55 protein-coding genes and 1 other RNA gene (1 of these 56 running past the window's edge) are annotated in these 55,949 nt (G+C 67.8%); 16 read left to right on the top strand and 40 right to left on the bottom strand.

What is annotated here, in order from left to right:
* Both L687_RS25610 and ssrA read right to left on the bottom strand, forming a co-directional pair.
* Positions 1 to 2,813, bottom strand: partial view of an HAD-IC family P-type ATPase gene (locus L687_RS25610; protein ID WP_373695043.1) — the 5' portion only. 109 nt of this gene lie to the left of the window's left edge; 2,813 of the gene's 2,922 nt are visible here — the first part of the coding sequence; its start codon is at positions 2,811 to 2,813; its stop codon lies beyond the left edge, outside the window.
* A 63-nt stretch (positions 2,814 to 2,876) separates the two neighbouring features.
* Positions 2,877 to 3,246, bottom strand: a transfer-messenger RNA (tmRNA) gene (gene ssrA / locus L687_RS42070).
* Between the two features lie 141 nt (positions 3,247 to 3,387).
* Between ssrA and L687_RS25605 the strand changes: the two genes are divergently transcribed.
* Positions 3,388 to 4,053: an SIMPL domain-containing protein gene (locus tag L687_RS25605; protein ID WP_021198646.1), complete on the top strand. Its 666-nt coding sequence runs from the start codon at positions 3,388 to 3,390 to the stop codon at positions 4,051 to 4,053.
* A gap of 6 nt (positions 4,054 to 4,059) precedes the next feature.
* Here L687_RS25605 and hflX read toward each other — a convergent pair whose 3' ends face one another.
* Positions 4,060 to 5,571: a GTPase HflX gene (gene hflX, locus L687_RS25600; protein ID WP_021198645.1), complete on the bottom strand. Its 1,512-nt coding sequence runs from the start codon at positions 5,569 to 5,571 to the stop codon at positions 4,060 to 4,062.
* Between the two features lie 68 nt (positions 5,572 to 5,639).
* On the opposite strand from hflX, the gene L687_RS25595 reads away from it, so the two are divergent.
* Positions 5,640 to 6,281, top strand: coding sequence for a class I SAM-dependent methyltransferase (locus L687_RS25595; RefSeq protein WP_021198644.1), 642 nt, complete (start codon positions 5,640 to 5,642; stop codon positions 6,279 to 6,281).
* Positions 6,282 to 6,318: 37 nt separating this feature from the next.
* On the opposite strand, the gene dapF is transcribed toward L687_RS25595, so the two are convergent.
* From dapF to dapA, 14 genes are all read right to left on the bottom strand, one after another.
* Entirely contained in the window at positions 6,319 to 7,191 is an 873-nt protein-coding gene (gene dapF / locus L687_RS25590) for a diaminopimelate epimerase (protein ID WP_021198643.1), read from the bottom strand.
* 9 nt (positions 7,192 to 7,200) lie between these two features.
* A complete protein-coding gene (locus L687_RS25585; RefSeq protein WP_021198642.1) occupies positions 7,201 to 7,749 on the bottom strand; it encodes a dihydrofolate reductase family protein in 549 nt (182 codons plus the stop codon).
* A gap of 34 nt (positions 7,750 to 7,783) precedes the next feature.
* The gene (miaA, locus tag L687_RS25580; RefSeq protein ID WP_021198641.1) at positions 7,784 to 8,695 is read right to left on the bottom strand and encodes a tRNA (adenosine(37)-N6)-dimethylallyltransferase MiaA; all 912 of its coding nucleotides are present in this window, start codon (positions 8,693 to 8,695) and stop codon (positions 7,784 to 7,786) included.
* An 11-nt stretch (positions 8,696 to 8,706) separates the two neighbouring features.
* On the bottom strand, positions 8,707 to 10,254 hold the full coding sequence (gene miaB, locus L687_RS25575; RefSeq protein ID WP_021198640.1) for a tRNA (N6-isopentenyl adenosine(37)-C2)-methylthiotransferase MiaB: 1,548 nt from the start codon (positions 10,252 to 10,254) through the stop codon (positions 8,707 to 8,709).
* Between the two features lie 49 nt (positions 10,255 to 10,303).
* The gene (locus L687_RS25570; protein WP_021198639.1) at positions 10,304 to 11,173 is read right to left on the bottom strand and encodes a regulatory protein RecX; all 870 of its coding nucleotides are present in this window, start codon (positions 11,171 to 11,173) and stop codon (positions 10,304 to 10,306) included.
* Positions 11,173 to 12,222 carry a recombinase RecA gene (recA, locus tag L687_RS25565; protein ID WP_021198638.1) on the bottom strand — a complete coding sequence of 350 codons (1,050 nt, stop codon included), beginning with the start codon at positions 12,220 to 12,222 and terminating at the stop codon, positions 11,173 to 11,175. Before recA ends, L687_RS25570 begins: the two co-directional genes overlap by 1 nt.
* Positions 12,223 to 12,491: 269 nt before the next feature.
* A complete protein-coding gene (locus tag L687_RS25560; protein WP_021198637.1) occupies positions 12,492 to 12,716 on the bottom strand; it encodes a DUF3046 domain-containing protein in 225 nt (74 codons plus the stop codon).
* 18 nt (positions 12,717 to 12,734) lie between these two features.
* A complete protein-coding gene (locus L687_RS25555) occupies positions 12,735 to 13,043 on the bottom strand; it encodes a helix-turn-helix domain-containing protein (protein ID WP_017830901.1) in 309 nt (102 codons plus the stop codon).
* A gap of 141 nt (positions 13,044 to 13,184) precedes the next feature.
* Positions 13,185 to 13,670 (bottom strand): CinA family protein, encoded by a 486-nt coding sequence (locus L687_RS25550; RefSeq protein WP_021198636.1) that lies wholly within the window; start codon positions 13,668 to 13,670, stop codon positions 13,185 to 13,187.
* Positions 13,667 to 14,242 (bottom strand): CDP-diacylglycerol--glycerol-3-phosphate 3-phosphatidyltransferase, encoded by a 576-nt coding sequence (gene pgsA / locus L687_RS25545; protein WP_021198635.1) that lies wholly within the window; start codon positions 14,240 to 14,242, stop codon positions 13,667 to 13,669. The genes L687_RS25550 and pgsA overlap by 4 nt, the downstream gene beginning before the upstream one ends.
* Complete coding sequence (locus tag L687_RS25540) at positions 14,242 to 16,977, bottom strand: DNA translocase FtsK (RefSeq protein WP_021198634.1); 2,736 nt, start codon at positions 16,975 to 16,977, stop codon at positions 14,242 to 14,244. The genes pgsA and L687_RS25540 overlap by 1 nt, the downstream gene beginning before the upstream one ends.
* A gap of 72 nt (positions 16,978 to 17,049) precedes the next feature.
* Positions 17,050 to 17,544, bottom strand: a complete 495-nt coding sequence (locus tag L687_RS25535) for a GNAT family N-acetyltransferase (protein ID WP_031206761.1) — start codon at positions 17,542 to 17,544, stop codon at positions 17,050 to 17,052.
* Positions 17,545 to 17,616: 72 nt separating this feature from the next.
* Complete coding sequence (locus L687_RS25530; protein ID WP_021198632.1) at positions 17,617 to 19,293, bottom strand: ribonuclease J; 1,677 nt, start codon at positions 19,291 to 19,293, stop codon at positions 17,617 to 17,619.
* A 53-nt stretch (positions 19,294 to 19,346) separates the two neighbouring features.
* A complete protein-coding gene (gene dapA, locus L687_RS25525) occupies positions 19,347 to 20,324 on the bottom strand; it encodes a 4-hydroxy-tetrahydrodipicolinate synthase (protein ID WP_021198631.1) in 978 nt (325 codons plus the stop codon).
* A gap of 77 nt (positions 20,325 to 20,401) precedes the next feature.
* Between dapA and L687_RS25520 the strand changes: the two genes are divergently transcribed.
* Positions 20,402 to 20,968 carry an NUDIX domain-containing protein gene (locus L687_RS25520; protein ID WP_021198630.1) on the top strand — a complete coding sequence of 189 codons (567 nt, stop codon included), beginning with the start codon at positions 20,402 to 20,404 and terminating at the stop codon, positions 20,966 to 20,968.
* 28 nt (positions 20,969 to 20,996) lie between these two features.
* Here L687_RS25520 and L687_RS25515 read toward each other — a convergent pair whose 3' ends face one another.
* From L687_RS25515 to L687_RS25505, 3 genes are read right to left on the bottom strand one after another with little or no spacing between them, the layout of a single operon-like run.
* Positions 20,997 to 21,758 (bottom strand): SDR family NAD(P)-dependent oxidoreductase, encoded by a 762-nt coding sequence (locus L687_RS25515; protein ID WP_021198629.1) that lies wholly within the window; start codon positions 21,756 to 21,758, stop codon positions 20,997 to 20,999.
* The gene (locus L687_RS25510; protein WP_021198628.1) at positions 21,758 to 22,234 is read right to left on the bottom strand and encodes a dihydrofolate reductase; all 477 of its coding nucleotides are present in this window, start codon (positions 22,232 to 22,234) and stop codon (positions 21,758 to 21,760) included. The genes L687_RS25515 and L687_RS25510 overlap by 1 nt, the downstream gene beginning before the upstream one ends.
* Positions 22,231 to 23,040: a thymidylate synthase gene (locus tag L687_RS25505; RefSeq protein ID WP_029259014.1), complete on the bottom strand. Its 810-nt coding sequence runs from the start codon at positions 23,038 to 23,040 to the stop codon at positions 22,231 to 22,233. The genes L687_RS25510 and L687_RS25505 overlap by 4 nt, the downstream gene beginning before the upstream one ends.
* A gap of 118 nt (positions 23,041 to 23,158) precedes the next feature.
* Here L687_RS25505 and L687_RS25500 point away from each other — a divergent pair, with 118 nt between their 5' ends.
* From L687_RS25500 to L687_RS25490, 3 genes are all read left to right on the top strand, one after another.
* A complete protein-coding gene (locus L687_RS25500; RefSeq protein WP_021198626.1) occupies positions 23,159 to 23,572 on the top strand; it encodes a thioredoxin family protein in 414 nt (137 codons plus the stop codon).
* A 21-nt stretch (positions 23,573 to 23,593) separates the two neighbouring features.
* Positions 23,594 to 24,172, top strand: a complete 579-nt coding sequence (locus tag L687_RS25495) for a DUF4395 family protein (RefSeq protein ID WP_021198625.1) — start codon at positions 23,594 to 23,596, stop codon at positions 24,170 to 24,172.
* Between the two features lie 81 nt (positions 24,173 to 24,253).
* Positions 24,254 to 24,679, top strand: a complete 426-nt coding sequence (locus tag L687_RS25490; protein WP_021198624.1) for an OsmC family peroxiredoxin — start codon at positions 24,254 to 24,256, stop codon at positions 24,677 to 24,679.
* A gap of 8 nt (positions 24,680 to 24,687) precedes the next feature.
* Here L687_RS25490 and L687_RS25485 read toward each other — a convergent pair whose 3' ends face one another.
* From L687_RS25485 to L687_RS25465, 5 genes are all read right to left on the bottom strand, one after another.
* A complete protein-coding gene (locus L687_RS25485; RefSeq protein ID WP_021198623.1) occupies positions 24,688 to 25,128 on the bottom strand; it encodes a hypothetical protein in 441 nt (146 codons plus the stop codon).
* The gene (gene dapB, locus L687_RS25480; protein ID WP_021198622.1) at positions 25,128 to 25,868 is read right to left on the bottom strand and encodes a 4-hydroxy-tetrahydrodipicolinate reductase; all 741 of its coding nucleotides are present in this window, start codon (positions 25,866 to 25,868) and stop codon (positions 25,128 to 25,130) included. Before dapB ends, L687_RS25485 begins: the two co-directional genes overlap by 1 nt.
* A gap of 83 nt (positions 25,869 to 25,951) precedes the next feature.
* Positions 25,952 to 26,554: a histidine phosphatase family protein gene (locus L687_RS25475; protein ID WP_021198621.1), complete on the bottom strand. Its 603-nt coding sequence runs from the start codon at positions 26,552 to 26,554 to the stop codon at positions 25,952 to 25,954.
* 69 nt (positions 26,555 to 26,623) lie between these two features.
* Positions 26,624 to 27,652, bottom strand: coding sequence for an aldo/keto reductase (locus L687_RS25470; protein ID WP_021198620.1), 1,029 nt, complete (start codon positions 27,650 to 27,652; stop codon positions 26,624 to 26,626).
* 219 nt (positions 27,653 to 27,871) lie between these two features.
* Positions 27,872 to 30,148 carry a polyribonucleotide nucleotidyltransferase gene (locus L687_RS25465; protein WP_021198619.1) on the bottom strand — a complete coding sequence of 759 codons (2,277 nt, stop codon included), beginning with the start codon at positions 30,146 to 30,148 and terminating at the stop codon, positions 27,872 to 27,874.
* 360 nt (positions 30,149 to 30,508) lie between these two features.
* Here L687_RS25465 and L687_RS25460 point away from each other — a divergent pair, with 360 nt between their 5' ends.
* Positions 30,509 to 31,819, top strand: a complete 1,311-nt coding sequence (locus L687_RS25460; RefSeq protein WP_031206759.1) for a UDP-glucose dehydrogenase family protein — start codon at positions 30,509 to 30,511, stop codon at positions 31,817 to 31,819.
* A gap of 47 nt (positions 31,820 to 31,866) precedes the next feature.
* Here the strand turns inward: L687_RS25460 and L687_RS25455 are convergent, their stop codons facing one another.
* Positions 31,867 to 33,768 carry a GDSL-type esterase/lipase family protein gene (locus L687_RS25455; RefSeq protein WP_021198617.1) on the bottom strand — a complete coding sequence of 634 codons (1,902 nt, stop codon included), beginning with the start codon at positions 33,766 to 33,768 and terminating at the stop codon, positions 31,867 to 31,869.
* A gap of 179 nt (positions 33,769 to 33,947) precedes the next feature.
* On the opposite strand from L687_RS25455, the gene L687_RS25450 reads away from it, so the two are divergent.
* On the top strand, positions 33,948 to 34,532 hold the full coding sequence (locus L687_RS25450; RefSeq protein ID WP_031206757.1) for a DedA family protein: 585 nt from the start codon (positions 33,948 to 33,950) through the stop codon (positions 34,530 to 34,532).
* Between the two features lie 31 nt (positions 34,533 to 34,563).
* Entirely contained in the window at positions 34,564 to 34,740 is a 177-nt protein-coding gene (locus L687_RS42695) for a DUF5302 domain-containing protein (RefSeq protein WP_017830923.1), read from the top strand.
* Between the two features lie 71 nt (positions 34,741 to 34,811).
* Here L687_RS42695 and L687_RS25445 read toward each other — a convergent pair whose 3' ends face one another.
* Entirely contained in the window at positions 34,812 to 36,251 is a 1,440-nt protein-coding gene (locus L687_RS25445) for a cation:dicarboxylate symporter family transporter (RefSeq protein WP_031206756.1), read from the bottom strand.
* Positions 36,252 to 36,396: 145 nt separating this feature from the next.
* Here L687_RS25445 and L687_RS25440 point away from each other — a divergent pair, with 145 nt between their 5' ends.
* Together L687_RS25440 and L687_RS25435 are read left to right on the top strand one after the other, a co-directional pair.
* The gene (locus tag L687_RS25440) at positions 36,397 to 37,677 is read left to right on the top strand and encodes a sensor histidine kinase (RefSeq protein WP_021198614.1); all 1,281 of its coding nucleotides are present in this window, start codon (positions 36,397 to 36,399) and stop codon (positions 37,675 to 37,677) included.
* Positions 37,674 to 38,363, top strand: a complete 690-nt coding sequence (locus tag L687_RS25435) for a response regulator (RefSeq protein ID WP_021198613.1) — start codon at positions 37,674 to 37,676, stop codon at positions 38,361 to 38,363. The genes L687_RS25440 and L687_RS25435 overlap by 4 nt, the downstream gene beginning before the upstream one ends.
* Positions 38,364 to 38,366: 3 nt before the next feature.
* On the opposite strand, the gene L687_RS41755 is transcribed toward L687_RS25435, so the two are convergent.
* The 3 genes from L687_RS41755 to L687_RS25425 are packed head-to-tail and all read right to left on the bottom strand — an operon-like array spanning position 38,367 to position 41,643.
* On the bottom strand, positions 38,367 to 39,719 hold the full coding sequence (locus tag L687_RS41755) for an FAD-binding oxidoreductase (protein ID WP_021198612.1): 1,353 nt from the start codon (positions 39,717 to 39,719) through the stop codon (positions 38,367 to 38,369).
* Positions 39,720 to 39,770: 51 nt separating this feature from the next.
* Positions 39,771 to 40,415 carry an FMN reductase gene (locus tag L687_RS25430; protein ID WP_021198611.1) on the bottom strand — a complete coding sequence of 215 codons (645 nt, stop codon included), beginning with the start codon at positions 40,413 to 40,415 and terminating at the stop codon, positions 39,771 to 39,773.
* Between the two features lies 1 nt (position 40,416).
* On the bottom strand, positions 40,417 to 41,643 hold the full coding sequence (locus L687_RS25425) for an LLM class flavin-dependent oxidoreductase (protein WP_021198610.1): 1,227 nt from the start codon (positions 41,641 to 41,643) through the stop codon (positions 40,417 to 40,419).
* Positions 41,644 to 41,753: 110 nt separating this feature from the next.
* Between L687_RS25425 and L687_RS25420 the strand changes: the two genes are divergently transcribed.
* Positions 41,754 to 42,896 carry an acyltransferase family protein gene (locus L687_RS25420; RefSeq protein WP_031206754.1) on the top strand — a complete coding sequence of 381 codons (1,143 nt, stop codon included), beginning with the start codon at positions 41,754 to 41,756 and terminating at the stop codon, positions 42,894 to 42,896.
* A 10-nt stretch (positions 42,897 to 42,906) separates the two neighbouring features.
* Positions 42,907 to 43,782, top strand: a complete 876-nt coding sequence (locus L687_RS25415) for a serine hydrolase domain-containing protein (protein WP_021198608.1) — start codon at positions 42,907 to 42,909, stop codon at positions 43,780 to 43,782.
* 4 nt (positions 43,783 to 43,786) lie between these two features.
* Here L687_RS25415 and efeB read toward each other — a convergent pair whose 3' ends face one another.
* Genes efeB through efeU form a run of 3 tightly spaced genes read right to left on the bottom strand, consistent with a single transcriptional unit; the run spans position 43,787 to position 47,297 of the window.
* Entirely contained in the window at positions 43,787 to 45,091 is a 1,305-nt protein-coding gene (gene efeB, locus L687_RS25410) for an iron uptake transporter deferrochelatase/peroxidase subunit (protein ID WP_021198607.1), read from the bottom strand.
* A gap of 32 nt (positions 45,092 to 45,123) precedes the next feature.
* Entirely contained in the window at positions 45,124 to 46,356 is a 1,233-nt protein-coding gene (gene efeO / locus L687_RS25405; RefSeq protein WP_021198606.1) for an iron uptake system protein EfeO, read from the bottom strand.
* A complete protein-coding gene (gene efeU, locus L687_RS25400) occupies positions 46,353 to 47,297 on the bottom strand; it encodes an iron uptake transporter permease EfeU (protein ID WP_021198605.1) in 945 nt (314 codons plus the stop codon). Before efeU ends, efeO begins: the two co-directional genes overlap by 4 nt.
* 150 nt (positions 47,298 to 47,447) lie before the next feature.
* Here efeU and L687_RS25395 point away from each other — a divergent pair, with 150 nt between their 5' ends.
* Positions 47,448 to 48,452, top strand: coding sequence for an isopenicillin N synthase family dioxygenase (locus L687_RS25395; protein WP_021198604.1), 1,005 nt, complete (start codon positions 47,448 to 47,450; stop codon positions 48,450 to 48,452).
* Between the two features lie 8 nt (positions 48,453 to 48,460).
* On the opposite strand, the gene L687_RS25390 is transcribed toward L687_RS25395, so the two are convergent.
* The 3 genes from L687_RS25390 to rpsO all read right to left on the bottom strand — a co-directional run bounded on the left by L687_RS25390 (position 48,461) and on the right by rpsO (position 50,077).
* Complete coding sequence (locus L687_RS25390) at positions 48,461 to 48,790, bottom strand: transcriptional regulator (RefSeq protein WP_021198603.1); 330 nt, start codon at positions 48,788 to 48,790, stop codon at positions 48,461 to 48,463.
* Positions 48,783 to 49,652, bottom strand: a complete 870-nt coding sequence (locus L687_RS42975; protein WP_021198602.1) for a hypothetical protein — start codon at positions 49,650 to 49,652, stop codon at positions 48,783 to 48,785. The genes L687_RS25390 and L687_RS42975 overlap by 8 nt, the downstream gene beginning before the upstream one ends.
* Positions 49,653 to 49,807: 155 nt before the next feature.
* Complete coding sequence (gene rpsO / locus L687_RS25380; protein WP_017830938.1) at positions 49,808 to 50,077, bottom strand: 30S ribosomal protein S15; 270 nt, start codon at positions 50,075 to 50,077, stop codon at positions 49,808 to 49,810.
* Positions 50,078 to 50,263: 186 nt separating this feature from the next.
* Between rpsO and L687_RS25375 the strand changes: the two genes are divergently transcribed.
* Complete coding sequence (locus L687_RS25375; RefSeq protein WP_021198601.1) at positions 50,264 to 51,556, top strand: MFS transporter; 1,293 nt, start codon at positions 50,264 to 50,266, stop codon at positions 51,554 to 51,556.
* Positions 51,557 to 51,589: 33 nt separating this feature from the next.
* Here L687_RS25375 and L687_RS25370 read toward each other — a convergent pair whose 3' ends face one another.
* The 4 genes from L687_RS25370 to L687_RS25355 all read right to left on the bottom strand — a co-directional run bounded on the left by L687_RS25370 (position 51,590) and on the right by L687_RS25355 (position 54,966).
* On the bottom strand, positions 51,590 to 52,144 hold the full coding sequence (locus L687_RS25370; RefSeq protein WP_021198600.1) for a YceI family protein: 555 nt from the start codon (positions 52,142 to 52,144) through the stop codon (positions 51,590 to 51,592).
* A gap of 181 nt (positions 52,145 to 52,325) precedes the next feature.
* The gene (locus L687_RS25365; protein ID WP_021198599.1) at positions 52,326 to 52,694 is read right to left on the bottom strand and encodes an FKBP-type peptidyl-prolyl cis-trans isomerase; all 369 of its coding nucleotides are present in this window, start codon (positions 52,692 to 52,694) and stop codon (positions 52,326 to 52,328) included.
* 219 nt (positions 52,695 to 52,913) lie between these two features.
* On the bottom strand, positions 52,914 to 53,594 hold the full coding sequence (locus tag L687_RS25360) for an alpha/beta fold hydrolase (RefSeq protein ID WP_021198598.1): 681 nt from the start codon (positions 53,592 to 53,594) through the stop codon (positions 52,914 to 52,916).
* 46 nt (positions 53,595 to 53,640) lie between these two features.
* Positions 53,641 to 54,966: a PrsW family intramembrane metalloprotease gene (locus tag L687_RS25355; RefSeq protein WP_235045212.1), complete on the bottom strand. Its 1,326-nt coding sequence runs from the start codon at positions 54,964 to 54,966 to the stop codon at positions 53,641 to 53,643.
* An 88-nt stretch (positions 54,967 to 55,054) separates the two neighbouring features.
* Between L687_RS25355 and L687_RS25350 the strand changes: the two genes are divergently transcribed.
* Positions 55,055 to 55,924: a fumarylacetoacetate hydrolase family protein gene (locus L687_RS25350; protein WP_021198596.1), complete on the top strand. Its 870-nt coding sequence runs from the start codon at positions 55,055 to 55,057 to the stop codon at positions 55,922 to 55,924.
* Positions 55,925 to 55,949 lie beyond the last annotated feature (25 nt).

Raw genomic sequence — 55,949 nt, 5'->3', positions numbered from 1 at the left:
GCCGCTCCCCAGTCCCAGCGGTCTCCGAACACGAGGACGACCGCACTCAACGCGATCGCGATGCCGAGGAAGATCGTGAGCATGAGGCGGGAGAGCCCGCTTCCGCGGCGGACCCCGGCGGCGACGGCGAAGACCAGAAGACCGAACAGGGCGATGGCGGCACCGGTGAGCGAGAAGGCCGAGGCGCTCACGTCCGGGTCGTAGCGTCCCAGGAACACCAGTATCCCGAAGCCCGTCGCCAGCGCGCCGAAGACGTATGCGAGCACGGCGACCACCGTGGTGATCACCGTGGCGACGGGGGCCGACGAGGAGACGGGCACCGTGGAGGAGGACGTCGTCACGCGTGGAGCGTTCCTCGTCGGCACCGTCAGCACCAGACGGCGATGCACGAAGCGCACAACTTCGATGGCCGCGACCATCACGATCGTGATCCCGGTGAGCGCGACGGCGAGGTCCTCCCCCGGGTCGACGAGCACGAAGAACTCGCGAGCGAGCGGGATCGTGAACACTGCGATGAGGAAGATGAACATCGCCCCGACGACCGCCACCTTGAACCGGTTGAGCGGGCGGGCGAGGACCGCCAGAATCCAGATGCCGACGACGGCCAGGATCACGGTGGCGCCCGTGCGCAGCTGCTCCTCGTGCACACCGAGTCCACGCGCGACGAACGTGTACCAGGTCAGCCCGAGCGCAACGACGATGCCCGACGGGATCGCGAAACTCAAAGACCGTCGGAGGAAACCCGGCACGTAGCGCGCCGCGTTCGGCATGAGCGCGAGGAAGAAGGCGGGGATGCCGATCGTGAGGCCGTCCGTGATGGAGAGCTGTCGCGGCAGGAACGGGAACTCGAGGAGGAACGCCCCGAAGATGATCGCGAGCAGTGTCGCGTAGACCGTCTTGTTCAGGAACAGCATCGACACGCGCTCGATGTTCGCGATGACCTGGCGCCCCTCGGCGACGACGTCCGGCAGGTGCGAGAACTGTCCGTCGAGCAGCACGAGCCTCGCAACGGCCTTCGTGGCCGGCGAGCCCGAGTTCATCGCGACGCCGATATCCGCGGACTTTATCGCGAGGGCGTCATTGACACCGTCTCCGGTCATCGCGACGGTGTGTCCGTGGCTCTGCAACGCCGTCACCATGCGCTTCTTCTGCTCGGGGGTGACGCGCCCGAACACCGTGTGCTGGTCGAGCACGTCGGCGAGCTGGGCGTCATCATCGGGAAGCTCTCTGGCATCGAAGCCGTCGGCCACGTCGAGACCGACTTCTCGGGCGATGGCCGCCACCGTACGCGGGTTGTCGCCGGAGATGATGCGGATGCCCACCTGCTGGCGCCCGAAATAGGCGAGTGTCTGAGCGGCGTCGGGGCGCACCTGCTCGCGGAAGGTCAGCACGATGATGGCCGCGAGTCCGTCAGGGAGCCGCTCGGAGTCGACGTCGGCGTCCGAGAGCGCCGCGTGCGCGTGGCCGAGCACGAGAGTGCGGCGGCCCGTCTCGGCGAGTGCCGTCACGGTGCGCCCCAGCTCCGTCTCCGCCGATGTGGCCGCATCGCCGAACACCATCTCCGGTGCTCCCATCACCCAGGTCCCCGGGATGCCGGTGAACGACGCCGCACTCCATTTTCGTGCAGATGAGAACGGGATGTACCCCGACACGACGAGTGGCGAGGCGACCGGGTAGGCCGTCCGCATCGACCGTGCTGTCGCGTTCGCATCGGGCGCCGCGGCATACCAGGCAAGCGCCGCCGCCGCGTCCTCTGCCTGTTCCGGGGCGAGGCCGTGGAGGCGATGTGCCTCGTCGAAGCCGATCTCCCCGACGGTGAGCGTGCCGGTCTTGTCGAGGCAGATGACGTCGACGCGCGCGAGGCCTTCCACAGCTGGTAGTTCGTTCACCAGAACCTGCCGGCGTGCGAGTCGTGAGGCTCCGACGGCGAAGGCGATGCTCGTCATGAGTACCAGGCCCAGCGGGATCATCGCCGTCAACGACGCGATCGTGTTCACCACCGCCTGTACCCACGCGCCGTTCGAGAACACGGTCCTGTAGCCGCCGAGCACGATGATCTGCGCGTTCAGGACGAGCAGGCCGACGGGGCCGATGATCCAACTCACCCATTTCAGCACCCGGTTGACCGAGGTGCGCAGCTCACTCGAGACGAGGGAGAAACGCTTCGCCTCCCCGGCGAAGTGGTTCGCGTAGGAATCGGCGCCCACGCGGGTCGCGATCGCGGTCCCCTCCCCTGCGACGACCACGGCTCCGGACAGCGCATCGTCGCCGGGCTGCTTCTCGACCGGGTCCGACTCCCCGGTGAGCATCGACTCATCGATCTGGAGCCCGCGCGACGCGAGAACCCGCGCATCGGCCGGCACCTGCTCGCCGGCGCGGAGCACGAGGACGTCGTCGAGGACCACGTCGCTGGGGGCGATCTCCGCCTCCTCGCCGTCTCTCAGCACCAGCGCACGCGGCGCGTTCATCAGCGCCAGACGATCGAGCGCCGACTTCGCCCGGAACTCCTGCACACATCCGATGATCGCGTTCGCGAACGCGGCGAGTCCGAAGAGTGCGTCCTGCCAGCGTCCGACCAGGAACAGCACGAAGAAGCAGGCGAAGACGATGCCGTTGAAGAGCGTGAACACGTTCGCGCGCACGATGCTCCAGGCGCTGCGACTCGTGTCGGCAACGAAGGCGTTCGTCTTTCCGGCGGCGACGCGTTCGGAGACCTGAGCTTGCGTGAGACCGGTTGAGACGTCTGCGGGGGTCGTGTCCACAGACTTCAATATAGGTCCACGACATCGGTACCCAGGCGTCTGAGCGGACATGAAAAGACCCGCCTCCCTAGTGATCACTGGGGAGGCGGGCCTCATTCCTGTGTGACAGCGACATGGTGGAGCTGGGGGGAATCGAACCCCCGTCCAACGCTGAGTCTCCACGCCTTCTCCGGGCGCAGTCTGTGAAGACGTTCTGCTCGGCTCCGACCTTTGTCACAGACACCTAAGTCGACGAGCCCAGCCTGGGAAGAGTCCCACGTGACGTCCAGACGCCATCACGCAGCAAGATTCCTAGATGACGCCAGGATCCGTATCGGAATCACATACGGCCTGACGGACTATCGGGCTCGCTTATGCAGCGAGGGCGAAGTCGTTGCGCTTGGTTTCGGCAACTATTGTTTTGCAGAGAGCGTTTACGAGATAACTCTGCATCCTCGGCCCGCTTCTCGTGGATTCACAGGCGCTGTCGAAACCGATCAGCCCCGTGGTCCTTCTCTCGAAGGAGCCGCTGTCACACTGTGGAATTACCATCCCGGGTGAGGAACACCCGAGCATCACAGACTACAACGTTCTCCGCCGCCACGCCATTCCACGGCGGGTCCAGCCGCTGGCGTAGAGTCGCCCCATGAGCGAAGTCACCGTCACCGTCCGCGGCGAGCATGAAGCGCGAGTCGCGCCGGAGCGCGCCACCATCCGTGTCGGGGTACGCGCCGAGGGCCCCGAGCGCACCACGGTCGTCGAGAACGTGATGCGGCTCGCCGAGCCGGTGCGCGCGAGCATCACCGAGCGCGCAGACGCCGGCAGCGTCGTCGACTGGACCAGCAAGCGGCTCTCGGTGCGCGCCGAACGCCCCTGGAGCAGCGAGGGCAAGCGCCTCGCCCCCGTCTACTACGCCAGCATCGACTACACCGCCACCTTCGCGGAAGCATCCGAGCTCTCGCTGTGGGTCTCCGACATCTCCCCCTGGGACGGCGTCGAGGTCGGCGGGGTGGACTGGCACCTCACGCCCGAGACACGCACGCGGATCGAGCGCGATGTGGCGGCGGACGCTGTCGGTGTCGCCGTGACCCGAGCCGAGGCTTACGCGGGCGCGCTCGGCCTCGGTGAGGTCACGCCGCTGGAGATCGCCGATACCGGCCTCATCTCCAGCGGACAGCCATCACCTGGGGCTCCGATGCTCAAAGCGCGTGGAGGTGTGGCGTTCGCCGCCGACTCGGCACCGGCCATGGAGTACGAGCCCGAGGAGATCGTCATCTCCGCAACGGTGGAGGCGCGGTTCCTCGCGCGATAGTCGCGTTCAGCCGTGGGCGGTGAAAGGAGCCAGTTCCGCGGCGAGACGCTCTGACACGCGTGCATGCACCGCGGTGCCATCCTCTCGATGGTCCACGGAGAGGAGCATGCCCGACTCGTGGATCGCTGCCACGAGATCGCCGCGGTCATACGGAATCACGGCATGCACCTCGACGGCGGGCTTCGGGAGCGCTTCTTCGACGGCTGCGCGCAGTTCCGCGATTCCCTCGCCCGACCGCGACGACACGAAGTGGGCGTGCGGCTGAAGGCCTCGGAGCACGAGCCTCTCGTCCTCCGCGATCAGATCGGCCTTGTTGAAGACGACGATCTCCGGAAGGTCACGGACGCCGACATCCCCGAGCACGTCGCGCACGGTCTGCAGCTGACCCGCCGGGTCGGGATGCGAACCGTCGACGACGTGGAGCACGACGTCGGCCTCGCCGACCTCTTCCAGGGTCGACCGGAACGCTTCGACGAGCTGATGCGGGAGATTGCGCACGAACCCGACGGTGTCCGTGAGCGTGTAGACGCGACCGTCCTCCGTCTCCGTACGACGCACGGTCGCATCCAGCGTCGCGAACAGGGCATTCTCGACCAGGACGCCAGCGCTGGTCAGCGCATTGAGCAGACTCGACTTGCCGGCGTTCGTATATCCGGCGATCGCGACGGAAGGAATCGTGTTCCGCTTGCGCTCGGCGCGCTTGGCGTCGCGGGCAGGGCCGAAGTCTCGGATCTGGCGTCGAAGCAGAGCCATCTTCGTGCGGATCCGTCGGCGATCGAGTTCGATCTTGGTTTCACCGGGACCGCGCGAGCCCATGCCTGCGCCGCCGGCGCCGACCTGACCACCGGCTTGGCGGCTCATCGAGTCACCCCAACCGCGAAGACGAGGCAGCAGATACTCGAGCTGGGCGAGCTCGACCTGGGCCTTACCTTCTCGGCTCTTCGCGTGTTGGCTGAAGATGTCGAGGATCACGGTGGTGCGGTCGATGACCTTGACCTTGACGACGTCCTCGAGAGCGCGTCGTTGGCTCGGCGCGAGCTCCGTGTCGGCGATGACGGTGTCGGCCCCGACAGCGGCGACGATGTCTCTGAGCTCCTGGGCCTTTCCGCGGCCGAGGTATGTCGCGGCGTCGGGGTGCGGGCGGCGCTGCAGGACACCGTCGAGCACGACGGCGCCGGCGGTCTCCGCCAGAGCAGCGAGTTCCCGCAGAGAGTTCTCGGCATCTTCCTGCGCCCCCTGGGGGTAGACCCCCACCAGTACGACGTTCTCGAGTCGCAACTGCCGGTACTCGACCTCGGTGACATCCTCGAGCTCTGTCGAGAGTCCACCGACGCGTCGGAGAGCGTGTCGGTCTTCGAGATCCCACTGCGCGCCGTCCGTACTCGCGTGCGATGCCGTCGATTCGTCCTGCAGCGCCTGTGCGGCGCCGAAGACGTGGACGTCCGAGCGCTTCTCCGCGTTCGCGAGCACACGATCGACCGTGTGGTCGTCGGTGGAGGGTGTGGTGGTCTCCGTCATCCGTTCCTTGTCTCTGGGATTTGTTGCGAGCCTTAACCTTAGCCCGCACTGTCCGGTACGCTCACCGTATGGGGTCAGATCACTACTTCACTGCGGCCCCGGCAAGCCCCGAGAATCTGCGTAAGATCCGCGTATCACTCGCGGGTCGAGAGCTCGAAGTCACCACCGCCGGTGGGGTCTTCAGCCCGGATCGTCTCGACGCCGGCACTGCAGTGCTCCTCGCCAACATGCCCCCGGTACCCCCGGGCGGCGATCTTCTCGACCTCGGCAGCGGTTGGGGTCCGGTGACATTGTCGATGGCCCTGGCCGCTCCCCATGCGACGGTATGGGCCGTCGACGTGAATGAGCGTGCCCTCGATCTGGTGCGTCGCAACGCCGCAGCTCTCGGGCTCACCAATGTCAACGCATCCCTGCCCGACGATGTTCCCGAGCACGTCTCATTCCGCACGATCCGATCGAATCCGCCGATCCGCGTCGGGAAGAACGAACTCCACGGCCTTCTGGAGCGATGGATCCCGCGCCTCGACGAGCGCAGTGATGCCTGGCTGGTCGTGCAGCGCAATCTCGGTGCGGATTCGCTCCAGCGGTGGATCGGATCGACCTTCCAGCCCGGCTACAGCGTCTTCCGCACCGCTACGGGCAAGGGCTATCGCATCCTGAAGGTGCGCAAGCACGGAAACCCGCCGACGGAGCCGATCATTCTCGGATGAGGTCGATGCGGGCCTGCCGAAGCCGACGGTCGGGACCTCAGGCGAGGTCGACCTCACCTTGGAACACGAGCTGAGCCGGCCCGGACAGAGCGACGTGCTCGCCGTCTTCCGCCGGGAACATCCGAACGCCGAGCGTCCCCCCGGGCACCTCGACCTGCCAGTTGCTCGGAGCGTTCTCGCCCGCCCAGTAGCGCACCGCCAGGGCCGTCGCCGCGACACCCGTGCCGCAACTCAGAGTCTCTCCGACCCCGCGCTCATAGACACGCATGCTCACATGTCCGATACCGTCGCGCACGAGCGGTTCGCCGGGTACGACGAACTCGATGTTGGCTCCCGCGGGCAGCAGCGGGTCGAGGCCGGGCGCACGGTGGAGCTCGAGGGACGCGAGCTCAGCCTCCGACGCGAGCGCCACCACGACGTGCGGATTCCCGACGTCGATTCCGAGACCTGGACGGGTGACAGACAGGCCATCCACTCGAACGAGCGGGTCGTCCCCGGAGAGCTTCCACCGGCCGAGGTCGACCTGATATCCCGTCGCGCTTCGGGTGACATCGCGCACTCCCGCCCGCGTGCCGATCGGCAAGGTCGAGCCGGGTTCGATCGCCGCAAGGCCGGAGCGCACGAGATAGTGGGCGAACACGCGGACGCCGTTCCCGCACATCTCGGCGACCGATCCATCGGCATTGCGGTAGTCCATGAACCATTCCGCCTGCGGCTCTTCGTCGAGTGCAGCCGCACCGTCGGGAATCGCCGACGACTTCACCACGCGGAGGATTCCGTCTGCACCGATGCCGAACTGACGATCGCAGAGCACGGCGACCTGCTCGACGGTGAGGTCGAGCTCACCGTCCGGGTCAGCGATGATGATGAAATCGTTGCCCGTGCCGTGCCCCTTGGTGAATGCGACCATGGGTCCAGTCTAGAGATCGTCGCGGACTTCTCCGTCCCGCGCGAGCCGGTACCGACCGCAGAGAAAGTTCCGGTTTCGCGCCACCTCGATCAACTCGAGGTCGAGTCTGCGCGGAAGCAACGGGGCTCCCGAGCCGAGGGTGACGGGTGCGTACTGCACCCACACCTCATCGAGCAGGCCGGCGTCGGCGAACTGCCCCGCCAGGTCTCCGCCGCCCACGACCCAGAGGTCCTTCCCACCCGCCGCCTGCGCCATCTCCGCGTGCACCGTGCGGATGTCGGCCTGCGTCAGTCGGACATCGCCCTCCTTCGGGAGGTCGAGTGGACGGTGGGTGAACACCCACGTGGGCTGGGTGTACCCCCAGCGGCCCTCTTCATGGCGCATCACCCACTCGTAGGTGGAGGACCCCATCGCCAGAGCGCCGATGTTCCGCTCGAAACCCGTGTACGCCATCGGTCCGTCTTGGTCGATGTCCTGTGTGAGCAACCAGTCCAATGAGTGCTCCTCGGTGGCGATGAAACCGTCGAGGCTGGAGGCCGTGTAGAAGTGCGTCGTCATCCGGCCAGCTTCGCAGCACCCTCCGACATCGAGATCAGGCGTGGAGAAGCGTCACGGCCCGCACCGGAGCCTCCCACCACTCCAGGTCGGGATACCGCTTGAACCAGGACACCTGGCGTCGCGCATAGCGTCTCGTGAGCGCCTGGGTCTGTGCGATCGCCTCACGCTCCGTGAGGCCGCCGTCGAGCTGGGCCAGGGCCTGCGCGTACCCGATCGCGCGAGGAGCCGTTCCTCCACGCTCGAGCCCGTGCGCACGAAGATCCTCGACTTCGGCGAGGAGGCCGCCCTTCCACATGCGCTCGACTCTGGAGTCCAGCCGCTCCACGAGAGAGGGGCGGTCCACATGCAGACCGATGAGACGAGTATGCGGATGCCACAGGACAGGCTTCTCCGGAAGCGAGGCACCGTGCGTCTCGCTCCCCTGCTCGAGGACCTCGAGCGCACGGATGATGCGGCGCGGATTCTGTGGATCGACGCGAGCAGCCGCTTCCGGGTCGAGAGTGCGCAGACGTTCGAGCAGATGCGCGGCCCCTCGGGTCTCGAGCTCTTGTTCGAGACGATCCCGCAGTTCCGGGTCGCGCGGAGGGAATCGGAAGTCGTAGACGACACTCGATACGTAGAGACCGGATCCGCCGACGAGGATCGCGTCTCCTCCCCCGCGGTGAATCTCTTCGATCGCCTCACGAGCTCTCGGCTGGTACCACGCGACAGCCGCATCTTCGTCGACGTCGAGTACGTCGAAGAGGTGGTGCGGGATGCCCCGGCGTTCCGTCATCGAGACCTTCGCGGTGCCGACGTCCATCCCGCGATAGAGCTGCATGGCATCGGCGTTCACGACCTCGGCGGGGTTTCCCTCCGCACGCAGCGTCTCGGCCAGCTCGATCGCGAGATCGCTCTTACCGGTGCCGGTCGCCCCGACGATCGCCCAGAGACGTGGCGCTGGCACGTTCCGTCCGGTCACACGCCCACGCGCAGCGTGGGCAGACCGAGCGACACGGCCTTCGGCGCACCGTCGCCGACAGAGGCGGGGACTGCGCACGATTCCGACTGCGATCGATCCCACGCGTCGCCGCCGCGGGTCCGACGGATCTTCAGGGGCGCGCCCGTCGGATCGTCGGCGAGCAGATGGAACGGGGCGCCGTGTGTCACGGTCACGGTGACCACGTCTCCGGGGCGAGGCAGCTCGGACCCCGGGGTCACCTCGAAGTGCACCAACCTGTTGTCTTCGGCGCGTCCCGTGAGGCGGTGTGTCTCGGTATCCTTCTTGCCTTCGCCGGTCGAGACCAGCACGTCGATCTCACGGCCGACCTGCTTCCGGTTCTCCTCCAGCGAGATACGTTCCTGCAGAGCGATCAGGCGGTTGTAGCGGGCCTGCACGATCTCCTTGGGGACCTGATCCTCCATCGTCGCCGCGGGTGTGCCCTCGCGGATCGAGTACTGGAAGGTGAACGCGCTGGAGAAACGCGCCTGCTCGACCACCCGCATCGTGTCCTCGAAGTCGTCTTCGGTCTCACCGGGGAACCCGACGATGATGTCCGTGGTGATGGCGGCATTCGGGATGCGGGCACGAACCCGCTCGAGGATCCCGAGGAAACGCTCACTCCGATAGGAGCGGCGCATCGCCTTGAGGATGCGGTCGCTCCCTGACTGGAGCGGCATGTGCAACTGCGGCATCACGTTCGGCGTCTCGGCCATGGCGTCGATCACGTCATCGGTGAACGCCGCGGGGTGGGGACTCGTGAACCGGATCCGTTCCAGCCCCTCGATGTCGCCGGCCGCGCGCAGGAGCTTGCCGAAGGCCTGACGGTCACCGAACTCGACCCCGTAGGAGTTGACGTTCTGGCCGAGAAGCGTGACCTCGATCGCGCCGTCTTCGACCAGGAGACGGATCTCGTTCAGGATGTCGCCGGGGCGACGATCCTTCTCTTTGCCGCGCAGGCTCGGAACGATGCAGAAGGTGCAGGTGTTGTTGCAGCCGACCGAGATCGAGACCCAGCCGCTGTGCGCCGAGTCGCGCTTGGTCGGCAACGTCGAGGGGAAGACCTCGAGCGACTCGAGGATCTCGAGCTCGGCATCGCCGTTGTGTCGCGCGCGCTCGAGCAGACCCGGCAATGAGCCCATGTTATGCGTGCCGAACACCACGTCGACCCAGGGGGCCTTGTCGAGCACGGCCTGCTTGTCCATCTGTGCCAGGCAGCCGCCGACGGCGATCTGCATGCCTTCCTTGCGACGCTTGACGGAAGCGAGGTGCCCGAGGGTGCCGTACAGCTTGCCTGCCGCGTTGTCGCGGACGGCGCAGGTGTTGATGATCACCACGTCGGCCTCGTCACCGTCGACGGCTCTCACATAGCCGGCGCTCTCCAACGAGCCCGAGAGCCGCTCGGAGTCGTGCACGTTCATCTGGCACCCGAAGGTGCGCACTTCATACGATCGCTGTCGTCCGTCGTCGTCGACGGCTGCCGACGACGCGCCGATGATCGTCGGTTCGCTGCGCGGGATAGTCATGATCTCCCCATTGTACGAGCCGTTGCTGAGCTGTCGCGGCGTCCCGGCATCAGTCCGAGTCGACGAACCGGACCCCGGACGTGGAACCTCCGAAGGAGTTCTCCCGCAGCGCAGCCTTCGCGGCTTTCATCGCCACGGCTCCGTTGTAGCCGCGTCGTGAGAGCTGGCCCACCAGCCGCCGCAGAGCCGTGTCGTGATCGAGCCGACTCATCGACCGCGCCTTGCCGCGAGCGAACTCGAGCGCGCGATCTTCATCGTCGTCCGGCAACTCGTCGAGAGCGCCGTCGATAACATCGCGCGGAATGCCCCGCTGCGCGAGTGCGCGAGACAACGCGACCCGTCCCTGTCCCTTCCGCTCGACGCCCGATGTCACCAGCACGGCAGCGAGGGCGGCGTCGTCGAGATAGCCGCGTCGGGAGAAGTCATCGATCACGTCGTCGACGACCCCACCGTCGAGGCCGACGCCTCGCAGGACCTGCCGGGCCTCCGAGATGGACAACGATCGCGCCCGCAGCTTACGGACGAGAGACTCCTCCGCGGCCACACGCACCTCGTCCGACGATGCCTTCTCGTCGGCGCCGGCATCGTCGCTCTCTCCGCCGCCGAGTGCGCGAAGGTGAGGAGCGGACTTCGTCGGGCGCGTCGACGCTGTGGCGGAACTGCCCCTGATCCCCCGCGCGGGATGACGATCGCTGGGAGTACCCGCGTCGGACGCGTCGATGTGCGAGGCACTGTCCGGAGGGGCATCCCAGGTCGTGCGCCAGACCGCCGCGTCGCTGGCGCGGGGATCGTCCGTCGACTGGTCGTCGCCTTCCGCCAGGCGAGGCGGCGGCGTGTGCGTTTGCTTCTTCGACCCACCGGCGAAGAGGGGGATGATGGGGGCGATCCGGTCGGGATCGCCCCCACGCGTGTCGTTCATCAGGCCGGACGACGCTCAGCGAGCTCGTCTGCAGCTGCCGGTACCGAAGCGGGGCCGCCGATACCGAGCTTCTGCTTGATCTGCGTCTCGATCGCCAGCGCGATATCGGGGTTGTTCAACAGGAAGGTGCGCGCGTTCTCTTTGCCCTGGCCCAGCTGGTCACCGTCGTAGGTGTACCACGAGCCCGACTTCTTCACGATGGCGTGCTCGACGCCGAAGTCGATCAGGCTGCCCTCACGGGAGATGCCGACGCCGTAGAGGATGTCGAACTCGGCCTGCTTGAACGGCGGCGCCATCTTGTTCTTGACCACCTTGACCCTGGTGCGGTTTCCGACGGCGTCGGTTCCGTCCTTGAGGGTCTCGATACGACGGATGTCCATGCGGACCGAGGCGTAGAACTTCAGCGCCTTACCACCGGCGGTCGTCTCGGGCGAGCCGAAGAAGACGCCGATCTTCTCGCGAAGCTGGTTGATGAAGATCATCGTCGTGTTGGTCTGGTTCAGGCCACCGGTGAGCTTACGCAGCGCCTGCGACATGAGTCGCGCCTGCAGACCGACGTGCGAGTCGCCCATCTCGCCCTCGATCTCGGCGCGGGGCACGAGCGCCGCCACGGAGTCAATGACGATGAGGTCGATGGCTCCCGAGCGCACGAGCATGTCGGCGATCTCGAGGGCCTGCTCACCGGTGTCGGGCTGCGACACCAGGAGCGCGTCGATGTCGACGCCGAGCTTCGCGGCGTAGTCGGGGTCGAGCGCGTGTTCGGCGTCGATGAACGCGGCGATTCCGCCTGCGCGCTGAGCGTTCGCGATCGCATGCAGGGTGAGGGTCGTCTTACCCGAGGACTCCGGTCCGTAGATCTCGACGATTCGACCACGCGGGAGGCCTCCGACGCCGAGAGCGACGTCGAGGGCGATGGAGCCGGTGGGGATGACCGCCACGGGGGCGCGCTCATCGCTGCCCAGCCGCATGACCGAGCCCTTTCCGAACTGGCGATCGATCTGGGCGAGGGCGGTCTCGAGGGACTTCTCGCGGTCGGCGGGTGATGGCATGATGTGCTCCTTCTGCGCGCGTGATGCCGCCTGTAGGCTGTCGCGGCTCTCCCGGCTGGGAGAAACTCTCCGACAAGGCGTAATGGCTCTTCGGCTTGTTTTCCACCGTAGGAGAGGCCACCGACATCGACGCGGAGAGCTCACATACCGTGCAGAACAGATTCCCTGAACCACTTGTGCAGAAGACTACGCCCGCTTCGAACAGATCTTCGACGACACGCCGTGAATCTCAGGTCGTTTCCCGTAGGCATCGGAGATCGACGAACGACTCAGCGTCCGCGCGGCTCCTGCCGACCGACGCCGTGTCGCCTGTTCTCCGGAACGTCCATCTCGACGCACAACGCCAACCAGATGTCGCGTGGTGGGGTTCCCTCGGCCAGCGCCTCGAGCGCTGTTCGACCGCCGACAGCGCTGAGCGTCAGGTCGTTCACCAGAGAGGACGCGCGCGCCTGAAACTCGGTCTCGACGGCGCGAAGGAACTCACTACGACGCATGGCTTCCCCGACCGGGGATCAGTGCAGCGAAAGCTGAGGTTCGATCGACGCGACGAGGTCGTCGGGAACGACGTCCGGGAAGACCTGGATGCCCTCGAGCACCGAGATGCGGTCTCCGACCTCGCGCATGATCGTCGAAATGGGAACGTCGAGCGCGTCGGCGACGGAAGCGAGGATCTCGCTCGACGCCTCCTTCTGCCCACGCTCGACCTCGCTGAGGTAGCCGAGCGCAACCGACGCCTTGCTTGCGACCTGCCGGAGCGTGCGCCCCTTCTGCAGGCGGAAGTCCCTCAGCACATCGCCGATTTCCTGTCGTACAAGAATCATCGGAACCTCCTCCCCATGTGATCGTTCGAGGTCTCCCCCGATGAGACAGCCAGTCTAGTACCCCTGGCATGCACAGAATCTACCCCTGCACTCTGTGGTTTAAGTGTGAGCACATCAGAGATAACCACCCCGGCGGTCCTGCTATTCCGCCAGCATCGCGCGCAGTTCTTCGAGCGCTGCCGCGACCGTCTGCGCGCGGATCGAGTCGCGATCTCCGAGGAAACGGAAGGCCGTCGTCCTCATCGCCGCCGGCGTCGCCACGCCGATGTGCACCGTGCCGACCGGTTGCCCGTCGGGGGAATCCGGACCGGCGATTCCCGTCGTCGACACCCCGACATCGGCCGGCGAGCCACCGACGCTCACGACACTCCTCACTCCGTCTGCCATCTGCAGCGCGACCTGCGGATGCACCGGCCCGTGCGCGGCGAGAAGATCCGCGTCGACGCCCAACACCGACGCCTTCACCGGCGTCGCGTACGCCACCACCCCGCCGAGCAGCACCGTGGACGCGCCGGGAACCGAGACCAGGTCGGCGCACAGGGCGCCGCCGCTCAGCGACTCCGCGACTCCGAGCGTCCATCCCCGTCGACCCAGCGCCGCAAGGACGGCAGCAGCCGCGTCGCTCACGACTTCCGGCGCGAGCCGCGGACCTGCGCCACGATGTAGTCGATACCGCTCGCGACCGTGAGCACCAGGACGATGAGCATGAGGATGAAGGTGATCAACGTCCATGCGTCGAGACCGACGAAATAGTGCAGCGGAAGCAACGCCCAGCCGAGCGCCACACCTTGGAACGCCGTCTTGATCTTGCCCATCCAGGCCGCAGCGACGACATGCTCGCTGGCGACCATGAGCCGGTGGATTGTGATCCCCCACTCGCGCACGAGGATGAGGGCGACGATCCACCAGCCGACCTCGCCGAGGATGGCGAGTCCGATGAACCCGGCCCCCGTGAGCATCTTGTCGGCGATGGGATCCCAGAGCTTGCCGAAATCGCTGACGATGTCGTACTTGCGCGCGAGGTAGCCGTCGACCCAGTCCGTGGAGATCCCCACGATGAAGATGACCGCGGCCGCCCACCGGAGGCCGGGCTCGGCGAGGCCGTAGGTTCCGCCCAGCAGCAACAGGACGAAGAAGACGACCGCCAGCGGGATGCGCGCGACGGTGATGGCGTTGGGCAGCTGCCGCGGGATGGCCATCAGTCGCGTCCCGTCAGGCCCCAGGCGTCTTCGTCGCCCTCGGCCTCCACCTCGGGAAGCCCCTCATACTGGGCAGCGACCGGATCGTGCGTCTGGGGCAGGGGTGGCACCGGCGGAGCGACAGGGGCGGCGGAAGCGGGCGGCGACGTCGGAACGTCGTCACCGCGCAGCTTCGCCATCACCTGTGGGAGCTGCTCGGCCGTGGCCAGCACGTCGCGCGCCTTGGAGCCCTCGGACGGGCCGACGATCTCACGTGACTCCAGCAGGTCCATGAGGCGACCGGCCTTCGCGAAGCCGACCCGCAGCTTGCGCTGGAGCATCGAGGTCGATCCGAACTGCGACGAGACGATGAGCTCGGCAGCCGCGAGCAGCAGTTCCAGGTCGTCGCCGATGTCCTCGTCGACTTCCTTCTTCTTGGTCGGCTCCATCGCCTCCTGCACGTCGGGACGATAGTCCGGACGAGCCTGGCGGGTGACGTGCTTGACGACCGCGTCGATCTCCTTCTCGTCGACCCACGCGCCCTGCAGACGGAACGGCTTCGACGAGCCCATCGGCGAGAACAGCGCGTCACCCTGACCGATGAGCTTGTCCGCCCCGGGGCTATCGAGGATGACGCGGCTGTCGGTGACACTGGTGACGGCGAAGGCCAGTCGAGACGGGACGTTCGCCTTGATGAGTCCGGTGACGACGTCGACGCTCGGCCGCTGGGTCGCGAGGACGAGGTGGATGCCGGAGGCTCGCGCGAGCTGCGTGATGCGCACGATCGAGTCCTCCACGTCGCGAGGGGCGACCATCATGAGGTCGGCGAGCTCGTCGACCACGACCAGGAGGTACGGGTACGGCTTCAGAACGCGCTCGCTGCCCACCGGCAGCTCGACCTCCCCGGCGCGCACGGCACGGTTGAAGTCGTCGATATGACGGAAGCCGAAAGACGCGAGGTCGTCGTACCTCATGTCCATCTCCTTCACGACCCACTGCAGCGCTTCGGCCGCCTTCTTGGGGTTCGTGATGATGGGCGTGATCAGGTGCGGGACACCGGCGTAGCTGGTGAGCTCCACGCGCTTCGGGTCGATGAGGACCATGCGCACATCGGCGGGCCGCGCCCGCATCAGCAGGCTGGTGATCATGGAGTTCACGAAGCTCGACTTACCGGAGCCGGTGGAACCTGCCACCAGGAGATGCGGCATCTTCGCGAGGTTCGCGATGACGATGTTGCCGCCGACGTCCTTGCCCACGCCGATCGTCATCGGATGCGTGCTCTTCTGCGCGGCGGGCGAACGCAGCACGTCGCCGAGTGCGACCATCTCCTTGTCGGCGTTGGGAATCTCGATGCCGATCGCGCTCTTGCCCGGGATCGGCGAGAGGATGCGGACGTCGTTCGAGGCGACCGCGTAGGCGAAGTTGTTGCTCAGCTGCAGGATCTTCTCGACCTTGACGCCGTGGCCGACCTCGACCTCGTACTGGGTGACCGTCGGGCCGCGCGAGAAGCCGGTGACCTTCGCATCCACCTTGAACTGAGACAGCACACTGGTGATCTGCTCGATCACCTTGTCGGTGGCCTCGGAGCGCATCACCGGAGGCGGCCCTTCGACCAGAAGACCGGGAGAGGGCAGGATGTACGGCGTCACGGGCGCCTGCGGCCCGCGGTCGCCTGGCCCCTCGGTGCCGAAGCCGTCGAGGCCGGGAAGCTCCGGCACCTCTCCGGTGTCGGAGGAGTCGTCGAGCAGTGCCGTGGTCTGCTGCTCCGCGAGCGAATCGGCGACGGACCTCACGTCGGACAGCACCTCGGTGGCGGCGTCGTACGGGTTCTCGACGACGACGGCCTGATCGTAGGCGGGAGTCGGGTCGGAGGTCGTGAGCAGTGCGGTGATGTCGTCGGAGCCGAGCGTGCCTTCGTCGGGGTCCTCTTCACGGCCGGTCTTGTTGCGCCGCCACCACGGCAGCACGTCGGGATCGTCGACCTTGTCGGTGTCGTCGATCGCCGCGGAGTCTTTGGTCGACTTCTCCGGACGCTCGGCGTCGAACATCCAGGCGTAGAGATCGCCGAGACGGGCGCCGATGCGGTTCGGCGGAGTCTTGGTGAGGATGAGGATGCTGAGCGCCGCCAGCAGCGACAGCACGATGTACGCGGGGATGTCGGTGAGGTAGCTGAGCGGCTGGCCGAGCATCCATCCGAAGAGTCCGCCGGACTCGCTCAGTGCGAGCATGCCCTCCTTGGGCTGAGGGCCGTCGCCCGCGACGTGGCAGAAGCCGGCGAGCGTCAGGACGAACAATCCGAAACCGATTCCGATGCGGCCGTTGTCGTGAACCGACGAGGGGTGGCGGAACAGCCATCCGGCGAGCAGGAGCAGCAGAACGGGCATCACGAATGCGACGCGCCCGATCAGCCCTCCGACCGAATACGCGCTGATGTTCGCAGCGACCTCGTTGCCGATGAAGAACCACTCGTTGACCGCACCGAGCACGGCGAGGAGCACGAGGAGGAAGGGAAAACCGTCGCGACGATCGTCTTTCTCGAGAGTCTCGGGGCCGAACGCGCGGAAGAGTCCGCCGACGCCGTGCGCCAGCCCGACCCAGGCCCGGACGGCGACCGGCGGCTTGTCTGCCTCGTCGATGTACTTCTTGGGAGCGGGCTGCGCCTTGCGAGCGGGCTGGGCCTTGGGAGCCGTCTGCCGCTTGGGGCGCGACGGTGCGCTGGTCGACGCGCTCTCTGTCTTCGTGGTACTCCTGGCCATGCTCTCACGTTACGTCCAACAGCCGACATCTCCGCGTAATGACGCGGCTTTCCATGGATCCGAGGGGCGCGATCACGCCGTGCCGCGAGCCATCGTGTCGCGGGTCGCGCCCTGACTCACCACGGCAAAACCCTCGGCTCGATACAGGTTGCGCGCGAAGTTGTCCCGTTCGACGCTCAGGCTGATCCGGGCATGCCCCTGCGAGCCCGCCAGGTGCACGACGCCGCGCAGCAGCGCCCGCCCGACGCCTCGGGCACGCCAGAGCGGGTGCACACCGATGATCAGCTCCGGGACCGCGACGCCGATGAAACCGAACCCGGGATCGTTCTGCGGGAGCACCCGGTACCAGGCCGCACCCACCGGGGTGCCGTCGTCGCCGGCCGCGACCAGTCCGTCGTCCGCCATGCGCTTCCAGCCCGCGAGGTAACGCCGATGGTCGGGCGACGTCAGCACCTCATGACGGGGACGCACTCCCCCGGCGCGCCAATTGGCGGCCTCGACGAGCATGTCGCCGAGGAACATCGCATCCGTCTGCGCCGCCCTGCGAAGGGAGAAGCCCCTGTACATGACGCGAGCATAGGACGTCGGTGTTACATCGGGATGACGCTCACCCGTGAGTGCGAGACGACTCGCCTGTCGTCATGCCTCGATGACGAGCGGCACGATCATCGGACGGCGACGGAGCCGCTGGTTCACCCAGCGACCGATCGTGCGTCGCACGACCTGCGACAGTGCGTGGGTGTCGCGGACGCCGTTGCCCGACGCCTCCTTGAGCGCAGCGACGATCTTCGGCGTGACGTCGTCGAACACCGAGTCGTCCTCGGCGACACCGCGCGCGTGGATCTCGGGACCGGAGATGATGCGTCCGGTGCCGGCGTCCACGACCACGATCACGGAGATGAAGCCTTCCTCGCCGAGGATGCGGCGATCCTTGAGGTCGGCATCGGTGATCTCTCCGACGGTGGAGCCGTCGACGTAAACGAATCCGAGGTCGAGCTGCCCGGTGACCTTCGCGACGCCGTCCTTGAGGTCGATCACGGTGCCGTTCGAGGCGATGATCGTGTTCTCCTCGGAGATACCGGTGTCCTGCGCGAGCTTGGCATTAGCGATCAGGTGCCGATACTCGCCGTGCACGGGGAGGACGTTCTTCGGCCTCAGGATGTTGTAGCAGTAGATCAGCTCACCGGCGGCGGCGTGCCCGGAGACGTGCACCTTCGCATTCGCCTTGTGCACGACGTTCGCGCCGAGCTTGGTCAGTCCGTCGATGACGCGGTACACGGCGTTCTCGTTGCCGGGGATGAGGCTGGAGGCGAGGATGACGGTGTCACCCTCGCTGATCTCGATCGCGTGGTCCATGTTCGCCATGCGGCTGAGCACGGCCATCGGCTCGCCCTGGGAGCCCGTCGACATGTAGACGATCTGCTCGTCCGGCAGGTCGCGCGCCTTCTTGAAGTCGATCAGCACCCCGTCCGGCACCTTGAGGTAGCCGAGCTGCTCGGCGATGGTCATGTTACGGACCATGCTGCGGCCGAGGAACGCGACACGGCGGCCGTTGGCGTGCGCGGCGTCGATCACCTGCTGCACGCGGTGGACGTGGCTGGAGAAGCTCGCGACGATGACGCGACGGGGCGCCTTCGCGATCACCTGGTCGAGCACGGGACCGATGGAGCGCTCCGTCGGGGTGAAGCCGGGGACGTCGGCGTTCGTCGAGTCGACGAGGAACAGGTCCACGCCCTCTTCACCGAGGCGGGCGAACGCACGCAGGTCGGTGATCCGACCGTCCAGCGGCAGCTGGTCCATCTTGAAGTCACCGGTGGCGAGCACCATGCCTGCGGGTGTGCGGATGGCGACGGCCAGTGCATCGGGGATCGAGTGGTTGACGGCGACGAACTCGAGGTCGAACGGACCGACCCGCTCCTGCTGCCCCTCTTTCACCGTGAGCGTGAAGGCCTTGATCCGATGCTCTTTGAGCTTCGCCTCGACCAATGCGAGGGTGAGGCCCGAGCCGATCAGGGGGATGTCGCTCTTGAGCCGGAGCAGATACGGAACCGCGCCGATGTGGTCTTCATGACCGTGCGTGAGCACCACGCCGACGATGTCGTCGAGCCGGTCGCGGATGGGCTCGAAGTCGGGAAGGATCAGATCGACACCGGGCTGGTGCTCCTCGGGGAAGAGCACACCGCAGTCGACGATCAGGATCTTCCCGTCGTACTCGAACATGGTCATGTTACGACCGATCTCGCCGAGTCCGCCGATCGGAATGACCCGCAGCGTCCCTTCGTCGAGAGCGGTCGGTTCTACCAGGGGAATGGACATGCTGTCTCCTCAGTCGGACACTCCGCGCGTCCGTTCGTTCATGGCGACGCGACTCAGCGCGTCGTGCCGTGCACCTTCGGCAGGGCACCACCCGCAGCCGCGTTGCGGTCGGGTCGGAAGTTCGAGAAATCGGCTCCGGGAACGTTCTGCACGAGGTCGAGCTCATCCTCGATGAGCGCAGCCTCCCATTCCTCGGGACCGACCAGGGGAAGGCGAACGCGCGGGCTCGAGATGCGACCGAGTCCGTGCAGGATGTACTTGGCCGCAACGGTTCCGGGAACATGCGTCATCACCGCGCGGACGAGCGGTTCGAGGCGCTGGTGTTCGGCGGTCGCCGTGGCGAGGTCGCCGGCGTTCACCGCGTCGATTATCGTGCGGTACGGCGCCGCTGCGACGTTCGCCGTCACGCCGATGAGACCGGTCGCGCCGATCGCGAGGTGCGGCAGCACGTTCGCGTCATCGCCGGAGAAGTACATCAGATCGGTCTGGTTCAGCACGCGGCTCACCTCGGAGAAGTCGCCCTTGGCGTCTTTCACGGCGAGGATATTCGGGTGCTTCGCGAGACGCAGGATCGTCTCGTACTTGATCGGCACACCCGTGCGCCCGGGGATGTCGTAGAGGATCACCGGGAGATCGGTCGCGTCGGCGACCAGACGGAAGTGCGTGAGGATGCCGGCCTGCGTCGGCTTGTTGTAGTAGGGCGTGACGATCATGATGCCGTCGGCGCCGGCCTTCTCGCTGGCTTTGTAGAGCTCGATCGCGTGGGCGGTCTCGTTCGAGCCGCCGCCGGTGATGATCTTGGCGCGGCCTGCGGAGACGGACTTGCCGACCTCCACGAGCTTGAGCTTCTCGGGGTCCGTCAGGGTCGAGGTCTCACCTGTCGTTCCCGTCACGACGATGCCGTCCGCTCCCGCGGTGATCACGTCATCGATGTGCTTCTCGACGGCGGGCCAGTCGACTTCGCCGTCGGCCGTCATCGGAGTGACGAGCGCGACGAGAACCTGTCCGAATGGGTTGCCCGAGTGCGTCATAGACCCAGCGTATCGGTTCGGCTGCCGCTCATGCGGACGCGGTGACGCGCATGACGTCTCCGTTCTACGCTCGAAGCATGACATGGGTCACACGAGACACCGAGACGAAGTACGAGAACGCGTGGATCCGTGTGCGGGAGGACCAGGTCACGGGACCAGCGGGCGCGGACGGCATCTATGGTGTCGTCACCATGCAGCACCCGGCGGTCTTCATCGTCGCCGTGGACGAGGAAGACCGTGTGTGTCTCGTCACGATCGACCGCTACACCGTGGGGACGACCATCGAGGTCCCCGCTGGCGGCAGCGACGGGGAAGACCCCCTGCTCGCGGCGAGACGCGAGCTCCGGGAGGAGACCGGATTCGAAGCCGGTGAGTGGACGGCCCTGGGGGCCATGCACGCTCTGAACGGGATCGCTGAGGCACCCGAACACGTCTTCCTCGCACGCGATCTGCGCCCGGTCGCTGAGGACGACGACGCGAACGGGAGCGACGCCGCCGAGAGCCAGACCGAAGAAGGCATCCAGGCCGTCTCGTGGGTACCTTTCGCGCACGTGCTGCGCATGATCGCCGACGGCGACATCACCGATGGGGAGACCATCGCGGCGATCGCCAAGGCGGGGATCCTGCTCGGCAGGTTCCACTGACCGCTGCCGATCAGATGACCGCTGCCGGTCAGACGCGGCCTCGGCGCGCCACGCGGGAGGTGAGCGTGCTCGGGAGGAGGCGTGTCAGCGCCACGATCACCTTGTACCGGAGCGACGGCACCGAGACCGACCTGCCACGGGCGGCATCGCGCAGGCCGACGCGCACGACGTCCCGCGCGTTCAACCACATGATGCCGGGAACGCCCTCCTGGCCCGCCGCGAGCCCCATGCGTTCGTGGAAGGACGTGTGCGTGAACCCGGGGCACAGCGCCGTGACAGAGACGCCGTCGCGCGTGTACTCGGCATTCGCCCAGCGGCTGAATCCGATGAGCCAGGCCTTGCAGGCGGAGTACGTCGACCGGGAGATGACGCCGGCCACGGAAGCCACATTGATGATGCGACCGCCACGACCACGCATGGACTGCAGTGCCGCGTGCATGAGCCGCATCGACGCCTCCACATGTACACGGAGATGACGCACCTCATCGTCGATGTCGTTGTCGGCGAACTGCAGCGGAAGACCGAACCCGGCGTTGTTCACCAAGAGGTCGATGGGGTCCGCCGTGTCGCGCAGGCGCACGGCGACCTTCTCCACGCCGGCCTCATCCGCCAGGTCGGCGGGGATGATCTCGACCGCGACCCCGTATTCGCTCCGCAGTTCGGCGCCCAGCGTCTCCAGCGCGTCCTCTGATCTCGCCACCAGGACGAGGTCGGCACGTCGCCGCGCGAGCTGACGCGCGAACTCGGCGCCCAGTCCGGCGCTGGCTCCGGTGATCAGTGCGGTGGGCATCAGCGCTCGTATCCCAGGAAGCGGTACCGCACTCCCGTGCGCGACGTGAGCCACTCCCCCTCGTCGATGAGGCGCCACCCGGTCTTCGCCGGTGCGTAGGCGTCGCCGGCGACGTCGAGATCGAGCTCGGTGACCTCCAGCCGATCGGCGTCGCCGATCACCTGTCGGAAGATCTCCGCCCCACCGATGATCCAGACCCTGTCGAGTCCGCGAACGGCCTCGGCGACGGTGGATGCACGCCGCGCGCCCTCTTCGGACCAGTCCTGCTGCCGGGTCACCACGATGTTGTCCCGTCCGGAGAGCGGGCGGAATCGCTCGGGCAGCGAGTCCCAGGTCTTGCGCCCCATCACCACGGGAGCGCCGAGGGTGACCTCCTTGAAGTGCGCCAGGTCTTCGGGCACGTGCCAGGGCATGCCACCCTCGGCACCGATGACCCCTCCGTGCGCCTCGGCCCAGATCAACCCGACCCAGGTCATACCGCCACCGCCGCCCTGATCGGCGCGTGGTGCTGATAGTCCTCCACGAGGAAGTCCTCATAGCGGTAGTCGAGAATCGATTCGGGCTTCCGCGCGAAACGCAGCGTCGGGTAGGGGTAGGGCTCACGGCTGAGCTGCTCCCGCACCTGATCGACGTGATTGTCGTAGACGTGGCAGTCTCCGCCCGTCCAGACGAAGTCTCCGGGCTCGAGGCCCACCTGCTGGGCGATCATCATGGTCAGCAAGGCGTAGGAGGCGATGTTGAACGGCACACCGAGGAACATGTCGGCGCTGCGCTGATACAGCTGACACGAGAGCTTGCCGTCGGCGACGTAGAACTGGAACAGCGCGTGACAGGGCGCGAGCGCCATGTCCGGGATGTCGGCCGGGTTCCAGGCAGACACGATGAGCCGACGGGAGTCGGGCGAGCGTCGGATCTGCTCGATCACGTCGGAGAGCTGGTCGATGCTCCCCCCGTCCGGCGTCGGCCACGAACGCCACTGCACCCCGTAGACCGGGCCGAGGTCGCCGGATTCATCGGCCCACTCGTCCCAGATCGTGACCCCGTTCTCGCGGAGCCACCCGACGTTGGAATCACCCTGCAGGAACCAGAGGAGCTCGTACGCGATGGATTTGAAGTGCACGCGCTTGGTGGTGATGAGGGGGAAGCCCTTCGACAGATCGAAGCGGATCTGACGCCCGAAGACGCTCGTCGTCCCCGTCCCGGTGCGATCGGACTTATGCGTGCCGGTCTCCAGGACGTCGCGGAGCAGGTCTTCATAAGGAGTCGGGACGGCTGCGCTCATGACAGCCACGATACCGTCACGCTCGCCTCCTCGGGCGGAACCGCTTCCGCGCGTGGGCCCTCCGTCATCGTCGGAAACATCGACCCGATCCCGCTTCGACACGACATATCCTCGACCCATGTCGCCCGCGCTCGCCCTCGGTATCGCCGCAGCACTCCTCGTGCTCGCGACGGGCATCGGCGTCGTGCTGCGCCGGCGAGACGGACGACGGCGGGACGGCGGTGCTCTCCGCTTCGATCCGGCGGACGCGGTCACCTCGGAGCTCGGGTCCCGCGCGACTCTCGTGCAGTTCAGCACCGAGATGTGCGCGCGGTGCCCACAGGTGAGACGTCTGCTCGGTTCGTATGCCGACGACCACGACGGTCTCGCCCATGTGGAGGTCGATCTGACGCACCGGCCCGATCTCTCCGCGCGCTACAAGGTGCTCCAGACGCCCACGACCTTCGTGGTCGACGGTGCCGGTGCCGTCCGCGCCAGATTCCACGGAGTGCCGACCAGGCACGCCCTCACCGAAGCCCTCACCGCCGTCTGAGCCGGAAGACCGGAGCGCCCCATGAGCACCCCCACAGGCATCGACCCCCGAGGCCCCCGCTTCGCCGCCGCCATCACCGCGGTCCTGCTGCTGGTGGCGACGTTCCTGGCCCTGATCGGGATCTCGACTCTCCGGGCAGGAATCGCCTCGTTCGGTTGGTTCGCCTACCAGCCCCTCGCCGATGCCACATTCGTTCCGTCCGGGTGGGCGATCTCCTCGGCCCCGCTCCTGCAGCGCGCTCTCGACCCGGGGTTCCTCCTCACGGTCGTCATCGCTCTCCTGTTCCTCTGGGGATTGGTCTCTCCGCAGACGGCCCCCTGGGCCACGCTGTTCCGCTCAGCGATCCGCCCACGCCTCGCCGCTCCGACGGAGCTCGAAGACCCGCGGCCGCCGCGGTTCTCGCAGGGCGTCGGGCTCTTCGTCGTGGGTGTCGGCCTCGTCCTGCACCTCCTGGGTGTTCCGTGGGCGCTGCCGATCGCGACGTCCGCGGCATTCATCGCCGCATTCCTCAACGCCGCCTTCGCCTTCTGCCTGGGCTGCCAGCTCTACCTCCTGCTGCAGCGCGCGGGCGTCGTCGGTCGCGAAGCCACCCCCGCCTGACCGCGGTTCCGCGTCGGCAGGACGCTCGCTAGGCTGACCACGAGTCGACGCTGCGCCCGCAGCTCGAGAACCGGAGGAATCATGCCCGTCACCAGCGAAGCCGCCAGCACCTGGACCGGATCGCTCATGGAGGGATCCGGCACCGTCGCGTTCTCGTCGTCGAACCTCGGCACCTTCCCGATCAACTGGAAGGCCCGCAGCGAAGGCAGCGACACGACGACCACCCCGGAAGAGCTCATCGCCGCCGCGCACGCCTCCTGCTTCAGCATGGCGCTCTCGCACGCGCTCGCCGAGAACGGCACCCCGCCGGAGCGCGTGAACACGACGGCCTCGGTCACCTTCAAGCCCGGCGTCGGCATCACCGGCAGCCACCTCAACGTCAACGCGACGGTCCCGAACCTGACGCCCGAGGCATTCCAGGAGATCGCGAACGGCGCCAAGACCGGTTGCCCGGTGTCGCAGGCGCTCGCCGGAATCGAGATCACCCTCGAGGCCACGCTCGCCTGAGTGCGTCGTCAGGGTCGGCGCGGCGCGAGACGGATGGCCTCGCGAATGCTGGCCCTGGCGTCCTTGCGGCGGCCCGCCGCATCCTGCACCACGCCCAACCGGTAGCGCGCCCGCCAGTCCTCGCCTGCCGCATCCGCTTCGGCCGCGTACCGCGCGATGAGCGGATCCGCGTCAGCGCGGGCGATCCTGCCGCTGGGGGTCAGTTCGGTCTCAACCGGCGGCATCCCGCCTTCCGCATCGAGAAGTCGCCCAAGGCGGTCGGCACCGAATCCGAACATCATCTCGCGGATGAGCGCCCAGGCTCCGATCGGCGCCAGAACGAGGAGCGTGATCCCCATACCGATCGACACGGGTGTGCCGACCGAGATGAACATCACGGCGAGCCAGATCGCCACCGCCAGGTAGACCAGAAGCGCCGCGGCCATCAGCGCGACGCCGATGCGCGACATCACGACCGGATGCCGATGTCGATCATGTGCTCGAGACCCACGAACACACCGGTGGCCTGCACCGCGAACGGCACCGAGAGCCGGATGCCGGGGGCATAGGCGAGCGCCGAATCGATCGTGTCGTGCGTGAACGTGAGCGATTCGCCGGGACCGGAGAGGATGACCTCCTGTTTGGCGACGACACCGGGACGACGCAGCGAGTGGATCGGCACGCTGCCGACCTGCTGCCCGCGGGCGCGCTGGTCGGCGTGCGGTGCGCTGACCGGCCCCTGCTCGGCACGGGCGGCAGCGATCAGTTCCGCGGTGCGCACAGCGGTTCCACTCGGCGAGTCGATCTTGGTCTCACGATGGGCTTCGATGATCTCGGCCGAGCCGAAGAAGGGCGCAGCCGCGGCGGCCAGTGCCGAACCCAGAACGGATCCCAGCGAGAAGTTGGGGATGAACACCGCGCCGGTGCCCGCCGCCTCGACGAGAGGGCGCACTAGAGCGATGCGCTCAGCCGACCAGCCGGAGGTCGCGACCAGCACGTTGATGCCGCGCTCCACGGCGGCGCGCACGACGTCGATGCTGACCTGCGGCGTCGACGCGTCGACCACGAGGTCGGCGCCGTCGAGTTCGGACAGATCACTGGATGAGGTCAGCACCCGGCTCACCTCGAAGCCCTCGAGCTCGTCGATCACCGCACCGATGATCGTGCCGAGCTTCCCGGTTCCGCCGACGAGTGCTACCTGCGTGGTCATGCGTCCAGTCTATTTCGCGGGTGACGCCGTCCGGCCCGGGGCGCGCGGGGCCGGACGCACCATCTTGCGCCTGCGCAGGTGGCTCAGACCAGGAGCGCGTCGGGGATCCCGGTCCGCAGCTCCACCGGAAGGTGGCCGGTGTCGTTGTGCGTGAGCAGCGTCCATGGTCGCCCCTGCTTCTGCGCGATCACCGTCAGACCGCAGTGCGACTGGTTGAGGGTCATCCACCGCCACTCGGGGGCGGAGAGCACCTCCCGGACGAACCAAGAGATCACGAAGTTGTGGGTGATGAGCACCTCGTGCACATCGCCGGTCTTGCGCACCAGGAACTCGTTCACGGCATCCGACATCTGCGCCCGCCCCGCCTCGATCTCCGCCTCGGTGACGGATCCGAAGAACGGCTCGAACACCGAGGGAGTCTCCTCGGTCATCCCCGTGGGAACGCAATCGAAGAGCAGAGCGGTCGGCTCGGGGTCGACCGACGGAAGGCGCGCCGCGATCGCCCGCGCCGTCTCGTTCGCGCGCAGCAACGGTGAATGCCAGACGGCATCGAGAGGAAGCCCCGACAGACGGTCGGCGATCAGTTCCGCCTGACGCTGGCCTCTCGGAGAGAGGGGTCCGTCGGCGAGACCATGCTCGGCATCCTGATGTTCACCGTGTCTGACCAGATATATGTAGTGCGTCACAACTCGCTCGCTTCATCGCCAGCATCCGCCGGGCCTCCCTTCCACCCTATGTCACGGGTGAAGGGATACTCAGTTTCCCGCCCGGGTGAGCTCGGCGACCTGGCTGCGCGAAAGCGAGACGCCCGCTCCCTGCATGAGCTCATCGACGTGATCGCTGGCGAAGGCGTTGACGATCGGCGCGGCGACCGTGCGCTGGGCGAGCAACCAAGCCACGGACACCGCCGCGACCGGAGCGCTCACCTCGTCGGCGACCTGATCGAGAGCGCGCAGGATCTTGATGCCCCGGCGGTTGAGATGCCCTCGCAGCTGCTCGCCCCGCACGCCGCGCGAGGTGAGCGCCTTGCTGCGGTGGCGCCCGGAGAGAAAGCCGTGCTCGAGCGCGTGCGATGGCGTGACCGCGAGGTTCTGCGCACCCGCGACGAGCCGGAGATCACCCTCGAACGGCTGACGACGGACGAGGTTGTACGGCGCATCGATCACCTTGATGCGCGGGTAGCCGGCCGACGCAAGGATGCGCGCCTCGACGAGTCGCTCCGGCGCGAACCCGAACGCACCGAGCGCACCGATCTTTCCGGCCTCCATCAACCATTCGACGGTCGCCAACGTGTCTTCGAGGTTCGTGGTCGCATCGAGGGTGGCGTCGAGGTAGACGACATCGATGCGATCCACGTCGAGACGCGTCAGGGACCCCTCCACCGCGCGGACGAGATTGACCGAGCCCAGACCGGGGTTGTCGGCGTGGGCCCCGATGCGCACACTCACGATGCTGCGGTCGCGCTGGCCGCGTGAACGCAGCCACTGCCCGATGATGTGCTCGCTGCGACCCCCGGAGAAGCCGTCAGCCGTGTGGATCGCGTTTCCGCCGAACTCCACGTAGCGGTCGAGGATGCCGTGGCTGGTCTCGAGGTCGACGTTCCAGCCGAACTCCGCAGCTCCCAGCATCAACGGGAACGTCTCGTAGCCGGTCTCGCCGAGAGCGGTTCGGATCGTCTCCCCTATCCCTGGCCCGACGATCGGGATGGGCGCAGAGGGATGCTCGGCGATGCCCTGCTGGGCACGTTCCTCAGACGCTCCTGCGCCTACGCTGAACAACCGCATACTCTCTCACCCCCGCGTCGATCGGTGCGTGCCGACCTGCGTACCTGCTCGATCTGCACCCCCCGGTGCGTACTTCGAGGGTAAGCGAATTCAGCGAACGTCCTGACCAATCCGGGGAACGGCGCGGAAACGCCCGATAACGATTTGGTCACACCGTGACAGCGCAGAACCCGGGCCCCTCCCTGACGGAGAGACCCGGGTTCCGTTGGAACGCTGCGCTTACTCGGCTGCAGCGTCCTCGGCGGGTGCTGCGTCAGCGGCAGGAGCGTCGTCCAGGACGGGCTCGAGCGAGAGCTTGCCGCGGTCGTCGATCTTCGTGATCTTCACGAGGATCTTCTGGCCGACCGAGAGCACGTCGTCGACGTTCTCGACCCGCTTGCCACCGGCGAGCTTGCGCACCTCGGTGACGTGCAGGAGGCCATCCTTGCCCGGGAGCAGCGAGACGAACGCACCGAAGGTGGCGATCTTCACGACGGTGCCGAGGAACTGCTCCCCGACCTCCGGGTTCGTGGGGTTAGCGATCGCGTTGACCTGGGCGCGGGCGGCCTCGGCCGAGGGGCCGTCGGTCGCGCCGATGTAGACGGTGCCGTCCTCCTCGATGGAGATCTGCGCACCGGTCTCGTCCTGGATCGCGTTGATCGTCTTGCCCTTCGGGCCGATCAGCTCGCCGATCTTGTCGACCGGGATCTGCACGCTGATGACGCGAGGCGCGGTGGGCGCCATCTCGTCCGGAGCGTCGATCGCGGCGTTCAGGACGTTGAGGATCGTCAGACGAGCCTCACGGGCCTGGGTCAGCGCGCCGGCGAGCACAGACGACGGGATGCCGTCGAGCTTCGTGTCGAGCTGGATCGCCGTGACGAACTCGCTGGTACCGGCGACCTTGAAGTCCATGTCACCGAGAGCGTCTTCCGCACCCAGGATGTCGGTCAGAGCCGCGTAGCGGGTCTCGCCGTCGACCTCGTCGGAGACGAGGCCCATCGCGATGCCGGCGACGGGGGCGCGCAGCGGCACACCCGCGTTCAGCAGCGACAGGGTCGACGCGCAGACCGAGCCCATCGAGGTGGAGCCGTTGGAGCTCAGCGCCTCGGAGACCTGACGGATCGCGTACGGGAACTCCTCGCGGCTCGGCAGCACCGGCACGAGGGCGCGCTCGGCCAGGAAGCCGTGCCCGATCTCGCGACGCTTCGGCGAACCGACACGGCCGGTCTCACCGGTCGAGTAGGGCGGGAAGTTGTAGTGGTGCATGTAGCGCTTGCTCGTCACAGGCGACAGCGAGTCGATCTGCTGCTCCATCTTGAGCATGTTCAGCGTGGTGACACCGAGGATCTGGGTCTCGCCGCGCTGGAAGATCGCGGAGCCGTGCACGCGCGGGATGACCTGCACCTCGGCGTCGAGCGGACGAATGTCCGCCAGACCACGACCGTCGATGCGGGCGCCCTCGGTGAGGATGCGTCCGCGCACGATCTTCTTCGTGACGGACTTGTACGCGGCGGAGAACTCGAGCGGCGCCGCGGCCGGGAGCGAACCCGCCTCGGTGGCCTCGATCAGCTCTGCCTTGACGCGGTCCTTGATCGCATCGTCAGCGGTCTGACGCTCGACCTTGTCCGCGATCTGGTACACGTCGCTGAGTTCGGCGAATGCGCGCTCCGAGACGAAGCTGTAGACCTCGTCGCTGTACGCGGGGAAGACCGGGTACACGCCCGGCTCCTTCGAGGCGGTCGCTGCGAGTTCAGCCTGAGCCTTGACGAGCTGCGCGATGAAGGGCTTCGAGGCCTCGAGGCCCTGGGCCACGACATCCTCGTTCGGCTTGGTGGCGCCGGCCTTGATCAGGTTCCAGCTGTGCTCGGTGGCCTCGGCTTCGACCATCATGATGGCGACGTCTTCCGTGCCATCGGCCTTGGTCACGACGCGACCGGCGACGATCAGGTCGAACACGGCCTCCGAGACCTGCTCGGCGGTCGGGAACGCGACCCACTGGTCGGCGTGCTCGCCCTGGCCGGGGATGAACGCGAGACGCACACCGGCGACGGGACCCGAGAACGGCAGACCCGAGATCTGCGTCGACGCGGAAGCGGCGTTGATCGCGAGAGCGTCGTAGAACTCGCCCGGTGCGATCGACAGGACGGTGATGACGATCTGGACCTCGTTGCGCAGGCCGTCGACGAACGACGGACGCAGCGGGCGGTCGATCAGACGGCAGACCAGGATCGCCTCGGTGGAGGGGCGGCCCTCGCGACGGAAGAACGAACCGGGGATCTTGCCGGCAGCGTAGGAACGCTCCTCGACATCGACCGTCAGCGGGAAGAAGTCGAAGCCCTCGCGCGGGTGCTTGCCTGCGCTGGTGGCCGAGAGGAGCATGGTCTCGCCGTCGAGGTACGCGGCGACGGCGCCCTGAGCCTGCTGCGCGAGGCGGCCGGTCTCGAAGCGGATGGTGCGGGTGCCGAAGCGGCCGTTGTCGAGAACGGCCTCGGTGGCGGTGATTTCAGGACCTTCCAAGAGGTCTCTCCTTCTTTGTTTAGACTCGCGAATCCATGTGACGCGCGAGCGTGTTCAAAGGAGCGGAACAGAGGGGTTCGGGCGCGCGGGCACTCCCGCGAATCTCGCCTGCGCTGGCCACCAGTAGAAAGCCACCCGACATCCGCCGAGGAACCCACCACAGGGGACCAGCTTCTCCGCCGATCGCTCCATGAGTCGATATGAAATTATGCGGTTGACACACGTCAACCTCATCCACCCTACCAGCGCTGACCTCGAATCCTGCGTCTCGTCGCGCATCGCGGATCCGACATCTCGCGTCCACAGCCCGTTCACCGTGCGGACTCCGCGAAGCGACGGGCGTCCGCTGTGGTGGAGTCCATGCGCTTGTCAGTGATCGGCTGCGGCTACCTCGGTGCCGTGCACGCCGCCGCCATGGCCTCCGTCGGACACGACGTGATCGGCATCGACGTCGACGCGCAGAAGATCGCGGCCCTCGCGTCCGGCACCGCACCGTTCTTCGAGCCACGGCTGCCGGAGCTGCTGGCGGATGGCCTGCGCTCGGGGCGGCTCCGCTTCAGCGACCGGATGGCGGACGCCGCGGGTGCGGACGTGCACTTCCTCGCCGTCGGCACTCCGCAGATGCCGGGTGGGCATGCCGCGGATCTGCGTCACGTCGATGCGGCAGTCGACGGGCTGCTCCCCCATCTGCGCGTCGGTGACGTCGTCGCGGGCAAATCCACCGTGCCGGTCGGTACAGCCGTCGCGGTGGCCGGGCGCATCGCCGTCACGGGAGCGACGCTCGTGTGGAACCCCGAGTTCCTGCGCGAAGGCTGGGCCGTGCACGACACTCTGACCCCGGACCGCCTCGTGGTCGGCGCCGAGGCCGATGCGGCGGGTCAGCGCGCGGTCGGAGTCCTGCGAGAGGTGTACGCGCCGGCCCTCGACGCGGGGACGCCCTTCCTCGTCACGGATCTCGCGACGGCCGAGCTGGTCAAGGGCGCGGCGAACGCGTTCCTGGCCACCAAGATCTCGTTCATCAACGCGATGGCCGAGATCGCCGAGGCGTCCGGTGCCGATGTCGGCCTGCTCGCCGACGCGCTCGGGCATGACACCCGCATCGGCCGACGCTACCTCGGCGCGGGCATCGGCTTCGGCGGAGGGTGCCTTCCCAAGGACATCCGCGCGTTCGCCGCACGGGCCGAAGAGCTGGGACGCGGCGAAGCGGTCGGGTTCCTGCGCGAGGTCGACAGCATCAACCTCCGTCGCCGTGATCGGGCGGTGCAGCTCGTGGTCGACGCGCTGGGCGGGCTCGTGTTCGGCCGGCGGATCGCCGTGCTGGGCGCCGCCTTCAAACCGTTCAGCGACGACATCCGCGATTCACCGGCCCTGGACGTTGCCGTGCGACTGCGCGGGCTGGGCGCGGATGTCGTCGTGACCGACCCGGCTGCCGTCGACAACGCCGCGGCTGCGCACCCTCAGCTCGGCTACGCGCGTGACCGCGACGAGGCGCTGCGGGAGGCCGACGCCGTCGTCGTCGTCACCGAATGGGACGAGTACCGGCGCGACCTCTCGCCCGAGCACGCCGGCGCACTCGTGCGGGGACGGATCATCATCGACGGACGGAACTGTCTCGACTCCCTCTCCTGGCGTGCTGCCGGTTGGCAGTACCACGGCATGGGGCGGCGTTGAGGCACCCACGGCAGGGGCGGCACCGAACACTCCACCGGAGCACGAGGTCAGCGGACGAACGCCGTCCTCGCTGCGGACGAGCGACCGAGGTAGACGTAGTCGTCGTGCTTCGCGAGCCGCCCGTCGCCCGCCGCCCGCCCGTGCAGCCGACGCCAGACCCAGGGCAACGCGTGACGGCGCCACCATACCCCCGCGCCGATGGGCTCATGCTCGTGCATCGCGGCATCGAGCACTCCCAGTGTGTCCGCATCGGGCACTCCGAGTATCTCGCCGGCGCGATAGGCGAGGAAACGGTGCCCTCGACTGCTGAGGTGCACCAGGTCTTCGCCCCAGTTCGGGCGCTCGCCCAATGAGGGATGCAGGTCCGTGTCGATCAGGATCGCTCCGGTGCGAGCCGCGATACCGGTCAATGCGGTCGCGAAGGCGGAGAACCTCCTCGTGTAGAGCGATGCCGCGCGGCGCCCGGGAAGGAACGGCGTCACCAGAAGCACGTCGGCACCGATCCCCCGCAACTGTCGCACCGCCCCCTCGAGCTCCGCGGCGAGCGCTGTGACGTCGACACGGCGCTTCACGAGGTCGTTCGCCCCGATCAGGATCGACGCGAGGTCGGGGCGCAGTTCGAGTGCTCGCGTCAGTTGCTGGCCGGTGAGGTCGCGCACGCGCTTGGACCGGACCGCCAGGTTCGCGTAGTGCAGGCTTCCTCTGGCGGCGAGCAGCAGGGCGAGGCGGTCGGCCCACCCGCGGAGGGCACCGTCGGGTGCCGGGTCGCACAGTCCTTCCGTCAGGGAGTCGCCGAGAGCGACGTAGCGGTGCCATCGACGGGCGGTGACCGGCGCGGACGGTTCCGGTCGCACGACGCGGCGGGAGCGCGCCCCGGAATCGGCCCTCTGCAGCATCCGAGCCTCGTCGAAGTGGCCGAGGAGCTGATCGCACACGCTCTCCCAGCTGCGCTCCTGCACGGCTACGCGCCCCGCATCGCCGAACGCGCGTCGCTTGCGCGCATCTCCGGCGAGATCGGCCACGCGCATCCGCAGATCGTCGAGGTCGCCCGGCCGGTAGAGCCAACCATCGATTCCCATGCGTACGAGGTCGAGCGGGCCGCCACGCCCCGTGGCTACGACGGGTACGCCACTCGCGTGCGCTTCCTGCAGGGTCTGCCCGAAGGTCTCACTCTCGCCCGGGTGCACGAAGAGGTCGAACGACGCCATCGCCGCGGCCAACTCACCGCCGTCGAGGTGGCCGAGGAACAGGGCGTCGGGGAGCAGGCCCTGCAGCCGTGCCCTGCTGGGTCCGTCTCCGACGATCACCAGTCGCGTGCCCGGGATGTCGCGGAGCGCGGCGAGGTCTTCGACCTGCTTCTCAGGAGCGAGGCGTCCCACATAGCCGATCACGACGTCGGCGCCCCACTCGGAGCGGAGCGCATACTGGCGCCGCGCGGGCTGGAAGCGTTCGGCATCGACACCTCTCCCCCACCGCCGGACGCGATCGATGCCGAGCGCGGCGAGCTGCCCGGCCGAGTCAGCCGAAGGCGCCAGGGTCAGGGTCGCGCGCCTGTGTAAGCGGGCGATGTGAGTCTGGGCGATGCCGGTGGTCGCCGCGATCCGGTAGCGCTCGGTGTATGCGGCGACATCGGTCTGGTAAGCGGCGACGGCAGGCAGGTCGAGGCGTTCGGCTGCGAGCACCCCCCGCCATCCCAGAGCGAACGGGGAGGCGAGGTGCACGACATCGGGCTGGAAGCGCGCGAGTGAGGACGCGACCCGGCGAGCGCTCGACGTGCCCACCCGCACATGACGGTACCCCGGCAGCGCGAGGCTCGGAATCGCCTCGATGCGTGCCCCGCTCACCTCGGCGGGGACGCCGACCGCAGCGGGGGCGACGACATGTGCCTCATGCCCTCGCCGCTCGAGGTGCCGCAGGATCTGCAGCACCGAGCCGGTGACGCCGTTCATGTGCGGAAGGAAGGATTCTGTGACGATCGCTACTCTCACAGCACCAGGATGACGGGACTCGGGAGCTCCATGCGCCGGAGACGCTCCCCTGCACCAGATGTTCACCGGATGCTGGAGAACGGGTCACCGGCTATCCGGTCTTTGGTTCCCGTTCACCCGTCGCGGGCACAGTGGGCGACGTGCCGACGGATCTGCTGACCGCATCGCTCGCCAGCCCGTGGAGCCTGGCGGTGATGAGTCTGCTCGTCGTCGGCGATGCCTTCTTCGTCGTCGTGCCGGGTGAGGTCGCGGTGACGGCGCTCGGCGCCGTCGCCGTGACCACGGGTTCCCCGCCGCTCTGGGCCGTGGTCGTCTGCGCCGCCGTCGCCGCGGCCGTCGGAGACGCCTGCTGCTACCTCATCGGGCGTTCGGTGGGAACCGAGCGCTGGCGGTGGATGAGGATGCCCCGTGTGCAGCAGGCTCTGGTGTGGGCCCGACGCCGCTTGGACGGCGGGATGGCGACGGTGCTGTTCACCGCCCGGTTCGTGCCGTTCGCGCGCCTGGCGATCAACCTGGTCGCCGGAGCATCGCGCATCCATCCTCCCCGCTATCTCGCTCTCGTCGCCCTGGCCGCGACCGGGTGGGCGCTCTACCAGGCAGCGGTCGGTGCAGCCGTTGCGGCGATCCTTCCCGGCGGCCCCCTTGTCGCGGTGCCGGTGTCGATCGTGCTCGCGATCGGACTCGGAGCGGTGATCGACCTGTGCGTGCGCCGCACCAGAGGATGACCGGCCGGACCGGTTGCTCTAGGCTCGGGGCATGAGCACCGAAGAAGGCGCCTCCTCGTCCGAGGAGATGAAGCGCAAGTTCAAGGAAGCGCTCGAGAAGAAGAACGCGCACCACCGGCAGGGCGAGGCACACCTCGACGGCGACTCCGCCGTGCACAGTGCGAACGCCCCGCAGACCCGGCGCGAGTTCCGACGCAAGAGCGGTTGACCGCGCGGATGCGGGAGCCGGCTCGGCCGGCCTCCCGCATCCCTCACCCTCTCGTCGTGCGCGATCTCGCGTCAGGAGCGATCGGCGCGAAGCCTGGCCCGCTCCTCCTTCGCCGCCATCTCGGTGACCGCCGCCTCACGCAGCTCCTGCATGTCCGCCGCCTGCGGAGCGTCCGCGTGTCCGTGGGCGTCGACGCCGTCGAGCAGGGACTCGTCGAACGGCAGCTCGCCGCTGAGCACGCGCCGCACACGGTCGCGGTCGATCTGCTTCGTCCAGGTGCCGATCAGGAGCGTCGCCACCGCGTTGCCGGTGAAGTTCGTGAGCGCGCGGCCCTCGGACATGAACCGGTCGATGCCGACGATCACGCCGACACCGTCCACCAGATCGGGACGGTAGGCCTGGAGACCACCGGCGAGGGTGGCGAGACCGGCACCGGTGACACCCGCTGCCCCCTTGCTGGCGATGATCATGAACACCAGCAGGCCGATCTGCTCGCCGATCGTCATCGGCTGCCCCATACCGGTGGCGATGAACAGCGAGGCCATGGTCAGGTAGATGGCCGTGCCGTCGAGGTTGAACGAGTATCCGGTCGGTACGGTGATGCCGACGACAGGCTTGGAGACGCCGACGAACTCCATCTTCGCGATCAGTCGAGGCAGCGCTGACTCCGACGACGAGGTGCCGACGATGAGCAGGTACTCCCTGGCGAGGTACTTCATGAGGGAGAAGATGTTCACCCGCGTGACTGTCCACAGCAGCGCTCCGAGGATCACGACGATGAACAGGATGCAGGTGATGTAGAACGCGACCATCAGCGTTCCGAGGCTCCAGATGGCGGCGACACCGGTCTTGCCCACCACCGCGGCGATGGCGCCGAACGCTCCGAGAGGCGCAAGCCACAGGATCATGCCGAGGATGCGGAAGACCAGTTTCTGCAGCTGCTTGACAGCCTCCATGATCGGTGCACCGCGATCGCCGAGCCCCTGCAGGGCGAAGCCGACGAGCAACGCGATGAACAGCACCTGCAGCACGCTCTCCCCCGTGAAGGCCGAGAAGAACGTCGTCGGGATGATGCCGAGGATGAACTCCTGCGTGGTCTTGGCCTCGGTCTCGACCGCATCGTAGGTCGAGGAGGCCATGTCGAGACCGGCACCGGGGTGGATGATGTTGCCGACGACGAGGCCGATCGCGAGTGCGAAGGTCGACATGATCATGAAGTACAGCAGCGCCAGTCCGCCGATCTTGCCGACGGTGGCCGCCTTGGCGATCGATCCCACCCCGACGACGATCGTGCAGAAGATGATCGGCGCGATCATCATCTTGATCAGAGCGACGAACCCCTTGCCCAGCGGCTCGAACGCCTGGCCGACCTCCGGCCACACGAGACCGACGACGGCGCCGAGGACGACCGCCAGCAGCACGGACACATACAGCCAGGTGTGCCGGTCCCACGATTGCTTCCCTCGCCGCCAATTGAACTTCGGCAGTGAGAATCCTGTTGTGAGCGCCATCGCGTCCTCCTCGATCATCGACGTCTTCGTCTGGTGGGCGGCTGCGTCGCCGCCGATCAGATCTCACGGTCTCCGACTTCGCGCACGGAGGCGACTTGTGGTCGTATTGGTCACGGCACCGGAGCATCGACGATCGGAGGAAGCGATGGCGCACACCTCCCGCGCACGCAGCGCCGCATCCCGGGTCTTCGCGGTGCTGCTCGTCGCGGCCGTCGTGATCGGCGCTCTGGTGGCCGTCTACCTGGTGGTCGAGGCGCAGCGGTCGATCCGCGCCGAGGCCGAACGGGTGACGGCGGCCACCGCCGCCGCGTTCGCCTCCTCTCCCCTGGTGATCGACGGTCTGCGCGGGGATGATCCGGGCTCAGCGACCCCGGTGCTCGAGCCCTATTCGCTCGCGGTGATCGCCAGTGCAGGACTCGACTTCATCACGGTCATGACGCCGGACGGCACGCGGATCACGCACCCCGACACCGACCAGATCGGCGGTCACTACCTGGGAACGATCCCGTCGTCGCCCATTCCACTCACCGAGGAGTTCACCGGCACTCTCGGCCCTTCGGTGCGCACCATCGCGCCGGTGACGACGACGGACGGCGCGCTGATCGGCTGGGTCTCGGCCGGCGTGACGACAGAGTCGATCACCGACACCCTGATCCGCCGCCTGCCTCTCACCCTCGGCATCACGATCGGCCTCGTCGCCCTCGGTGCCGGCGGTGCCGTGATCGCCCGACGCGTGACCCGCCGCATCGCGGGCGATCTGCCACCCGGTCAGGTGCGCGACGCGGTCTCTTCCTACGAATCGATCCGCACTCTGGGCGAAGCCCTGCGCGCGCAGACCCACGAGCACGGGAATCGGATGCACGCCGCCGTCGCGCTGCTCGAACTCGGGCGCCGGGACGAGGCGATCGAGATCCTCACCGAGACTTCTCGACAGAGCCAGTCGCTCGTCGACCAGGTGACCGCACGACGACACGGGGATCCCGCCGTGGGTGCTCTCCTTCTCGGCAAAGCCTCCCAGGCCAAGGAACGCGGCATCGATTGGCGGGTGCGCATCGAACCCGACACACCTCGCACACCGCTGTCCCCGGTGGACGCCGTCTCGGTGCTCGGCAATCTCGTGGACAACGCCATGGATGCGGCCGCTGAGTCCGACGACCGCTGGGTTCAGGTCTCGCTCCGCCCGCACGGTGCCGGGATCATGCTCGAGGTCTCGGACAGCGGCCCCGGCATCCCGCCTTCCCTGCGGGAGCGGATCTTCGACCAGGGCTACTCCACGAAGCCCGCCGACGCGCAGGGTCGCGGCGTCGGCCTCGCGCTGGTCCGTTCCGTGGTCACCGGCGCCGGCGGTTCCGTGACCGTGAGTGACGATCCGACGACGTTCCGGGTCGTCCTCCCCGCAGCAGGGCCACGGAGGTCTCCGGCATGATCCGCACACTCATCGTCGATGACGATGCTCTGACCCTCGAACTGCATCGCGACTACATGGCCCGCCTCGACGGGTTCGTCGTCGCCGGCGAGTGCACGGGGGCCCGAGCCGCCATGAGGGCCGTGCTGGAGCGCCCCGATGCATTCGACCTGGTTCTGCTCGACATCACGATGCCGGACGGCTCCGGCATCGACGTGCTCCGCACACTTCGCGGGCGATCCGCGGCCGTGGATGTGATCGCCATCACCGGCGTCCGCGACGCTGACACCGTTCGACAGATGGCCGCACTCGGTGTCTCCCAGTATCTGATCAAGCCGTTCCCCTTCGCCGTGTTCCGCGAGCGGATGGAGCAGTACCGTGCGCACCGCGAACAGGCGCGGAGCACCGAGGGCGAAGCGACGCAGGCGGAAATCGACGCCCTGCTCGGGCGCTCCACCGCGACGATCCCCCTCCCCAAGGGGCTCTCGGCGGCCTCGCTCGACAGGGTCACCGCCGAGTTGCGCACCGACGGGCCGCTCTCGGCGAGCGAGGCGGCAGAGCGTCTCGGCATGTCGCGGGTCGCCGTGCGTCGCTACCTGGAGCACCTGGTCGCCGAAGGCGTGCTCACGCGGTCTGCGCGATACGGGACCCGCGGACGGCCGGAGACCGAGTACGACTGGAAGAGGCGACCCGGCCCGGGGACCTGACCGTCAGCGCGGCAGCCGTCCGTCGTGCAGCACCGCGTGCGGATCGAAGCGCGCACGCAGATCACGAAGCCGGGCGATCTCGTCGTCGGACCCGCAGCGCTCGAGGGTCTGTTCCGGTTCGAGGAAGGTCGCCACGGTCTGCGATGCCTCGTTCGGTCCCAGCAGCTCTCGGAAGGCCTCGAGACTCATCTCTCCCGGTTCTGCGGGCACTCCCGGGATCACCGGCACGAGAGCGTGCAACAGCCAGCCCACGGATTCGAGCGAGGCGAAGCCCTCACGCCGCGGTGCATCGAGAGCACCGCCGAGCATACGGATGTCGATGCCCATGATCGGCCACTGCTCCGGCAGCTCCCGGAATTCGAGGAGGGCGTCGATTGTCGCATCGTCGAGCACGCTGAGCGCCATCGACGCCCCACGCCCCGGCGTGGGATCCGTCGGCTCGTTCGAGGCGGCCGCGAGTGCCGCCGGCGACGTCGGCCCGGTGATCTCCCTGCGCACCGTCCCTGCCCGCCGTATGGTGTCGATCAGCTCCTCCTGCGACCCGTCGGCCGACAGCGCCTGGACCGTGAGGAAGCTCCTTCCCCTGATCTCCTCCGGAAGCTGCGGGGCGTCCGGCATGCGCATCGAGTTGAGGAAGACGTTGAGCGTCGACGGAGCCGAGGCTGCGAGGTCGCGGACGGCACGGACCACCGCTGGGGCATCAGCGACGTCGAAGGTGAGGTTCGCCCCCCAGACGGCGGGTGCCCGCACCAGATCGATCTCGGTCGCGGTCACGATCCCGACGAGGCCGCCGGCGCCCCGCAGCGCCCACATGAGGTCGGCATCGGTGTCGTCGTCGACGCGCTCGTGCGTGCCGTCGGTGCGCAGCACCCACGCCGCGCGCAGGTTGTCGGACCCGAGACCCGCCGTCCGGCTGAACCACGAGTGTCCGCCGCCCAGTGTGTACCCCGCGACGCTCACCACCGGACTGGTTCCGGCAGGAGCGACCCACCCCGAGCCTTCGAGCGCCTCGACGACAGCTCCCCAGCGCACGCCGGTACCGACTCTGACGATGCCGCTTTCGAGGTCGACCTCCAGATCGTCGAAAGCGCCCATGCGCACGAGCACGGTGCCGGCCAGGGATCCGGAGGCGCCATGACCATTCGGCTGGATCGCGAGCGGCGTGCCGGACTCGCGTGCCGCACTCAGCAGTGCACGGAGGTCGTCGACGTCGGCAGGTATCGCCACCGCATCCGGCCGCTGCTCGATCGCGAGATTCCACGGCTGTCGCGCTGCATCGTAAGCGTCGTCTTCGGGGAGGAGGAGGGTGCCGGTGAGTCGTTCCTGGAGCGCGACGAGCGCGGGGTGTGTGGACATGACGCCACCGTACGATATCCCTCGGACATCGTCGATGGCGTCATGCGCCGCTCACTCGCCCGCGAGACCGCCGAGCATGTGGCCGAAGGAACGCCCCTCTCCCAGGTACGTCGCCGGATCGAACGGGTCGGCGACCGCGGTCGCCTCGCGTCGGGCGATCGCCTCCGCCAACTCCCTGGCACCCTTCTCGACGCGCTTGGCGAGCGGCGCGACGTCGTCTCCCGCTCCACCCCAGTCGCTCGATGCCGCGAACACCCCGGTCGAGACGGGCTCCGCATGCAGGTAGGCGAAGAGCGGGCGGATCGCGTAGTCGATCGCCAGCGAGTGCCGCGCGGTGCCGGCGTTCGCACCGATCAGCACGGGCGTGCCGGTGAGCGCATCCGGGTCGAGCACGTCGATGAAGGACTTGAACAACCCCGAGTAGCTCGTCGAGAAGATCGGCGTCACCGCGATCAGCGCGTCGGCGGAGACCACGGTGTTGATCGCCGTCTCCAGGGCCGGCGGCGCGAACCCGGTGAGCAGGTTGTTCGTGATGTCGTGCGCATAGTCCCGCAGCTCGATCACGTCGACGTTCGCTTCGATGTCGTGCTCGGCGAGGGCTTTCACGGTCTCGGCCGCGAGTCGGTCCGCGAGCATCCTCGTGGACGACGGGTTCGACAGGCCGGCGGAGACCACGGCGATACGACGCACGGTCATGTCACGCCTCCGTGCGGCCGAGCCCGAAGGCTGCGCCTGCGGGGGCCGGGCTGTCCTGGTAGGGCGAATCGCCTGTCAGGTTGTCACCGCGGTTGGCGCCGGGGCGCGCCTGACGGGTCGGACCGTCGCCGAATTCGGCCCTGACGCGTGCCGTGTGGGTCGGCGCGTCGGGCACGGCGGCGGGGCGGTCTTTCGCGAGCTCCTTGCGGAGCACCGGCACGACCTCGGAACCGAGGATGTCGAGCTGCTCCAGCACCGTCTTGAGCGGCAGACCCGCGTGGTCGATCAGGAAGAGCTGCCGCTGGTAGTCACCGTAGTGCTCGCGCATCGCGGCGTATCGGTCGATCACCTGCTGCGGGGAACCCACCGTCAGCGGAGTCATCTCGGTGAAGTCCTCCATGCTCGGCCCGTGACCGTAGACGGGCGCGTTGTCGAAGTACGGACGGAACTGGTTCACCGCGTCCTGCGACTTCGCGGCCATGAACACCTGTCCGCCGAGACCCACGATCGCCTGTTCCCGTGTGCCGTGGCCGTAGTGCTCGAAGCGCTGGCGGTACAGCTCGATGAGGCGCTGGTAGTGCTCCTTGGGCCAGAAGATGTTGTTCGCGAAGAAGCCGTCACCGTAGTACGCAGCCTGCTCGGCGATCTCCGGGGTACGGATGGATCCGTGCCATACGAACGGCGCGATCCCGTCGAGGGGGCGCGGAGTCGACGTGAAGCCCTGCAGCGGCGTGCGGAACTTGCCCTCCCAGTCGACGACGTCCTCACGCCACAGCTTGTGCAGCAGGGCGTAGTTCTCGATCGCGAGCGGGAGTCCCTGGCGGATGTCCTGACCGAACCAGGGATACACAGGACCGGTGTTGCCACGACCGAGCATGAGGTCCATGCGGCCGTCAGAGACATGCTGCAGCATCGCGTACTCCTCGGCGATGCGCACGGGATCGTTCGTGGTGATGAGCGTCGTCGACGTGGAGACGATCAGGCGCTCGGTCTGCGCAGCAAGCGCCGCGAGGAAGGTCGTGGGGCTGGAGGACCAGAACGGCGGGTTGTGGTGTTCGCCGATCGCGAAGACGTCGAGTCCGACCTCTTCGGCGTGCACGGCGATCGCCGTGGTCGCCTTGATGCGCTCCTGCTCGCTGGGGGTGATCCCGGTGGTGGGATCGCGGGTGATGTCGCTGACCGACATGATGCCGAACTGCATCGCCTGCGCGCCTGACTGCTCGCTCATGATTGCTCCGTGTCTCCGAATCGGATGACTCGCATCCGTTTCTATTCATTTGAATGTATCTGTGTCAACGCGCTCACAGCAACTTTATTCCCGGCCTGTAGCCTCGAACGATGAGCACTGCCGGCGCCGACATCTCAGGGCCCACCACAGGATCGGTTCCCCGCAGGCGGAGACGTGTGCCGTTCTGGGACAACGCGCGCTACGTCTGCATCGTGCTCGTCGTGCTCGGTCACGCGATCCAGCGCCTGACGTACGACTCCGACATCGCCTTCGCGTTCTACCTCGCGCTGTACGCGTTCCACATGCCGGCGTTCGCCATCATCTCCGGCTACTTCTCGAAGTCCGGCTCACCCTCCAAGACGCAGATGGCCAGGGTGATCACGGACATCCTGCTCCCCTACGTCATCTTCGAGACGCTGTGGACACTCACCAAATGGCTGGTCGAGGGCCAGGTCGATCCGAACATCACGAAACCGAGCTGGACGCTGTGGTTCCTCCTCGCGCTCGGGATCTTCCGGCTCGTGCTCCCGTACCTCGCACTGCTTCGGTGGCCGCTGCTGTGGACCGTGGTCATCTCGGTCGGCGTGGGATACCTGCCGAACGTCGACAGCACGTTCTCGCTGTCCCGCACCCTGGGGCTCCTTCCCTTCTTCACACTGGGCTGGTGGCTGCGCGAGCACGACATCGTCGACAGGTTCCGCCTCCTCGACTTCCGCCCCTGGTGGATCCGGGGCGGCGCCGTCGCGATCTTCGCTCTGGCCGGCTTTGCGGCCTGGAACTGGCTTCCGCTGTGGCAGGCGTCCGACCTGCGGCACTGGCTCTTCTACGAGGACTCCTATGCCGACCTGGGCGGCGAGCAGTGGTGGGCCGGCGGGGTGCGGATACTCCTGATGTTGCTCGCCGTCGTGCTCAGCGCCGCCTTCTTCGCCCTCATCCCACGGGGCGCCCACTGGTGGACGGCATTCGGCCAGTACACGATGTACGTGTTCCTCCTGCATTCGTTCGTGCTGTACCCCTTCCGCGAGAGCGGGATCCTGCAGAGCCTCGAGCCGACCTGGATCTGGCTCCCCCTCGTCACCGTGGCGTCAGTGCTGATCGCCCTCGCGCTGGCGACGAAGCCGGTCAGGTGGGTCTTCCGCCCGCTGGTGGAACCCCGCCCAGGGTGGCTCTTCGCCGACCCGGCGCTGGCCTCCAAGGAGGGGCGCCGGAACGACCCGACGGGCTCGCGGCGCCCGCGCCAGACCGGACGATAACCTCGAAGGTGTGAGCCGCGCACAGACCGTTCGAGACCGCATCGTCGAACGCATCGAGGAGACGGGGTTCGGCGCTCACGGGCTGCACGTCCGCGTCGCCACTGAGACCGCCGACCACCGCTGGACCGACGACGTGCGGGAGGACGTGCACTCCGTCGCGAAAGGCGTCTGCGTTCTGGCTGCGGGACTGGCCGCCGACGAGGGTGCGGTGTCGCTCGACATGCCCGTCGGCACGTACCTCCCCGGCTTCGAGCTGGGAGCTGGCGTCGAGGACGTCACGCTGCGGCACCTGCTCTCGATGACCAGCGGGATCGATCTGCCCTGGTCGGAGACTCTGATGACGGACTGGCCGGACCTCGCCCGCGAGTTCCTGCGACGCCCGTCGGGCGGACGGTCGTTCCAGTACTCGAACGCGAGCACGTACACCGCGATGACGGCGCTGGCCGCGCTAGTCGGAGACATCGGCGACTATCTCGTCCCCCGTCTCTTCGACCCGCTCGGCATCATCGACGTGGAGTGGGAGCGCAGCCCTCAGGGTCGCATCGTCGCCGGAGGCGGGCTCTCTCTGCGCACCGAAGAGCTCTCCCGTCTCGGACTCCTGATCAGAGATCGCGGGGTGTGGGAGGGCCGACAGCTGATCGCCCCAGGATGGATCGACGCGATGCACACGGAATGGCGGGTCGCCGGCGAGAGCACGGACTACGATCGCTACGCCCTTGCAGGATGGGGCGGGCCGGGGCCGGCGTGGAGACTTCACGGCGCCTACGGCCAGCTGCTCATCTTCCTCGACGACGCGGTGGTCACGATCACGGCAGACGATCACTTCGGCGCCGATGCCATCGCCGCGTTCGCGGTGGAGGCGCTCACGAGCACACACGAGCCGTGACCGCTCAGGCGAACAGCCCGGCCCCCACGAAGGACCCCGGCTTCACCCCCGCCGGCACCGCCCAGATGCCCGAACCGACGTGGCGGATGTACTCGTTCATGAGATCTGTCGACAACCGACGCTGCAGCGAGATGAACTGTGCAGGATCGCGCTGGTACGACAGGAAGAAGAGCCCGGCATCGAGGCGTCCGAGCGTGTTGTTCCCGTCGACGTAGTTGTAGCCGCGGCGGAGGATGCGGATGCCGTCGTTCTTCTCCGGATGCGCGAGACTCACGTGGCTGTTCGCGTCGATCGCCTTGCTGTGGAAGTCCGGTGCCGTGAATTCGTCTCCGCCGGAGAGCGGTGCACCCTCGCCCTTGTCCCGACCGATGATGGTGTCCTGCTCCGACAGGCGCACGCGGTCCCAGGTCTCGATGAGCATCGCGATCTTCCTGGCCACGAGGTAGGACCCGCCGGCCAGCCACGCCGGGTCGTCCTTCTCCGATACCCAGACGTGATCGCCGAGCGCCTCGGTGTCATCGGCCAGGATGTTCGCGGTGCCGTCCTTGAACCCGAAGAGATTGCGCGGCGTCGCCTGCGTCGCCGTCGTGCGCGACGTCTTGCCGAATCCCAGCTGCGACCAGCGCAGCCGAGCCCGGCCGAAGGCGATGCGGCTGAGGTTGCGGATCGCATGCACCGCCACCTGCGGGTCGTCGGCGCAGGCCTGGATGCACAGGTCGCCGTGAGAGGTCTGCGGATCGAGATCGTCACCGAGGAACGCCGGGAGCCGTTCCAGCCCCGGGGGACGCTGCGCGGCGATCCCGTAGCGGTCGCCGTCCTCGTTCTCGAAGAGTCCCGGCCCGAAGCCGAACGTGATCGTGAGCCCGGCGGCGGGAAGCCCCAGCGCCTCCCCCGTGTCGTCCGGCGGCGCTTCGGCCGGCCCACCGACCGCACCCGTCGCACTGACTTCGAGGCCCTGCGCCATGCGGGAGGCCGCGTACGACCAGTCCTGCAGCAACGAGATGAGGTCGTCGCGATCCGTGCGCGGCATCATGTCGAAGCTGGCGAAATGCAGATGGTCCTGCACCGGAGTGGTGATGCCTGCCTGGTGATCGCCGAAGAACGCGTATGCGGAATGCGCGTCCTCCGCCGCACGCGCCCGCCCGAGCGCGACGCCGCCGGCGAGACCCGCACCGGCGCCGACCGCGAGGCCCGCGACGCCGCCCCCGATGGCCAGGCCGAGCAGTCCCCGCCTGCTCAAACCGGCAGGAGCGGACGCCGCGCCCGTCGATGACTCTTCGGGTGCGGCATCCGCTTCTGGTTCGTTCACGTCCGTGATGGTATCCCGTAGCGTGCGGCTGATCAGTCGAGGACCGTGCTGGTGAGCTGCGAGAGCGGCTCGGCCAGAGCGTTGATCAGGTCGGTGAACTCGCGCTTGTCGGCCTCGGTCAGTTGCGAGTAGCCCACGAAGCCGTCGGCCAGCGAGCCGTGAGCCGCGAGAGATTCCTCGAGCGCGGTGTAACCCGACTCGATCTCCGCGACCAGAGCCTTCCCCTCGTCGCCCTGCGCGACGGCGAAGTCCTGCACGAGCGAGAATGCCATCTTCGACCCTTCGACGTTCGCGGCGAAGTCGTAGAGGTCGGTCCCGGACCACCAGTCCTCCTCCCCGGAGATCTTCCCGGTCGCGACCTCGTCGAGCAGCGCGATGGCGCCGTTCGAGATGCCGCCGATGCCCTGGTCGTCAAGGGCGGTGGTGAAGTCGTCGGAGTGCACGTAGTCGTAGAGCTCCTGCACGTCGGCGAGCAGCAGATCGCCGTAGTCGGCGCGCTCCTCCGGCGTGGACGGCGCCCAGTCCTGCCACGCGGGGGTCTCCCCGTCGGCGTTCAGCGCATCCTGCGCCGGAACCCACAGGTCCTTCTCGATGCGGTGGAAGCCCGTCCAGTCCAGTCCTTCGGCGACGGCATCGACCTCGCGATAGTCGATCCGCGGGTCGAGGTCGCCCAGCGCCTCGGCGACCGGCTCGATGCGCTCGTAGAACGCGCGGGTCTGCGGGAAGAGCGTGCGTGCGGTCTCGTCGTCACCGGACTCGTAGGCGGCGACGAAGTCCTCGACTGCGGGGACAAGCTGACCGACCTGGTCCTTCACGAACGCACCGTAGAGGTCGACGGCCTTCTGCTTCTGCTCGGCGTCTGGACCTTCCACCGCGACGCGATCCCCGGTCACGGTGAACGCGGTCTTCCCCACGCCATCGCCGATCATCCCCGGCTTGCAGAGAGTGAAGTAGTCACCGGGCTGTGCGACGACCGTGAGCGTGCGCGAGGCGGCCGGCGCGATGTTCTCGACCTCGCCGACGATCCGGAGGCCGTCGTCTGCGAGGAGGTAGAACTCCGTGACCTGAGCGGTGTCGTTCTTGACGTTGAAGGTCAGGGTCCCGCTCTTCGCGGTCGCCGCGGAGACCGCGCAGTCGCCATCGGTCGAGGAGACGTCGAAGGCCGCGGTGGCTCCGGCGTCGCTCTTCGCGACGCAGCCGCTCAGGACGAGAACCGCGGCGCCGGTGGCTGCCAGCGCCCCCAGGATCCGGTGCGAGGTGGTCATGCTGCTCCTTGTGGTGAGAGGGAGGGAGATTCAGACGAGTGCTCCGTCGGGTCCTGCGGCTTCGACGGGCGCTTCGAGCGGAGTCCGCGGACGTAGAGCCATCCGACGACGGAGATGTACGCGACCCAGGCGACGACCTGCATCCAGGTCATCGCGGGCATGAAGCCGACCGTCGCCTGCAGAATCGATGCGAGGGGGCCACCGGGAGCGATCGTCGCCGAGACGTCGAACGCCCACCCGAACGGGAAGGCGGCCCATCCGACGGCCACTCCGCCGGTCACGGCATCGATCGGTGCCAGCGCGGTGAACGGCCCGGGAAGCACACCGGCCTCCTGCAGATCCATCAGCGCGTAGGCGAGCACGCCGGCCGCGACGATCACGAGGAAGCCACCGGTCCAGGCGAAGAAGCGACGCAGATCGAGTCGCAGCGCACCGCGGGAGATCAGCCATCCGACGACCACGGCCGTGAGGAGCCCGAGCAGGGCGCCCATCAGCGCCGAGGGTGCGTCGCCGAAAGACTGGACCATCGACCACAGCAGCAGCGTCGTCTCGATGCCCTCTCGGGCGACGGACACGAAGCCGATCGCGATGAGCGCCCACAGGCCGCCGGCGGTCAGAGCCCGGTCGATGCCACCCTCCAGCGTCGCCTTCATGCTGCGCCCGGCCCGCTGCATCCAGAAGATCATCCAGGTCACCATCGCGACGGCGAGCAGCGACAGGCCGCCACCGATCAGCTCCTGCGCCTGGAACGTGAGTTCGTAGGCCCCGAAGGTGAGCACCGCGCCGATGCCGAGAGCCAGTGCGATCGCGAGTCCGACGCCCGCCCACATCTTCGGGAGGGCGTCCTGCCGTCCGAGACGACGGAGGTAGGCGACGAGGATGCCGACGACGAGTGCGGCTTCGAGGCCCTCGCGGAGCCCGATGAGAAAAGTGGCGAGCACGGAAGAACACTCTCTGGCGGTGACTGAGGTAAGGCAGCCCTTACCGAGGAGACTCTAGCACCGAGATCGACGTCCACCGGACACGAGGAACGGAAGTAACGGAGCGCAACACAGGATCCCACCCCGGTCGACGCGACGTAGCCTCGGTCCATGGCTGAACTCTCGCTCCCCATTCTCGACCTCTCCCAGCTCGACGAAAGCCCCGAGGCCGCGGCACGATTCCGCGACGACCTGCGGGCGGCGACCCACGACGTCGGCTTCTTCTACCTCACCGGCACCGGGATCTCCCCCGCGCTCGAGGCACGGCTCCACCGGGCCGCCCTGGACTTCTTCGCCCTCCCCGAAGAGGACAAGCTGGCCATCGAGAACGTGAACAGCCCGCACTTCCGCGGCTACACGCGCATCGGCGGAGAACGCACCCAGGGGAAGGTCGACTGGCGCGAGCAGATCGACATCGGCCCCGAGCGCGAACCCGTCGACGACGGCCCCGCCTTCAACCGCCTCATCGGGCCGAACCTCTGGCCGTCGGCGCAGCCCGAGCTGCAGGATGTCGTGGCCGAGTGGCACGAGACCCTGTCCGAGGTCGCTCGCAAACTGCTGCGCGCCTGGGCCCAGACCCTCGGCGCCGACGAGTCCTACTTCGACGAGCACTTCGGCGAGCCGTCGACCCTCATCAAGATCGTCCGCTATCCCGGAACGCACGAACCAGAGCCTCAGCAGGGCGTCGGTGCGCACAAGGACTCCGGCGTGCTCACCCTCCTCTGGGTGGAGCCGGGCAAGGGCGGTCTGCAGGTCGAACGCGACGGCATCTGGGTCGACGCTCCCCCGGTGCCCGGAGCTTTCGTCGTGAACATCGGCGAGCTGCTGGAGTACGCGACGGGCGGGTACCTCAAAGCGACGAACCACCGCGTGGTCTCGCCGCAGGCACCGGACGAGCGGATCTCGATCCCGTTCTTCTTCAACCCCGCGCTCGACAAGCGGCTGCCCCTGATCGAGCTGCCCGAGGAGCTGGCCGCCGAAGCGAACGGGGTGACCGATGACCCGAGCAATCCCATCCACGCGCTCTACGGCGAGAACGCCCTCAAGTCACGCTTGCGCGCCCACCCGGATGTCGCCGCGATCCACCACGCCGACCTCGTGAACGCGCCCGCCTGACGCACGGGTCACAACTCCTGCCCGCCGCCGAGAGCGACGATCTGCCGGAGCGCCTGGAGGTGGGCCGCGAAAGCATCGCGGCCCGCCTTCGTCGAACGCACCCACGTGCGCGTGCGACCCCCGACGACGCCCTTGCGCGCGAGCACGTATTCCGCGGTCTGCAGGTGTGCGATCGCCTTGCTCAGCGGCGAATCACCACATTGGAGGATGTCGCGGAGCGCCGGGAAGTCGAACTCCATGCCGTCGCCGAGCGCGGCCATCAACGAGAACCGGATCGGTGAGGCGAAGTTGTCGTCCAGCTGCGTGCGCGGGTGCGGCCGGAACCCCGCCTCAGCCACGACCCTCCCGCCCCGGAACGAACGACACCAGGACGAAGAGCACGATCACGACGACACCTCCGACGACACCGGCGAGCCCCGATGCGCTGCCCCCTCCTCCCCCCAGCACGAGAGCCGCAGGTATGCCTGCCGCGAGCAAGAATGCCGCCACATGCGGCCACCGCCAGGAAGCACCGATGGCGGGAAGCCCGACGGGTGTGTTGAAGGCGACGATCCAGGCGAGGAGAACCAGCATCACCAGCAGGCTGATCACGCTGCGCAGCACATCGTCCGGCGCCCCCGCGAGCATGGTCAGCACGCCGAGAGCGACGCCGACGAGCAGGGTCCCCCATCGGATCGGAGCGGGCAGGGTGACCCGCGGAGGCCGCGGGGACCGCGCATCTCCGGCCGCGCGGAACAGCTGGAGCACGCCGTAACCGCCGATACCCACCAGGACTATGCCCGCGGGGATCAGCACGACGCCGACCGGGAGACCGGGATCCAACGCGACGAGACCGAAAACGACGACAGCGCCGACGAGAACCACGACTTCGCCGAGGATGAGCGGCCACCGGGAAGCGCTCCAGCGCCACTGCATCCCATTGCGTTGCGCCATCCCGCTCGCCAGCTGCCCCCACACCAGAAAGGTGAACAGGATCACCTGGGAGGCGAGGACATCGCTCTGCCGGAGGACGAGCGCGAACGCGACGAGATACCCGGCCGTGATCACCGCATTGGCGATCTGGAGCCCGGCGAGCGCACGTCGGTCGACGGCGCGGCCTCGGCGCTCCACCACCGCGTCCGCTGCGGCCAGATACCGGCGCGCGATGTCGGCATCCGGCGGCACGAGAGCGTCGTGACCGGGAATCGGCTTCTGCTGCATGTCGGGCCTCCCCCACTTTCCTTGTGGAAAGCTCTCTACTTTCCTATCGGAAAGCGAGTGGGGAATCAACCCTCGGACATGACGAAGGCCGCCCCACACCGTGGGGCGGCCTTCTCAAGAATGTTCTGCGCGATTGAACGCAGGATCGCAGTGCCTTAGCGGCGGAGTCCGAGACGCTCGATCAGCGAGCGGTAGCGCGCGATGTCGATGTCCTGGAGGTAGCCGAGCAGACGACGGCGCTGACCGACGAGCAGGAACAGCCCACGACGCGAGTGGTGGTCGTGCTTGTGCTCCTTGAGGTGCTCGGTGAGGTCCTTGATGCGCTGCGTCAGCATTGCGACCTGCACCTCGGGGGATCCGGTGTCACCGGGGTGCGTCGCGTACTCTTCGATGATCGCCTTCTTGACGTCTGCTTCCAGTGCCATAGATTCGATCCCCTCTCTGCTTGTTGCGCGGCGCCCGACGCCTGATACGTGGGCTCTCTTTATCCGCGGCCGATCAAACGGCAACCTGACGAGTCTACCAGCCGACGACCACCCTCGGTGACACCGGCGGCGGAGCGAGTCCGTCAGGGTCAACTAGTCTCGAAACGTGCAGAAGAAGTTCGAGGAGTGAGCGCCCGCCGCGGTCATCTGATCGACCTCTCCCCCTTGAAGTCCAGTCCGGCGTTCGCCCGGATGTGGATCGGGTCGACACTCGCCGGCATCGGCGGCCAGCTCACCATCGTCACGGTGATGCTGCACGTGTTCGCCCTGACGCAGAACACCTTCGCGGTCTCGATGATCGCCGTGGCCGGACTCGTGCCGATGATCCTCGCCGGCCTGTACGGCGGCATGCTCGCCGATGCGTTCGACCGACGCCGGGTGGCACTGATCGCGGCGACCATCACATTCGCCTCCACCGCCCTGCTCGCGGCTCTCACCTGGACGGGTATGGAGACCATCTGGTGGCTGTACGCGCTGAGCATGATCAACTCCGCCGCCAATTCTGTGGGCATGGCCACGCGCACGGCGATCGTGCCGCGGCTCATCCCCCGCGAGAAGCTCGCCGCAGCATCCGCGCTGAACGGTGTGGCCTTCGGGCTGACGGTCATGGCCGGACCCGCGCTGGCGGGCCTCCTCGTCGCCCTCACCGGCTACGGCTGGACGTACACGATCGACGTCGTGCTCATGCTTTCGATGTTCCTGGGACTGTGGACGCTCCCGGCGTTGCGGCCGGAGGGAGAGATCGTCCGCCCCGGCCTCGAGTCGCTGGTGGACGGCTGGCGCTTCCTCCGCAGAGCAGGCAACATCCGGATGCAGTACATCATCGACATCATCGCGATGACGTTCGGGCAGCCGCTCGTCCTCTTCCCCGCGCTCGGCACGGTGCTGCTGGGCGGCGGAGCGCTCACGACCGGCATCCTCACCGCCGCGGTGGCGGTGGGCACCTTCGCGTCGAGCCTGTTCTCCGGTCGTGTCGTGCAGTACCGCTGGCATGGCCGCGGCATCGCCCGGGCCGTGGAGGCCTATGGCGCGTCGATCCTGCTGTTCGGGATCGTGCTGCTCGTCGGCGCGTTCTCGTCACCCGCGACCGAGACGGCTCCCCACATCGGGTTGATCGTCGCCGCCTGCGTCGCCCTCGCCCTGTCCGGTGCGTCCGACAACGTCAGCTCGATCTATCGGAACACCATGATGCAGGCCGCCGTACCCGACTCGATGCGCGGACGCCTCCAGGGCCTGTTCATCGTCGTGGTCGCCGGCGGGCCCCGCGTCGGGGCGCTGTACGCGGGCACGCTGGCGACGCTCACGACCCTCTGGTTCCCTCCCCTGCTCGGTGGAGTGCTGGTCATCGCCCTCGTCGCCGCGCTCGCGCAGCGCAACCGCCGATTCCACGACTACGACGCAGAGAACCCCGAGCCCTGACGGGCCCGGGGTCCGGACGATGCTCCGTGGAGGTCAGTCCTGCTGCAGGGCACCCTGCAGGTCGAGGCTGATCGTGACGTCCTTGCCGACGAGAACTCCACCGGTCTCGAGTGCCGCGTTCCAGGTGAGACCGAAGTCCTCGCGGTTGATGACGGTCTTGGCAGAGGCGCCGGCCTTGTAGTTGCCGTAGGGGTCGGTGCCGAAGCCGCCGAAGTCGAGCTCGAAGCTGACCGGCTTGGTGACGCCGCGGATGGTGAGGTCGCCGTCGACGTACAGGTCGTCGCCCTTGACGTGCGCACCGGTGGAGACGAACTCCATGGTCGGGAAGTTCTCGGTGTCGAAGAAGTCCGCCGAGCGCAGGTGCGCGTCGCGACCCTCGTCGTTGGTGTCGATGGAGGTCACGTCGACCGTGGCCTCGACCTTGGCCTCCAGCGGGTTCTCCGGAGCGATCAGGGTCGCGCTCTTCACACCGAAGGTGCCGCGCACCTTCGAGATCATCATGTGGCGCACGCTGAAGGTGACCTCGCTGTGCGAAGGGTCCAGGACCCAGGTGCCGGGACGGTAGCCGGGGATGTCGATGCTGGTCATTGCTTCTCCTCTGGAGACTTCAGCCGCTGCTGCGGCAAGGGACAGGGGCCGCGTCGCCGCGACCACTGTGACAACTTACATTCATTCGCATGTATTCCCCTGAATGAAGAATCTTTTCCCGCACATGCCGCGAGGCGCCTCCCTCCCGGAGGAGAGAGACGCCTCGTGGAAGAGACCGATGTCAGCCGACGGCGACCAGATCGATGATGAAGATCAGCGTCTTGCCGGAGAGGAAGTGCCCGCCGCCGACCGGGCCGTAGGCGAGATGCGGCGGGATGATCAGCTCGCGGCGACCGCCGACCTTCATGCCGGGGATCCCGTCCTGCCACCCCTGGATCAGGCCGCGCAGCGGGAACTGGATCGTCTCGCCACGGCCCCACGAGGAGTCGAACTCCTCGCCGGAGTCGAACTCGACGCCGGCGTAGTGGACCGTGACGGTGTCGCCGGGCTTCGCCTCGGCGCCGTCGCCCTCGATGATGTCGCGGACGACGAGCTCCGCCGGAGCGGGAGTGCTGGGGGCTTCGAACTCAGGCTTTGTGCGTTCAGTCATGTCTCCATCAAACCCGAGGCCGACGGACCCGGTCAACGCACGCACACCTGCTCACAGCGAACACCTCATGCCCTCGCCGGCGAACCTCGGCAAGAAGCTCTTGACACTCATGCAGGGCCGGGTGCACCCTGATTACAGATCAACTCAGCGCCCGGGAGACTCGCAGGCATCGCCGCAGCACCGGGCGCTGAGTCTTGTCCTGGAGCGCTTCCCGGCCCCTCACTCGACGTATCCTGCGAGGAGCTCGGCGATCTCCACCGGTCGGCTCAGCATCGCGCAGTGTCCGCCGGGCAGCTCATCCGCGACCACTCCCAGGCGCGTCTCGGCGAGGTCGCGCAGGAATGCGGCAGGGAAGAAGCGATCGTCGGCGAACAGCACGAATCTCGTCGGCACGTCGGGCCACGCCGCCAGAGGCCACGGCCTCTCCATCGCCGCCTGCGACGGATGCGCCCGCTCCCGTCGGAGCGCCTCCTCTGCCAGCTCGTGCGGAACCCCGTTGTAGAAACTGACGAGGGGGTCGTCGTTCCCGGTCAACCCGCCGTCCCGCGCCGACTGGGCGGCAGACGCCGTGACGTATCCCGAGTTCGCCCACCACTGATCCGGGGACTCGCCCGGGGACGGGATCATCCCCGCCATCAGGACGAGGAGATCGGCGGAGAGGCGCTCGGCGACCAGCGGCGCGGTGAAGGCCCCGAAGGAATGACCGACGACCACCACCCCCGCCTGCGCACCCACCAGCTCCGCAACCGCCTCGGCGTAGTCGTCGAGAGTGAGCGTGTCGTCGTCGGCGGGAAGGTCGGGCGCGAACACCTCCTGCCCGCGCGCTCGCAGCTCGGCGGCGACCAGATGCCAGGACCATCCGACATCTCCGCCACCGTGGATCACGACGAAGGTGCTCATCCGCCACCGCCTTCCCTCCGAGAAGGGTACGCCGTCGCGTGTCGCGTCAGTACGCCAGAAGGGCCGCCCTGGTCGCCCTGGTGCGGATCAGGAGCGCGCGCTCGTCATCCACGGCCATGGGGTCGCGGCCGGTGATCGCCCGCTGACGGACAGCGGCGAGCTCGGTCGCCTCTTTGATGAAGGCGCGCATCAGCGGACGACGGTCCCCCCGCAGCTGCGACGCCCAGGCGAGTCCGACCTTGCGCCCGGCAGGGGTGGCGAGCATGGTGACCTCCTCGGGCGTGAACCATCCGGCCGCGGCGTAGTCCTCGAGGCGGGCACGGGTGAGTCGGGCCTCCTCACGACGCAACGCGACGATGCACAGGATGAATCCGATGAAGAGCGGCACCTGAAGGGTGAAGTAGAGACCGAAGAAGTCGGCAAACGTCGCCGAGCCGTTCCAGAGGGCGTGGAGCAGGATCGCCCCGACCACCCCCACCGCGCCAGCACCGAGCGCGGCCTTCGCCGAGCCGTGACGCCGAGCGACGAGGCCGATCGCGAAGCCGGTGATCGCGGTGAACATGGCATGAGCGAAGGGCGAGAAGAGCCCGCGCACCACGAACGTGACGGTCAGCTGCTCGCCGCCACCCTCGATGAGGCTCACCCCGAAGTACTGGATGTTCTCGGTGAAAGCGAAACCCGCCCCGACCAGCGCGCCGTACACGATGCCGTCGACAGGGCCGTCGAACGCTCGTCGGGCGAGCAGGAAGATGAGGAAGACGCCGAGCCCCTTCCAGAGCTCCTCGACGATAGGCGCCTGCACGACGGCGGTGAACTCCTCGGAGCGGATGTCGAGCAGGAGGGTCAGCGCGGTGTCGACGAGAAGGGTGAGCCCGACGGCCGCGACGGCGCCCCATGCGATGGCGAACGCCACCAGCCGCTTGGGCTCGGGCTCCCACCGATCGATCAGGCGCACGCCCAGGAACACGATGGTCAGAGGGATGAGCGCGAGCACCAGCCCCACGACGGAAGCGAACGATCCGAGCGCCCAGACGAAGTAGCCGACGAGGGCGATCAGGAGGAAGCCGAGCACCCCGAAGAGCCAGAGCGACACCGTGCGCCCTTTCCTCGTCGGAACGGGCAGCGCCGGGAGCGACTCCGCCGGCGACGGGGCGACGGGAGCCGGCGGCGTGTAGGGCGTCGGCTGCGCGAGGGACGATGCATACCCCGTGACGGAGGTGCGGGCCGCGGGCGCCGAGACCTGGCTCGCGTACGGCGCGGGCGCGAAGGCTCGCGGCGGTACCTGCTGCGGCGGTGTCGACGGCAACGGCGGTGCCGGCGGAGGCGCATACGGCGAGGGCTGCTGCGGCTGGGACGGTCCTCCGGAACTCATAGGCAAAGCTTATGGGCACAACGCCGGGCACCCGGATATGGCGACCCCCTCCACCCGGCGACCTGCACCCACCCGGTAGCGTAGAAGCATGCGGTTCGCTCACCTGCGCCGTCCCGACTCCCCTCTCGCGGTTCTCGCCGTCGTGGAGGGCTCGGACGCCGTCCTCGTCTCTGATCTCCTGACCGACCCTCCTGCCACGCTGCAGCAGCTGATCGAGAGAGGGGACGATGGTCTCGACGCACTGCGCCGCGCTCTGGCGGACACCACCGCGCCGCGGCATCCGCTCGCGGGATGGGCGTTCGCCTCGGCCGTGCTCGCTCCGCCCGCGGTCCTGGCCGTCGGTCTCAACTACGCCGCGCACTCGAGTGAGCTCGGTCTCAAGACCGATGCCGCCCCGACCGTCTTCACGCTCTGGCCGAACTCGCTCACCGGACACGACCAGACCACATCCTGGCCGCGCACGCTGAGTGAGGCCGTCGACTACGAGGCCGAGCTCGGCGTGCTCATCGGCTCGCCTGCGAAGGATGTCGCCGAGGCTGATGCGCTGTCGCACGTCTGGGGATACACGGTGGTCAACGACATCACCGCCAGGAACATCCAGTTCTCCGAGGCGCAGTGGTCACGCTGCAAGTCGTTCGACGGATTCACCCCGACCGGGCCGTTCGCGGTGACCGCGGATGAGATCGCCGACCCGCAGGACCTGCACATCTGGACCGTCGTCGACGGTCACACCGTGCAGGATGCGAGCACCGATCAGATGGTGCGCTCGGTGGCGAAGCTGATCGCGCACCTCTCGCAGTCGCTCACGCTGCTCCCCGGCACCCTCATCTCGACCGGCAGCCCCGGCGGTGCCGGCTACTCGCGCGACCCGCAGATCTTCCTTCGCGACCGGTCCACCGTCACGGTGGGCATCGACGGCATCGGCGAGCTCACCACCCACTGCCGCATCACCGACTGACTTCACGGATAGACGAAGGGGACGG

This window comes from Microbacterium maritypicum MF109, assembly GCF_000455825.1.
Taxonomy (GTDB): domain Bacteria; phylum Actinomycetota; class Actinomycetes; order Actinomycetales; family Microbacteriaceae; genus Microbacterium; species Microbacterium maritypicum_A.
The sequence above is the reverse complement of the archived record's forward strand: the minus strand, read 5'-3'. Positions and strand labels throughout refer to the sequence as shown.

Excerpts from the sequence above, each read along its gene's own strand:
- L687_RS25605 (WP_021198646.1), top strand. The coding sequence starts at position 3,388 with ATGAGCGAAGTCACCGTCACCGTCCGCGGCGAGCATGAAGCGCGAGTC.
- hflX (WP_021198645.1), bottom strand. The coding sequence starts at position 5,571 with ATGACGGAGACCACCACACCCTCCACCGACGACCACACGGTCGATCGT.
- L687_RS25595 (WP_021198644.1), top strand. The coding sequence starts at position 5,640 with ATGGGGTCAGATCACTACTTCACTGCGGCCCCGGCAAGCCCCGAGAAT.
- dapF (WP_021198643.1), bottom strand. The coding sequence starts at position 7,191 with ATGGTCGCATTCACCAAGGGGCACGGCACGGGCAACGATTTCATCATC.
- L687_RS25585 (WP_021198642.1), bottom strand. The coding sequence starts at position 7,749 with ATGACGACGCACTTCTACACGGCCTCCAGCCTCGACGGTTTCATCGCC.
- miaB (WP_021198640.1), bottom strand. The coding sequence starts at position 10,254 with ATGACTATCCCGCGCAGCGAACCGACGATCATCGGCGCGTCGTCGGCA.
- L687_RS25570 (WP_021198639.1), bottom strand. The coding sequence starts at position 11,173 with ATGAACGACACGCGTGGGGGCGATCCCGACCGGATCGCCCCCATCATC.
- recA (WP_021198638.1), bottom strand. The coding sequence starts at position 12,222 with ATGCCATCACCCGCCGACCGCGAGAAGTCCCTCGAGACCGCCCTCGCC.
- L687_RS25560 (WP_021198637.1), bottom strand. The coding sequence starts at position 12,716 with ATGCGTCGTAGTGAGTTCCTTCGCGCCGTCGAGACCGAGTTTCAGGCG.
- L687_RS25555 (WP_017830901.1), bottom strand. The coding sequence starts at position 13,043 with ATGATTCTTGTACGACAGGAAATCGGCGATGTGCTGAGGGACTTCCGC.
- pgsA (WP_021198635.1), bottom strand. The coding sequence starts at position 14,242 with ATGGCCATCCCGCGGCAGCTGCCCAACGCCATCACCGTCGCGCGCATC.
- L687_RS25540 (WP_021198634.1), bottom strand. The coding sequence starts at position 16,977 with ATGGCCAGGAGTACCACGAAGACAGAGAGCGCGTCGACCAGCGCACCG.
- L687_RS25535 (WP_031206761.1), bottom strand. The coding sequence starts at position 17,544 with ATGTACAGGGGCTTCTCCCTTCGCAGGGCGGCGCAGACGGATGCGATG.
- L687_RS25530 (WP_021198632.1), bottom strand. The coding sequence starts at position 19,293 with ATGTCCATTCCCCTGGTAGAACCGACCGCTCTCGACGAAGGGACGCTG.
- dapA (WP_021198631.1), bottom strand. The coding sequence starts at position 20,324 with ATGACGCACTCGGGCAACCCATTCGGACAGGTTCTCGTCGCGCTCGTC.
- L687_RS25520 (WP_021198630.1), top strand. The coding sequence starts at position 20,402 with ATGACATGGGTCACACGAGACACCGAGACGAAGTACGAGAACGCGTGG.
- L687_RS25515 (WP_021198629.1), bottom strand. The coding sequence starts at position 21,758 with ATGCCCACCGCACTGATCACCGGAGCCAGCGCCGGACTGGGCGCCGAG.
- L687_RS25510 (WP_021198628.1), bottom strand. The coding sequence starts at position 22,234 with ATGACCTGGGTCGGGTTGATCTGGGCCGAGGCGCACGGAGGGGTCATC.
- L687_RS25505 (WP_029259014.1), bottom strand. The coding sequence starts at position 23,040 with ATGAGCGCAGCCGTCCCGACTCCTTATGAAGACCTGCTCCGCGACGTC.
- L687_RS25500 (WP_021198626.1), top strand. The coding sequence starts at position 23,159 with ATGTCGCCCGCGCTCGCCCTCGGTATCGCCGCAGCACTCCTCGTGCTC.
- L687_RS25495 (WP_021198625.1), top strand. The coding sequence starts at position 23,594 with ATGAGCACCCCCACAGGCATCGACCCCCGAGGCCCCCGCTTCGCCGCC.
- L687_RS25490 (WP_021198624.1), top strand. The coding sequence starts at position 24,254 with ATGCCCGTCACCAGCGAAGCCGCCAGCACCTGGACCGGATCGCTCATG.
- L687_RS25485 (WP_021198623.1), bottom strand. The coding sequence starts at position 25,128 with ATGTCGCGCATCGGCGTCGCGCTGATGGCCGCGGCGCTTCTGGTCTAC.
- dapB (WP_021198622.1), bottom strand. The coding sequence starts at position 25,868 with ATGACCACGCAGGTAGCACTCGTCGGCGGAACCGGGAAGCTCGGCACG.
- L687_RS25470 (WP_021198620.1), bottom strand. The coding sequence starts at position 27,652 with ATGCGGTTGTTCAGCGTAGGCGCAGGAGCGTCTGAGGAACGTGCCCAG.
- L687_RS25460 (WP_031206759.1), top strand. The coding sequence starts at position 30,509 with ATGCGCTTGTCAGTGATCGGCTGCGGCTACCTCGGTGCCGTGCACGCC.
- L687_RS25455 (WP_021198617.1), bottom strand. The coding sequence starts at position 33,768 with ATGAACGGCGTCACCGGCTCGGTGCTGCAGATCCTGCGGCACCTCGAG.
- L687_RS42695 (WP_017830923.1), top strand. The coding sequence starts at position 34,564 with ATGAGCACCGAAGAAGGCGCCTCCTCGTCCGAGGAGATGAAGCGCAAG.
- L687_RS25445 (WP_031206756.1), bottom strand. The coding sequence starts at position 36,251 with ATGGCGCTCACAACAGGATTCTCACTGCCGAAGTTCAATTGGCGGCGA.
- L687_RS25440 (WP_021198614.1), top strand. The coding sequence starts at position 36,397 with ATGGCGCACACCTCCCGCGCACGCAGCGCCGCATCCCGGGTCTTCGCG.
- L687_RS25435 (WP_021198613.1), top strand. The coding sequence starts at position 37,674 with ATGATCCGCACACTCATCGTCGATGACGATGCTCTGACCCTCGAACTG.
- L687_RS41755 (WP_021198612.1), bottom strand. The coding sequence starts at position 39,719 with ATGTCCACACACCCCGCGCTCGTCGCGCTCCAGGAACGACTCACCGGC.
- L687_RS25430 (WP_021198611.1), bottom strand. The coding sequence starts at position 40,415 with ATGACCGTGCGTCGTATCGCCGTGGTCTCCGCCGGCCTGTCGAACCCG.
- L687_RS25425 (WP_021198610.1), bottom strand. The coding sequence starts at position 41,643 with ATGAGCGAGCAGTCAGGCGCGCAGGCGATGCAGTTCGGCATCATGTCG.
- L687_RS25420 (WP_031206754.1), top strand. The coding sequence starts at position 41,754 with ATGAGCACTGCCGGCGCCGACATCTCAGGGCCCACCACAGGATCGGTT.
- efeO (WP_021198606.1), bottom strand. The coding sequence starts at position 46,356 with ATGACCACCTCGCACCGGATCCTGGGGGCGCTGGCAGCCACCGGCGCC.
- L687_RS25395 (WP_021198604.1), top strand. The coding sequence starts at position 47,448 with ATGGCTGAACTCTCGCTCCCCATTCTCGACCTCTCCCAGCTCGACGAA.
- L687_RS42975 (WP_021198602.1), bottom strand. The coding sequence starts at position 49,652 with ATGCAGCAGAAGCCGATTCCCGGTCACGACGCTCTCGTGCCGCCGGAT.
- rpsO (WP_017830938.1), bottom strand. The coding sequence starts at position 50,077 with ATGGCACTGGAAGCAGACGTCAAGAAGGCGATCATCGAAGAGTACGCG.
- L687_RS25370 (WP_021198600.1), bottom strand. The coding sequence starts at position 52,144 with ATGACCAGCATCGACATCCCCGGCTACCGTCCCGGCACCTGGGTCCTG.
- L687_RS25365 (WP_021198599.1), bottom strand. The coding sequence starts at position 52,694 with ATGACTGAACGCACAAAGCCTGAGTTCGAAGCCCCCAGCACTCCCGCT.
- L687_RS25360 (WP_021198598.1), bottom strand. The coding sequence starts at position 53,594 with ATGAGCACCTTCGTCGTGATCCACGGTGGCGGAGATGTCGGATGGTCC.
- L687_RS25355 (WP_235045212.1), bottom strand. The coding sequence starts at position 54,966 with ATGAGTTCCGGAGGACCGTCCCAGCCGCAGCAGCCCTCGCCGTATGCG.
- L687_RS25350 (WP_021198596.1), top strand. The coding sequence starts at position 55,055 with ATGCGGTTCGCTCACCTGCGCCGTCCCGACTCCCCTCTCGCGGTTCTC.